We start from the raw sequence: 57,671 nt of genomic DNA on the forward strand, positions 1-57,671 counted from the left end.
GCGACCCCCTGCGTGTAAAGCAGGTGCGCCCGAATCCCAAGCGGTTGAAAACACGCCACTTACACAAGCCCCGCTGAAAGACTCCCCCGAATCCTCCCCCGTTTTCTCCCCCCGCGTGCAGGAAAACGCCCCCGATCCGATCCCGTCGACCGGGTCGGAAAGTGACCCCGTGGCGACCTTGGCGGCGGCATTCCAAGCCCTGACCACGGAACAACGGCAACGGCTCGCGGAAATGCTCGCGGGCGACAAGGAAACGCGAGTATGAAGAACCCCATCAAGCGACAACTGGCACGCTTGAACCGCATTGAGCGTGAAGCGTGGAAATCGTTCGAGACGAACCGCGATCCGGACTCGCTCGAAGCCGTGCTCCGTATCATCGACGCGCGGTGTCGATTGCTCGGGCTTTACCCCGGCAAAAGGCAAGCCACTAAGGCGCAAGCGAGGGGGGAGCATGCACAGTAGGCAATCCCCAACCCGAGTAACGGCGGCGGCCCGGCGTGCCGAAGCGTTGCGGCTTCGGGCGGCAGGAAAACCGTATCGGGAGATCGCGCGCGTACTCGGAATCGGCGAAGCATCGGCCTGGAAGCTCGTGAAGCGCGAATTCGACCGGCTGAATGCGGCGACGCGAGAGACCGCGCACCAAGTGCGGCAACTCGAACTTGACCGCCTGGACGCCCTACACGAGGCGCTGTGGCCTTCCGCGAAGTCGGGCAACACGCAAGCGATTTTCGCGGCGTTGCGGATCATGGAACGGCGCGCGAAATTGCTCGGGCTCGACGCGCCCACGAAGTTAGGGCTTGAAGGCGCGAACGGTGAAATCACGACGGAAGACATCATCGTGCTTGCTCTCAGTCCGAAAGGCTACGGCGCCGTCCCCGGAAGCCTTTCGCCGGAAGCATACCTTGAGCGGAAAGAGGCGGAACGTCTGGCCGCAACACAGGGTGTCGAACCCATGAGCGAGACCGACCGCGCACTTCCGGTCGACGCGGATGACGATTCCGATCTCGAGGGCGAAACCGAAGACGGCGACAACTGAGCGGCATGCGGCCGCACGGAGGTTCACACTATGAGATTGTTTGTGGCCATAACAGTAGGAGTCTTGGCGATGATCGAATTACCTGAATCCGGATACTTGAGCGGCGCGACCCGAACGCATGGCGAAATGAAGACAGCCTTTGAGACCATCCGCGATGCTGTCGCGGAACTGCAAGGGACCGTGCCCGAACTACAAGCCCCACGGCACGCGCTGATAGTCGAAAGCGGCAATTGGGAAGTGCCCGCGGGCGTCACTTCGCTCGAATTGCTCGTTGTCGCGGGCGGCGCTGGCGGTGGGGGCGGGGGCAATGGCGGGACCGCGACGGACGGCGGCGTAGGCGGGAGCGGCGGCGCAAGCGAAGTCTCGTATGATGGCGGCGCGTGGACCGTTTCCGTAGGCGCACCGGCTGGCGGTCCCTACGGCCACGCAACGGGCGCGGGCGGCCACGCGGCGGAAGCAGCGCAGCATTTCGGCGAAGACGGCGACGGCGCAAGTGGCACGCAATCGGGCGGCGCACGCATTGAAAGCCCCCTGGCCAGCAAGGGACGCGGCGGCGCGGGTGGCGATGGTGCGAACGGCGGCGGCGCTGGCGCGTCTGGCGGTGCACGATGGGCGCATGCCGTCCAGACCGTTGAACCGGGCAAGACCTTGGCGATCACCATCGGCGAAGGCGGCGCGGCGGGCGCGGGCTCCGGCGTAGGTGGCACGGTCGGCGAAGCGGGAATCGACGGCGCGGTCATGATCCGCTGGTAGCAACCAACCCCGTGTTGGTGTACACTGACACGGGTGAACATAGGTTCTGCGGCGACGGCCGCAGGATGGACAAGTTGCCCGGAGCCGGGCGGGGTCTCCCAATCTTCCCTGACCCGGCTCCGGGACCCGAAAGATTGGAATCATGAGCGCATCGAAGAAGACCCGGAAGACCGAAGCGGCGTCGCCCGCCGATCCCGAAGCGGCGTCGCCCGCCGATCCCGAAGCGCCAAGCCCATCGAAGGACTGGCGAATTGGCGCCGATGGACGGGTTGTCATTTCCCGCGAATTGAATGATCGATGGATTCGAGCGATAGACAGAATGGCGCGCCCAATTCTTGTTGAGGGCGAAGACCCGACCACGCGCGGCCTGGCGGTGAAGCAAGACCCGGCGCTGTCCCCGCGTGCAAGGGATGTGCTCTATGTCTTGGCAGACAGCGGCACGCATCCCAACCGCTTGATGAAGAAAGACGAAATCGCAGGCGCGATTCAGACGGACGATCCCGGCACGCGCAATGTGACCGGAGAATCCCTTAAGCCGACTCTGAGACAACTCAGGGGGCATGGACTCGTTGAGTCGAGGGACGGGCCTTGCGGCGGATTCTGCATCACGGAAGAAGGGCAAAACTTGGTATTGCGGCTGCGCTCCGGGCGCGCGTCCGGATAAGTACCGGTTCTTACCGGTTCAGTACTCAACAATCTTGCGTACTTGTGTAATCCTGAACTTCCGACAGGAGATTGCACGAATGCGAGATGAAACGATTACCCTCCACGAAGCGGCAAGACGGTTGCCCTCGATCAACGGGCGGCGAATTCACTATGCGACCGTCCGGAAATGGGCGCGCGTGGGCATCGGCGGCATCCGTCTTGAAACACACCAACTCGGCGGCCGGACGGTTACAACCCCCGAAGCGCTTGCGCGTTTTCTCGCGGCCCTGGATGAAAGGCGCGCGTCATGAGCGGCGAACCCGAAATCCTTCTATGGGATGTGCGGCGCGTGGCAACGGCCTGCGGCCTGGCGGTGCGTACTATTTGGGCATGGGCCGATTGTGGGCGCATTCCGGCGCCGCTTCATATTGGCGGCGCGCGGCGCTGGCGTGCCGAGGAAATCCGCGAATGGGTTGCTACCGGGTGCCCGGACGTGCGGCGGCCCAAGCAAGGTGATCGCCGTGGATAATTCGTCTTCGCGTGATGAAAAGGGCCGGGCCTTCTGGGCGGCGTTGTGGGCGTCTATCGAAGAAAGCCCGCCCATTGACGTCAGTGAAGACCAAGAATGGCAATACGCTTTTCTACTCGCGCGTCGCGTGCAAGGGATTCTGCTAGAGCACGGTTACAGCGTCCGGCACGTGAAGCGCGCGAACTTTCGTGACTTCATCCAACAATTCGCCGATGATCACTGTCTGGACGGCGACGATCTGGGCGAGCAATTCTGGGACGCTTGGGAAAAAATCCGCACGCCCGAAGGCATCGACCCCGTGGCCGCGGCGGCGGTCGATCTAAACGGTAGCGTTCTCGACGGTGATTTCTCGACCGACCGCATGCAGGGGTATTGTAGCAAACTGTATTCCCTGGGCGTGCAACTGGCGGGTGGCGTGGGCGGGGGATTTTTCCTGTCATGTCGGAAAGTTGAAGAAGTCTTGGGGATCGACCGGATGACTGCAAACCGCGCATTTTCAGAACTCGTTCGGAGTGGCTATCTGGCGAAAGACGGCCAAGCAACAACCAAGACGGCGCAACGGTACAAGGTGCTCAAGTGAAACCCCATTTACCGACAGACTCTGTCACACGGCATCGAAGCCACTACCAGACGGCGGCCCGAAGGCCGTTTCATGTGACAGAGGAACTGAGGAAACAGATGTTCCCGAGGAAACAGAGATATTGAGATACTAAAGAAACAGACGGGATCGCCGTCCGAAGCCCGACGGCGATCCGCACGTGCCGAAAGGATTCGATCTGCATCGGCTTCGGAAGCGGCCTTCGGCCTGGTTTAGTACACGGCCGCATGGGCAGAATCGAGGGACTTGACAACGGCAAGGAAAGGTGGAAGAATAGTTACATGAAAAGGAATTCAAAGAAACCGACTCTGACGGACCTGCTAAGGCAGGGAATCGCGGACTCTCCAAGTCTCTTGGGTTTGGAACACGCGACAGGTATCAAGTGCCAGAGCCTTGCGACGTTTCTTCGTGGCGACTCCATGCCACGGCTCGACACCGTTGAAAAACTCATGGAGCACTTCGGCATCAAGGCGAGGCGTGTGCGGAAGGACAAGGTTTCCGTGCAGCGAATCAGCGTCAAGGCGCGGAGGGCAAGACAATGAGCAGGATTCGCGTAATCGCTGCGGAGGGAAGGCAGGAGGGCCAATGTATGGTACGGTGTCCAATATGGGTGCCCGCAACTTTGGTGTGCGTGGTTCTACTCACGGGGTGTCCGGGGACGTTCGTGTATTATGACTTCCACACATCAATTGAGGATATCGCGGTAGGCCCACAAAACTCAGTCTATGTTTATGTGGTAGAGTACAATGAGGACGCTACGGGCCGCCCGATGGTCGATGATAGGATTCATGAATTCAACGCACGGGGAGCGTTCGTGCGCTTGTGGGCCGACCACTGGGATTGGGAGCCTCTAAGAGAGTCTCAACGCCCGACCGTAATCACGGTAAGAGACGATGGACTCGTGTATATTGCTGTCACCCACACCGTAGCTGGACTTGAGGAAGCCAGTATTCAGGAGTTTACTGACGACGGTCAATTCTTGCGCGTCTTGGGTGACGACACCTGGGAAATTGGGCGGCCTACTGGTTTGGCTCTCGGGTCTACCGATTCAATCTATATCACCGACTCGGAATATTCTCTTGTTCGGGAATTCAGGATAGAAGGTAAACCTGTCCGGACTTGGGGAGGAAGGGGTTCTAATACGGGTAAGTTTTTGTACCCGGACGACATAACGGTGGGGCCGGACGGGTCGGTTTATGTTGCCGATACAGGGAATCGCCGCATTCAACGATTTACGGCAACCGGGGATTTCGTGCGCGCGTGGGGCATTGAAGGAACTGGACCTGACGAATTTCTCTGGCCAACTGGCATTGCGGCGGGGCCGGACGGGTCGGTTTATGTCGCCGACACAGGAAATGACCGAGTCCAACAATTTACCGCGAGAGGCGACTTCGTTCGCGCGTGGAATGGGGGGCCGGGTGTCGGTCGTGGTGAATTTGTGGGGCGGTTGCGCGTGGCGGTAGGCAACGACGGTGCCGTCTACGTAGTGGATGCGGGCACAAATTGTGTACAGAAGTTCACGTCCGAAGGTGAGTTTGTGCGCGCGTGGGGAGAGATCGCGAACGTCCAGTGGTAGGGCACCTCAAGACAACCTACGTGAGTTTGTGCGCGCGTGGGGAGAGACCGACCTTTGGTAGATTTGTACGCAAAATCTCGGGAATGAACCCCTCTTTTGAAGGGCAGGAAGTTATGAGCAGAGTCTTCAAGAAGCGTAGCGTGCGCCCCATCCCCGAGGGCGCTGTCATCGCCACGAAGCGCAGCGGGCGTGTGGCACGATGGACAGACGGGAACGGCAAGAAGCACGAAGCGCCGATTATCGAACGCGACGGCGCGGACCACATCGTGATCGAGAGCGAGGTCTTCTATTGCCGGTATCGCACCGCCGATCACATTGTCCGAGAGCGTAGCACCGGCTGCCGAACACAGGACGGCGCCATGCGCGTGCTCGCGGAATTTGAGGCCCGGCAAGAGAAAATCCGATCCGGCGTTCTATCGGCCCATGAGTGCGCCATAGCAGACCACTCCCGAAAACCCATCTCGGAACACATCGAGGCGTACCTCGAACACTTGCGCGCGAATGGGTGCACGGAACGCCACATCAAGGAACGGCGGGCGCAACTTGGGCGCATCGTGACGGAATGTGGCTTTGCCCGTGTGCGGGACCTGGCGGCGGGCGCGTTCGAGAAGTGGCTCGTGTTGTCGGCTGGCGCGGGCATGGGCGCGCGCAATCGCAACGTACATCGAAGTGCCCTTGTCGCGTTTTCCACGTGGCTTGTGATGACGCGACGGCTCACGTCGAATCCGTTCGAGAGCATCCCTGCGGCCAATGAGCGAGCAGACCGGCGCCGTGTGCGCCGTGCAATGTCCATTGACGAACTCGAACGGCTGATCGAGGCGGCGAAGGCTCGACCCCTACGCGAAGCGTTGCACGGGAACCGCGGCGAAGGGCCGGCCACTTTGAAAGACACGACGGCGGCGCGGCTCATGGCCTTGGGCGCAACAAGAGCACTCGCGTACAAAGTCATGGCGTTGACCGGTCTTCGATTCGGCGAACTGCGAAGCATTCATGTGTCCCAAGTGCATCTCGACCACGAACCGGCGTTTATCGAACTGAGGGCGGCCGATGAAAAGGCACGTAGGGGCGCACGCATTCCCCTCCCTTGCGAATTGGCGGCGGAACTGGCGGTCTACATCGACCGGACGCGCCGTTCGCGCAACACGGGGCATCCTACGCGGTCCAATGTGCTGAAATTCGGCCCGGTCCACGACGATCCGCTGCTATTCGACTTGCCCAAGAAGATGACGCGGGTTTTCGACCGGGACTTGATAGCGGCGGGACTCGCAACAATGGACAAAGACGGGCACACCGTCAAGAAAGATGCTCGCGGGCGCACGTTGGACATTCACGCCCTGCGGCATACCTTCGGAACGCTACTCGCTAAGGCTGGCGTACCGCTGCAACTGGTGCAGTCCGCAATGCGGCACTCGACCCCAGCATTGACGATGCGGCATTACGTCCATCTCGACCTTGGCGACCTTGCCGGAGCGGTATCAAACCTGCCTTCACTGAGCGGTCAAGAAGAGGAATCGGCGGCGGTCTATGCGGGCGCGCGCAACCTTCCCCCGAATCCTCCCCCCGATCCTCCCCTCATGGCGGGCAAATCAATACAAATCTCTGCAAATTCCTGCAAAAGTGGCATAGGGAAACAGGACGGCGACCGTCCACATAGCTATGAACAGAAAAACGCGGAAACGTTAGGAAAACCCAATGTTTTCAGGGGTATTGAGGCGAGTAAAGAGTGGTGGGCGGTGCAAGACTCGAACTTGCGACCCCCTGCGTGTAAAGCAGGTGCTCTAACCGACTGAGCTAACCGCCCGCAGTGGCGGATTATACGCATGGGGGGACGGGTCTATCAATGACGTTGCGCGGGCGGCGCGGGCGCCGAGTGTGGGGGGCCGCTCAGGTGAGTTCGGCGAGAATGGCGTTGCCGTACAGGTGGAGGCGGTGGGGCCCGAGCGCGGCGACTTCCGCGAGGTGCTCCAGGCTGTTAGGGTTATGTAGGGCAATGGCCCACATGCTCTCGCGTGTGAGGATCACGTCGGATTCGACGCCGCGGGAGCGGGCCAGGTTCTTGCGCCACTGCAGGAGTCTCTCGTACCGGTCCAGGGTGCCGCAGGGCTGGCGCTCGGGCGGGTCGGGCGCGACCGGTACCGAGCCCTTGCGCCCGCGTTGCACGGCCTGGAGCACTTTAGGGCCGAGGTAAGGCATGCTGCGCCCGCCGATGCACCGGCTCGCAGCGAGGTCTTCCAGGGTCTTGGGCATGGCGATGGCGAGGCGCATGAGGGCCTCGTTGGAGAGCACCTTGAACGGGGGCAGGTCGCGGCGTTGCGCTTCCGCCTCGCGCAGCAGATACAACTCGCGGAGCGCCGCAAGCCGGCGCGCCGAGAGTTCGCGCGCGCCGCGCAGATACCAGAACCCGTCGGGGTCGAAGTCCCGGTCGGGCAGGCGCACGTGCGCGGCGGCGACGAAAATCTCTTGTGCTTCGGTGAGGCGGCCTTTCTCGGTCAATGCCTTCTCGAGGTCGTCTCGCAAGGCAAGCAGGTAGTGGGTGTCGACTTGGGCGTAAGCGAGTTGTTCCGCGGTGAGGGGACGGTGGTGCCAGTTGCTTTTCTGAAGGCGCTTGCGCTGTTCCACGCCGTAGAACTCGCGCAGGAACCAGGCCAGTCCCATGTGGGAATACCCGAGCACGCGCGCGGCCCACATGGTGTCGAAGAGATGGTTGAGGTCCCACCCGTAGTGGCGCTTGAGCAGGGTCAAGTCGTACTCGGAAGCGTGGAGCACTTTTTCGGTCTTGGGATTGACGAGGATCTTGCCCAGCGCGTCGAGCGGGAAGCCCGCGAGCGGGTCTATGATGAAGTCATGGCCGGGAACCGATATCTGGATCAGGCAGACGGTTTCCCGGTAGGCATAGAGGCTGTTGGATTCGATGTCGATGGCTACGCGCGGCGCACGGCGCAGGATTGCCGCGCAGGCCTGCCATGTTTCTTCGCTATCTATCCATTCGTAAGGCGGCAGCTCAGACAAAGTATCCGTTTCCTTCTTTCCTGCCACGCCCGCATTTTACCGTTTTCGAATGGCGGCTGTCGAAGCGCGGGTTCCGGCAAGGAATCCTAGCAGAAATGGAATCCCAGCAGATTCCAATAGTACAGATAAAAGAGCACGATCGCCGATGCGGTCGTCTGGACGGTGAATGCCATGCGGAGGGGCAGGTTCCACCAGGTGCGGCGCCAGGCCGCGACGGTGGTGGCGAACGCAGGCACCCACGCAGCGGCGGCGCCCCACGGCAGGACGAGCAGGGCCGCCAGTATCCGCGGTATCCCGTACCCGAAGGCGTTCAAATCGACTTGGAGCAGAAACGCCATAAATGTTGCTATGAAAAGGACTTGCAGAACGCAGGCGAGGCCGCCCAGCCAGGCTGCCCACGCGGGCCAGCCCGCACGAGGGGCATCGCCGCGGCGGGGGCCCCGCCAACCGCGCCGCGCCAGCCAAGCCAGGCTGCCCAGGAGGACCACGGGCAATGCCGAACCCACTGCCGCGAGGATTACCGGCCGGGTCTCGTACCAGGCCAGCCGGTCGTACACGTTGTCGTCGATGAAGACGTGGGTCACCCGGCCTGCGGCGTCGCGTTCGAAGGCGACCCGGCCCCGGTCGAACAGGCCCACTTCCGCGCCGTCTTCCGCGGCGTTCCGGCGAAACCGGCGATAGCAATCCGGTTCCACCTCGATGAGGTCCCATACGCCAGCCGTGCGCCCGAGCGAGGAGAGAAACGCGAGCTGGACGCGAGCGGGCTTGGCGCCGGGTCCGATTCGGATTTCGCGCACGAATTCCGCGGCGACCGTGGCGAGTTTCATGATATCCGAGCGCACGTGTCGGTTGTGGCGGAAATAGCCGCTTATGGGCGCGGCGGGCGAAGCCTGCCCTGAAGGCGCGGCCACATGCGCGGTTTCACGCGGGGCAGGGAAGTAGTGGTCCAGGAGGGCGCGGACAACGGCGCCGTCCAGTCCGCCGGTCTGTGTATTATGGGAGACAAAGACGCCAAGGCCCTTTTCTGGAACGAGGACGACCTGCGAGATGAATCCCCAGGTCAACCCGCCTTGTTCGAGGATGCGCAGCCCGTTTTCGTAGCGTTCGCCAAAACCGAGGGCCCGCCCCGGCAGCCGCGGATGCTGCGTGAAGTGTTGCTCCTGCATGCGGCGCGCCGCCGCCTCGCTGAGGATGCGCGCGCCGCCATAACGGCCGTAACCGAGATGGGCGAGCAGGAACCGGCCCATGTCCGTTCCGGTCGTCATCAGGCTGGACGCGGGCACGGTCTGCGCAAAATCGAACGTGACGGCCTTCCGGTTACCGAGGGAATCGGTGTAGCCCGTGGCCAGACCGGACAGCAACTCCGGCACGATTACAAAGCTGCTGCGCGACATGCCGAGCGGTTCGAGAATATGGAGGCGCGCGTATTCCGAAAACGGCATGACGGATACTTCTTCGACCACGCACCCCGCCAGCGCGAATCCGTGGTTTGAGTATGAGATGTAGTGTCCCGGCGGCATGACTCGCGGCGGGAGGCTGCGCGCCAGATAGGTGCACAGCGGCAGGATGTCCGCTTCGGTGCGCGCGCCCATGCCGATGAACCGGTCGTCGAATCCCGCCGTATGCGTGAGCAGATGCGTCAGGGTTATCGGATGAGGGTACGCAGCGGGAACCTGAAAACACGAGAGGTATTCATTGACGTCTGTGTCGAGGTCGAGCTTGCCCTGTTCCCACAGTTGCATGACGGCCGTGGCCGTGAACAACTTGGATACCGACGCCACGCGGAACAAGGTGCGGTCAGGTTCCACCGGCCGTCCTGTCGCGGTGTCCATTACGCCGTAGCCTTTGGCGAAGAGTATTCGCCCGTCGCCAACGACAACGCATACGGCGCCAGGAATGTTGAGATCGGGCATTACGCGGGAAAAGACGGGGTCCAACAGCGTTTCAAGCGTGTCCGTATCGCCGGGCCATTCCGGCATCTGCGCGAAGAGTGGCATGGCGCATCCCAACAAAGCCAACACGAGAAACCGCGCCGTTCCGCTATGATTACGCAAAGACATTGCAGACTTGCCCCGTTGAGGCCATCGTTGATGCGCGGATAGTAGCGCACGCGGGCTCCGCCTTACAATGGCCGTGCAGTTGGCCCGCCGGTTGAACTTGCCGATTGCGGCAGCTATATTGAACAGGTGTTCAGATTCTGAATTTGGGTTCGCAACTGCCTCTGCCGGCGCGTTGAGGTGCAGTCATGCCGTTCAGCGATTACAGCATGGCCCTGCCGCGGCGGGAACGCGAGAAAGCGCGCAAGAATACGGCGATTCTTGACGCGGCCCAGCGGGTATTCCAGCGTCGCGGCTACCGTCAGGCCACCATGGAAGAGATTGCCCGGGAATCGAGTTATTCCGTGGGCACGCTGTACAACCTGTTCCGGGACAAGGATGATTTGTACAACCAAGTCATCGCCCGGATCGGGGAAGCGGTCGTTTCGCGCGTGCAAGGGGCGGTGCTCGCGGAACGTGACCCGGAAAAGGCGATAGAGACGCATATCCGTCTGCGCCTGTGCAACTACTTCAACGACCGGCTCTTCTTCGAGACCTTTTCGTGTCCTCCGGAACTCGGGGTACAGCCGGAACCCGGCCGTTTGGAAGCGGGCGTGCTGGCGTGTTACCGGAAATACCTCGAAGTTGCGGAGCAGTTGCTCGAACGCGTTGCGGGCCCGAAGGGCGAGGGGCGCCGCGATGATTTTCGCATGGCGCTGGGTCTCGAAGGCATCGTAACCGCGTACATGGGCTACTGGGCCGGGCCGCGCCAGTCCGACTCGCTTACAGCCATCGCGCACCAGATACACACGATGCTGTTGCGCGGCGTGGGCTCAGACCGCTTCCGTCAGGCGGCCGCGCCGGATGCTGCGCCGGCCGCGTTGCGCGAGGTTCATCTTTCAAGTTACGACCTTGAACGGCTTCGGGAACTCATTACGGTGGCGCGCGATTTTGGCGGCGCCGCCTGTTCGGCGTATCTGGACGTGCTCGACGCGGAACTGAATCAGGCCCGGGTTGTGCAACCGCGCGAAGTGCCGCCGAACTTGGTCACAATGAATTCGCGCGTACGGCTGCGCCATGCCGACACCGGGGAAGAACGGGTTTGCGTACTGGTGTTTCCAAAGGACGCGGAAGTGCGCGAAGAAAACGTGTCCATTCTCAGCCGTCTGGGCACGGCGCTGCTGGGCTTTCGTGTGGGCGACATTATCGAATACACGTCGACCCGGGGTACGGCGCGCTACCGCATCGATGCGCTGCTGTACCAGCCGGAAGCCGCCGGAGACTACCACTTGTGAAGCCGGCAGGGCCCGTCGCACCCAGTTTCGCGCGTTTTTAGCTGTTTGGCGGGACGTTTGACCGGCCGCGAGGCGCGTGCTTACAATTCGCCATGCATTCAAGCGATTACTCAGTCCGTCCTTGACTTGTCTCAAGGGACCGGATTGCGTTTCGCAAAGGTCAGAGAAATCATGCCGGAAATACGACCATTTTGTGGCTTGCGCTTTAACGCGACCCGCACGGGCGCCTTGGACCGGGTTGTCACGCCGCCCTACGACGTGATCTCGCCCGAGGAGCGGCGGGAACTGGCCCGTTCGCCCTACAGCATGGTCCATCTCATCCTTCCGCAGGGCGGCGAGGGCCGGACGCCCTACGAAGCGGCGGCGGCCCGCTTGGCGGCCTGGATCGAGACGGGCGTGCTGGAACGGGACGGCGCGCCGTTGTACTACCTCCTGGAACAGTCGTTCAGGGACCCTGCGGGCCGGGAACGGGCACGTCGCGGCTTTTTTGCGGTGACCCGATTGCCGGAAGCGGGAGACCGCTGCATTCTCGGGCATGAGCGCACGTTTCCAAAGCCTGTCGAGGATCGTCTGGCGCTCACCCGCGCGACTTGCGCGAATCTGGGGCCGGTCTTCGCGCTGTACTCGGACCCGGAAGGCGTGCTGGCGAAATTTCTGGACCAGATGAGCACACGGCCGCCTGATATGACCGCGAGGACCTTCGAAGGCACGCTGAACCGCGTCTGGCGCGTCGCGCCGGACCCGGCGGTAGCGGCGTTTCTCAAGGACAAGACGCTCTACATTGCCGACGGACACCATCGGTTCGAGACCGCGCGTCTCTATCGCGATGAAATGCGCGCGGCGGGTCACACCGCCGCGGGCGGGGACACTCCTTGCGAATTCGTGCTCATGGGTTGTGTCGCGTTGGAAGACGCGGGGTTGAGCGTTTTCCCGACGCACCGCGTGATTGCGCGCCGCGACGGATTCGACGCGAAGGTGCTGCTGCGGGCGCTCGAACCCTGGTTTGACAGCGAAAGCGTCGACGTTGCGGCTCTTCCGGAACGGCTGGCATCAGACCCGGCGGCCTGCGCCATCGGCATGGTCTCGCGTGACCGGGCGGTGGCCCTGTTGCGGCTGCGCGACATCGACCGGACCGCGTTATTGGGCCACGACCGGGGCCCTGCCTGGCGCGATCTTGATGTCGCGGTGCTGCATCGTGGCATCCTCGAACGCAGCCTGGGCTTGCCGCCCGAAACGGAATACGGCTACGAAAAAGAGGCGGCGGCGGCAATCCGGGCGGTGCAGGAAGGCCGCGCGGAAGTCGCGTTCCTGCTCCGCGCGACGCGGCATGACCAGATTCGCGCCTGCGCCGAGGCAGGCGAGGCCATGCCGCAGAAGAGCACGTACTTCTTCCCGAAACTGCCCAGCGGGGCCGTCATTCACCGGCTCATTTAGCGGTTACTGCGCCGGGAATTCGTAAAGGCACACGCTCAGAGGCGGGAGTTGTAGCGTTTGCGTCCCGCCGGAGATCTGCTCTTCCTGGACCGTCACGAGAGGCGGTTTGCCCGGCTCGTTGTGCGCCATAGGGCCGGGCCCGGTAAGCACCCAGCGCCTGCCCGCGCCGGTATTGCAGCCCGACACTTCGAGTTCCAGTTCCCGCGCTTCGATGGCCGGATTCACGACGGCGACGGTCAGTGAACCGCGGTCTTCGGTCCATGCGGCGGCAATGTCGAGGTACGCGGGCGCATCGCTGACCTCGACCGGGATCGCGCCGTAGTGGTTGCGGTACAACTGAAGCACGAGCCCGGTTGTGTCGAACGCGGCGGCGGTCTTGCTGGTCTTGACGCAACCGATGACATTCACCGTCTGCGCATAATTCGCCATGTAGACGATGTCGCTCGATCGAAAGTATTCATGGAGACCCATGGCGACGCCGACCGCGTCCTTGAGAAAGTATGGCGTGCCGAGTTCGCCGTAGACGTGGTCGCCGTACCAGTAGTTCCATTCGTCCATGCAGATGGGGACCTGCTTGCCCGCGAGAGCCGGGATAGTCTTGTGCGCCTCGCGGTGCGCGCTGACCTTGGCGCGAATGGACTGCCGGATTTGGCGCACGTGTGTCGAGACCCGCGGGGAACCGCCGCAGTAGAAGTGCTCGCTGAGCAGGTCCATGTGGTCGGCGCATTCGGCGAGCATGGTGTCGGACCACTTGCCCGTTGCGCCGACCGCGACCAGTTTGACGGACGCGTCCGCGGCGCGCATGGCTTCGGCGAACGCGTTGTGTTTGTTCACGTATTCCTCGAGCGGCATATGGCCGAGCTGCCAATCACCGTACATCTCGTTGCCGATGCCCCACCATACGACGCCATACGGCTCCGGGTGGCCGTGTTCCGCGCGCAACCTGCTCATCGGCGAATCGGCCGGACCATTGACATATTCGAGTTCTCCGAGCGCGAGCGACAGGTCGCCGAGGCCGCTGTTCACGACGATGTACGGCTCCGCGTTCACTTCGCGGCAGAACGTCAGGAATTCGTTGATGCCGAAATCGTTGTGCTCAATGCCCTGCCAGGCCGGGTTCTTGCGCGGCGGGCGCTTGTCCGGGTCGCCAATGCCGTCATTCCAGTTGTAGCCGCTGACGAAGTTGCCGCCCGGCCAGCGATAGATGGGCGCGTTCAATTCCTTGAGCACGGCGAGCGTGTCGGCGCGCATGCCGTGCACATGATCGGCGGGCATGAGCGACACCGCCCCGATGTCGGCGCGGCCCGGGCCGCGCACGAGGACCTCGAGCGCGCCGTCATCGGTGTCCGCGCCTGCGGTGAACGAAAGGGGATAGGTGCGGAATGCGCCGGCAAAGTTGCCGAGCGTAATCGTCTGCCGCTGCGCGGGTGCGGCGCCCCACGCTAGGCTTACTTCAACGGACGCGAGGCTGCCCGAGCCCGCCAACACGATGCGGCCCGTATAGACCTTGCCGGATACGAGCCCGAGCCCGCCATGGGCGATGCCCGCGGGCGCGGTCTTGGCCTCGATGCGCGGCATGTGCTCGCCCACGTAGGGCGCTTCCTGCGTCATGGTCACGGCGTTCACGTCGCCCAGCTTGCGCCAAGGGGACTCTTCTTCCCCGATGCCGTAGAAGAATTTGCGGTCCTCGAGCATCTCGGCCCAGATACCGCCATAGATACACCGGCCCAAGTGCTCGATGAACTGACCGTAGAGGTACTTCGAAATGAGGGCGCCGGTCTTTGAAGTCTCGATTCGCGCCACCGGTTGAGACGATTCCGTCTTCAGCAATGCGAGGTCGAGGTCATCGAACCACGCCTTGCCCGAGGCCGTGCCCCAACCGCCCAGCAGGCAGTTGATCTGGACTTCTTCGTTCTCCTCGCTATCGAACACGAGTTCGACGCGCGTCCAATCGTGCGTGCCCGTGACGGCCCCGGTTTGCAGTGGCTGCATATTGTGCAGATTCAGGAGCGCGCCACGCCCGTTCTGCGTCGTGACGTTCTGTGTCTTGACCCAGCCGGTCAGGCGGTACTGCGACCATGGTTCGATTCCGGCCGTGACACACCAGGCGGCGTCCGCGCCATCCTCGGAAGCGACAGCCACGCAGTGCCCGCCTCCGCGCCCGCCTTCCTCGAACGTGAAGTCCGCCTTGCCGCCCCACGTCTGGGTCGTCCAGCCCGCGGGACCATCACCGCCCTCTTCTTCGAAGGATGCGTTCTTGATGCTGTCCGCCATGACGCGACCTTTCACCGGGAACACTATGCAGAGCGTCAGGACCGCTACGAACAGAAATCTCGCGGGCACACTCGCGACGGGCACTCTCATTCTCGGACCTCCCCGTGTATGGTGCGGGCATTATGCGGACCTGGCGCCGTTTCGGCAAATCAGCCTTGCCCGGATTGCGGCCCGGAGAGTCATCCGCCTAAAGGGCGGGCGCCGGCAGAAGCAAGTACCAGTGGCCGCCGACATTGAAGATTACGCGAGGGCCAAGCCCGGCCACGGCCGCGATTTCAGGATGATTCTTCAACAGCACGCGATAGAAGCGCGTGTCGCGGCGCAGTTCCGTGAGCGATTCGTCCGCGTAGTCTTCTTGCTGCCACGTGTCGCCGCATAACGTGAAGACGTGCCCGTTTGCTTCGCGAGTGGCGCCCGCTTCCACAGCTTGGGGGGAATCCTGCAAGGGCGCAGGAGCGGCGCCAAGCTGCGCGGCAGGCGGCGCGGCCTTGGGCGGCTGCGCTTCCGTGGCATGGTCCCCGCGCATGGTTCCGCCGTAGCCGCCATACCCGCCGCCGTATCCCCCAACTGTGGGCGCTCGGCGGTGCCTCTCAAGACGGTCTTCACCGAGAGACGGCACGGACTGCGGCGCGGGGAGCGGCTCGGGCACGGCTACGACCGTCTCCGCCTGGGCCGGGGGCGTTTCAGCAAGGACGGGCGGAGGTACTTCCTGCTCTATTGGTGCGGGCGCGGACACCGCCGCGACCGGGGGCTGGGCAGGCGCTGGCGCAGGAGCGGGTTCGAGACCACCCAAATCCCGCGCCGCCGCGCCAATGCGTGCATCAAATCGGATATCCCCGGTCTCCTGCTTTTCAGTTATTCCATCGAGGCGGACCGGCGGCTGCGGTGCGGCGCGAGGCGCCGCGACAGGAGGCGGGGCCTGCATCGGGATTTCCATGGCCGGCGAAGGAGCAAGGCGGGCAGGCGGCATATCCGCGGACGGCTCCGGGACCGGCGGCTCGGGCGCTGGGGTATCGGAGACTTCGGGCGCAGCCTCCGGCGCGGTGTCCAGCATAACGAAGTAGGTCCCTTCCGGCACGTGCGGCCGTCCGGACACTTCCGGCGCGGTAATCATTCCATCGCCCCGGCTTGGCTGCGGCGCGCCCGCGGCCGTTTCCATCTTCGCCTCGGGCTGCGCGCCCGGAATCCGCTGCGCTCTGGCCGCGTCGGCGGCGGCTTCCGTGGCTGCTTCCGGCATCGGCGACGGAGGCGCGGCTTGCTCCCGCGCCAATTGCGTCCGTGTTGACACGTAGCTTGTGCGCGAGAACATCAGGCCCATCACGACGAGGAAACACGCTGCGGCGGCAAGCACCGGCCACAAGCGCACGGGCGCGGCCCGGGGACGCCGGAACCGGATGCGCACGCCGCGCATTTCGTCCAGCACGGCCGCTTCCAGCGCTTCTGGGGCGCGCACGGGCTCCAACTCACGGTATAGCGCGTCCACGCGGCGCCACGCGTCGAGTTCCACGCGCAATGCCGGGTCCGCCGCGATACGCGCCTCGAACGCCGCCCGCGCCCCGGTGTCCATCTCGCCGTCGAGGTAGGCCGAAAACTGCTCGCGTATGTCTTCGTGCTCGCCGTTCATGTCTTACAACACGCCATTTTGTTCCAAGCACGCGCGCAACAGGCGCCGCGCCTGATTCAGCCGCGATTTCACGGTGCCCTCAGGACATTCGAGGGCGTCCGCGATCTCCTCGTAACTGCGCTCATCGAAAATCCTAAGCACGAACGCCAGCCGGTATGCGTCAGGCACCTGTTCCAGGCACGCCTCCAGCGCCGCCTGCAATTCACCGCGCTGCGCACGCTCGCGCGGCGTATCGCAATCCGCCGCGGCCGCCTGCGCCGCGCCCGGCGCCGCTTCCTCGAGCCCTTCGAGCGAAATCGCCTGGCCCCGGCCCTTGCGGCCCCGGTCGCGCACCCGGTTCCGCGCAAGGTTCACCGCGATCCGGTACAACCATGTATACACTCGCGCCTCGCCGCGGAAATCGGCCATGCCGCGATACGCCCGCAGGAACACCTCCTGCGCTACGTCCAGCGCGTCCTCGCGGTTGCCCAGGAAGCGATACAGCACCGCGTAGACGCGATCTTTGTACCGGCGCATGAGCGCCTCGAACGCCGCGTCGTCGCCTTCCTGACACGCCGTCACGAGCGCCATGTCCGCTTGCCGCGTGCCTTCGCGCAATGCTTCCACGGACCGCCTGACTCCGTTCATATCTTTGGACACCGGTTGGGGAAAAGGGTTCGCCGCCATTCTACACGCCCCGGCGCAGGCAAGGGAACCCGCGCGGTGATTCACGACCCCGGGAACACGAGGGCGCCGCACCCGTCTGCAGTCTTGGAGGCAGCGACAGGGACGTCGCGTCCGCGGGGAGAATTGTTTATAGTGTCATTCCTTATGCGCAACGACATAATTCCCCTGTTCGTTGTCCAAGCTTCAGCGTGCGGATTTTCGGGGACAACCTGACGGTTGAACGACGAACAAGGGGCGTCGATTGTGACGCCGTGTATAGAGGCAAGAATGGAGGAACAGATGAGCGTTCTGGATGCTGCTTTGGCGTATGCGCGGGGGCGCCGGGCCGATTTTTTGAGCCGCTTGCGGGAACTGGTTGCGATTCCGAGTGTTTCGACGTTGCCGGAGCACAAGGACGACATGGCGCGCACTGCCGAGTGGCTGGCGGCGGCGTTGCGCGCATTGGGCATGGCCCGGGTCGAAATCGTGGCCACGGCGGGGCATCCCGTCGTGTATGCGGAGACGGAGCAGCGGCCGGACCGCCCGACGGTGCTGGTCTACGGGCACTATGACGTGCAGCCGGTCGATCCGGTCGCGGAATGGCGCACGGACCCGTTCGCGGCGGCGGTCGAGGGCGACTATCTGTATGGGCGCGGCGCGTCGGATATGAAAGGCCAAATCTGGGCGCAACTGTGCGCGGTCGAGGCGCTGGCGGCGCAGGGCGCGTTGCCGGTGAACCTGAAATACCTGGTCGAGGGCGAGGAGGAGGTCGGGTCGCCGCATCTGGAGGCGTTCATCGAGGCGCGACGCGACCAACTCGCCTGCGACGTGGTCTTGAACTGCGACAGCGGCGTCCACGCGCCGGACCAGCCGTCGATCACGTATTCGCTGCGCGGGCTGGCCTATTTCGAACTCGAACTTCAGGGCGCGGCCAAAGACCTGCACAGCGGCCTGTTCGGCGGGTCCATCCGCAACCCGGTCCACGTCCTGTGCGAACTGATTGCGGGCATGCACGACAGCGCGGGGCGGGTCACCTTGCCGGGTTTCTACGACGATGTGCGGGAACTGGACGCCGAAGAGCGCGAAGTCTTGCGGCGCGTTCCGTACAACGACGAGGGCTGGCTGCAACTCGCGGGCGCCCGCGGCCTGTACGGCGAGGCGGGTTATACGACGACGGAGCGCGTGGGCGCGCGTCCGACGCTCGAGGTCAACGGCATCTGGGGCGGTTTCACGGGCGCGGGCGCGAAGACGGTGCTGCCCGCGCGCGCGTCGGCGAAAATCTCGATGCGGCTCGTGCCGGACCAGCGGCCCGAGCAGATGGAGGCGTGTCTGCGCGCGTATCTCGAAGCCAACGCGCCCGAAGGCGTTGCGTGGACGCTGCGCGAGCATTCGCGCGGGCCTGGCGCGATCACGGACCGCAAATCGCGGTATATGCGCGCGGCGGCGGAGGCGCTGCATGAGGTATTCGGCGTCGAACCGACCTTCAAGCGCGAGGGCGGGAGCGTGCCTGTGGTAGGCATGATGCAGGCGCGACTCGGCGTGGATTCGGTGATGCTGGGGTTCGCGCTGCCGGACGACGGCATTCACGGCCCGAACGAACGTCAATACCTGCCGAATTTCTACAAGGGGATCGAGGCGTACATCCGGTTCCTGGGCGGGCTCTCGGCGCGGGGTGCGTGAACGGCGGGGCTAGCGCTTCTTGAACGCGGACAGCGCTTTCCAGGCGCATTTTTCCCACGTGTATTCTGCCACGCGTTTCGCGGCGCGGCGGCGCAAGTCGAGGCTTTCGGGCCCCTGCTGGATGGCGCGGCGCAGACTGCGCACGAATGACTCAACGCTTTCGTGGTTGTAGAAGATGGTGTTGTCGGCGGCCACTTCGGGGATTGCGCCGAGGTTCGGCGTGACCAGCATGCCGCCGGCGCGCAACCCTTCGAGCACGCGCTGGCCGCTGCCGTCGTGCAGTGCGGCGAAGACGATGGCCGCCGCGTTCTGATACAGCCCGGCGAGTTGCGCGTCCGGGCAACGCTCGATGCGCACGCCGCGCGGGCCCCACGTAGGCGGCTCCGCGCTGCACGCCGTGCCGGTCACCACGAAATTGTGGGGCGTTTCCTTCTGAATCTGGGCGAGCCCCTTGAAGATGAGCGGATAATTGTGGGTCTTGCACGTGTCGCCCACAATCATCAGGTACGGTTTCTCGACAATCGAGCTGTTCGGCTCGCTGAATACGGTGTCCACGCCCGGCGGCGCCACGACGACCTTGTCCAGCGGCACGTCCAGCACTTCGAGACACCGGCGCCGCGTGTGTTCGGACGTCGCGATGATGCCGTGAGCCTGCGCGCAGACGCGTTTTGCCTGCTTCAGGTCGTCCGCGAGGTCGCCGCCCGGCTCCCAGGGCCGCACGTCGACGATGTACAGCCACGTGGGCAGCGGGGGACTGACCGGCGCCGCGGCCAGCGGCGCAAGCAACGCATTCACCCCTGCCTTTCTCGCGGCTCGCGCCAGTGGTCCGCCCACGCCAAGCATGCCCGCGAGCCCGCCGCGGCCGCCGCTCACCTTGCCGATGGCGACGCGCATCCAGCCTTCATAGGAGGCATGTTGCTCCTCGCTGGTGAACAGGAACAGGCGCGCCTGGTCCTGCATGCGCCGCAACGTTACCAGCAGGCGGCGCATGTAGCGTTCTTCATCCCCGTAGCAGCAGCGATGCTGCACGTCGGGTGTCAATACGCCAAGATGCATCGCGAATCTACAGCTTTCTGGCGCCCGTACTCGTACTCGCCATAACAAGGACCAAAAGAACCATGAGGATACGCCCGCAGACTATAAGAGGCGGAACGCCGCGGAAAGGCCGGCATTCCGCCCCAATCCAGACAGGCGCCGTTATTTCGCGCTGGTCGCCCAATCGATGAGCACGCGCGCGACTTCGGGCCGCGTGAATTCCTCGGGCGGCATCTCCCCGCGCTGCAGCATTTCACGCACCTTCGTGCCGCTGAGGAAGACGTGGTCTTCCGGCCCGCCGGGGCAGGTCTTCGGCGACGCCATCCCGCCGGTTATCTTGGAGTAGAAGGCGTGTTCGAAGAACAGCGGCGTGATATCCAGTTCCGCGCGGTCGAATTCGTCAAAAATGTAGTGGGCGTCGTAGGTGCCGTAATAGTTGCCGACGCCCGCGTGGTCGCGGCCCACGATGAAGTGCGTGCAGCCGTAGTTCTTGCGGATGATCGCGTGCATGATTGCTTCCTTCGGGCCCGCGTACCGCATGTTCACCGGCATAATCGAGAGCATGACGTGTTCGTGTGCGTAATACCGGTCCATGAGAACCTTGTAGCACTTCATGCGCACGTCGCCGGGGATATCGTCGCTCTTGGTCGTGCCCATGAGCGGATGTATGAGCAGGCCGTCGCAGATTTCCAGCGCGCACTTCGTCAGATACTCATGCGCGCGATGGATGGGATTCCGCGTCTGGAACGCGACGATACGCTTCCAGCCGCGTTCGGTAAAGGCGGCGCGTGTCTGCGCCGGCGTCAGGTTGCACTCCTGATGCTCGATCTCGCGCGCCTGGAGCACGTCCAGTTCCCCCGCGAGATAGACCGGCCCGTGCGCGTAGGTATAGGCCACGCCCGGGTGCTTCTCGTCGGTAGTCCGGTAGACTTTCTCCGCGATCTCGCGCTTGTCAAGCGAGAATTTCCCGCTGAGATGCAGGATTGCGGCCAGGTCGCCGCGGTCGTCCGCGATCGCGACTTCCTGCCCCACTTCAAGGCGGTCCGCGTCGTTCTGCGGGACATGCAGCAGCAGCGGAAAGGTCCAGGGGATGCCGGGCCGCAGATGCATCGTGCCGAGCACGCGGCGGGCTTCTTCTTCGTTCATGAAGCCCGTCAGCGGGCTGTACAGGCCCTTGGCGATGCCGTCGATCTCGAACGCCAGGTAGGTGTCGACCTGGATGCGCGGCAGCGTGCGCGCCTTCGTCCGCGCCGCCTCAAGGGCGGCCCCTTCGAGCAGGCGGTTGACCAGCGCACCGCCGTGAGGCTTAATAGGCATGATGCTCTACTCCTTTTCAGTGTAAGCGCCACATTGGACCGCGGAAGATTCCCGGTTTCGCCTTTTGAACCGGGGAAAGAAACGCCATTATATCAGCGGAATCGGGAGGTCTCAAGCATAGAATGCGCGGGACGGAATGCGACGCGCCGTCCCCTTGAAGGCCGCACGATTCAGCCTTATACTGACGCATCTGGCAGAATTCGGGGAGACGAACATGCGCGTATTGGTTACAGGCGGTGCGGGTTTCATCGGGTCCCATTTATGCGAGGCGCTGCTGGCGCGGGGCGAGCAGGTATTCGTGCTGGACGACCTGAGCACGGGCCGCTTCCAGAATATTGAGCCGCTTGCTGCACGGCTGACGTGCGTCATCGATTCCACGCTGAACCAGCAGATCGTGCGGGAACTGGTGCGGGAAGTGGACGTGGTGTATCACCTGGCCGCGACGGTGGGCGTGCAGTTGGTCGTCAACGCGCCGATCCGGACAATCGTCAACAACATTCGCGGCACGGAAACGGTGCTGGAAGAGACCTGCCGTTACCGCAGGCGCCTGCTTATCACCTCGACGAGCGAAGTGTACGGCAAGAGCATGAAGGAGGTGTTTGAGGAAGAAGACGACAGCGTCATAGGCCCGACGAGCCGGCATCGCTGGGCGTATGCGGCGTCCAAGGCCATTGATGAGTATCTGGCGATGGCGTATTGGCGCGAGAAGCGGCATCCGGTCGTCATCTGCCGCTTGTTCAATACCGTCGGTCCGCGCCAGACGGGCCGCTACGGCATGGTCATTCCCACGTTCGTGGCGCAGGCGCTGCGCGGCGAGCCGCTGACGGTCTACGGCGACGGGAAGCAGTCGCGCTGTTTCGCGTATGTGGGCGACATCGTGCCGGCCTTGGTCGGCTTGATGGAGCAGTGCGCGCTGTGCGGTGACGTATATAACATAGGGAACGACCAGCGCGTCACGATTGAAGAACTTGCGCAACGGATCATCGAGCGCACGGGCAGCAAGTCGCAAATCCGGTATGTTCCCTATGACGCGGCCTACGGTCCGGGCTATGACGACATGCGGCACCGCCGGCCTTCCCTGAAAAAGATACGCGAGGCCATCGGCTATGAGCCCAAGACCTCGCTCGACGCCATTCTCGACGCCGTCATTGCGGATATCCGCGGGCGGCTGGATGCGGATGACTGAGCCCGGATGCCGGCGCGCCGGCCCCGGCACGTCAGTTGGGCGCAAAGCAGAAGCCGTCTTCCGTGCCGGAATCCGGGCACGGATAGCAGCCGCCCGCATTGTAGAACTGCACGACCCGGAGCAGTTCGGACAAGTCGATCCGCCAGTCCGCGGGGGCGTAGTCGAGGTCGTGCGGCGGGCACCATTGGCCGCCCGGCCCGGGCGCGTATCCATCTTCCGTGCCCAGTTCGCAATGGTGGCTCTTCGTGTTATAGAACTGGATGACGCGCAGCAGCTCGGCGAGGCCGATGCGGAAATCGCCGTTCTGGTCCGCGGTATGGCCGCAATCATCGAGGATGATGACCGTGCGTACGACGGGTTCGGCTTCGTTCCCCTGGCTGTCTGCGACACGGTAGGTGACGGGGTATTCGCCGGGTGAGTGCTCCACAATGCTGCTCTCGGCCCGGATGAAGGCGGTCCTGTCGCCGTCTACGAGGTCGAAGGCCATCGCGCCGGGGTCCATGAAGTCGTCGAAGCAACGCAGCGTCACTATGGCGTCGCCTATGAGCACGAGCGTGGGCGCGGTGGAATCGGCGACCAGCACATGGCGGACGGACGGCTGGGCCTCGTTGCCTTCCGAATCCGACACCCGATAGGTCACCGTGTATGCTCCCGGCGTGTCTTCATCCACAGTGTTTTCGACCTGCAGCAGCGCCGTAAGGTCGCCCTGGCGCGAGTCCGCGGCGATGGCGCCCGGGTCGGCATAGGCCGTGCCCGCTTCGTGCAGGAGAGTCTCCGGCCCGATTAAAGTAATGACCGGCGGCGTCGTGTCGGCCACATGGACCAGGCGCTGCGCGTCGGCCGTATTGCCCGACGCGTCTTCTACCGAATAGGCGACGGTGTAATCGCCCAGCACGGCGACGTTCACGTTGTCCGTCACCACAATGGCGGCGGTGAGGTCGCCATCCACGGTGTCCGCGGCGGTGGCGCCCGGGTCGGCATAGGGGGTCGCTGCTTCATGCGTCAGTTCAGAGGGGCCTGTGACCGTGATTATGGGGGCGGTCGTGTCCACGACATGAACGGCGCGCAACGCTTGTGCCGGATTACCAGACGAGTCGGCCAGTGAATAGGTGACCGTGTAATCACCCGGAATCGCCGGGTTCACGTCATTCGCGGTCTGTATGGCCGCGGTGAGATCGCCGTCGTAGTTGTCGAACGCGGTGGCACCTGGGTCATTGTAGGGTTCGGGCGCTTCGTGGGTCAGGGGATTGTCTCCCGTGACGGAGAGCACGGGCGGGACCTCGTCCACGACATGAACCGTGCGCACGGCCGGGATGGACACATTCCCCGCGGCGTCCTGCGCGGTATACGTCAACACGTACGCGCCCAGTATCTCCGTATCGGCCATGCCGATGACGACTACGGCCGCGCTGAGGTCGCCGTCGAGCGCATCCCACGCCACGACCCCCGGTTCTGCGAAGGGCTCTCCGACGGGGACGGACATGTCCGCAGGCCCCAGGAGCGTCACGAAAGGAGGTTGCGTGTCAACGACATGGACAGTTCGCGAGACGGTTACCGCATCGTTGCGGTTGGCGTCACGCACGTCGTAGGCCAGCACGTACGTGCCGGGCGTCATGACATCCACGCTCCCCGTCACCCGTATCTCGGGGGTGATGTCACCGCTGAAGGAGTCCCACGCGGTCGCGCCGGGGTCATTGAACGGTTCGGCCGCCTCGACGGTCATTTCCGCGTCTCCGAGCATCGTGATGACGGGGATTGTGCGGTCGCGCACGTCCACGATGCGCGTCGCCGTCAGCGCAAAGTTGCCCGCGGTGTCCTCGACATCATAGGTGACGCTGAACGTGTCGATCAGGCTCGGATTGACGTTGTTCGTCATGTTCAAGCGTTCGCTGATGTCGCCCTCCCGGTCGTCCATGGCAGTTGCGCCGGGATCGAGGTACGGCTCCCCTGCTTCGGCCGTCAACCGGCCCGGTCCGTTCAGCGCGATGACGGGGGCTACCGTGTCGATGATGAGTTCATCGGTGGTGCTGTCGTGCCCTTCGCGGTTGTACGCGCCTACGGCCCGGACGCGCACGTCGTACACGCCGTCCGGCAGCGGGTCGGGCACGTTATGAACCCACTCGTTGTTATCGACGAGGACAGCGCGCCACGTGGCGCCGTCCAGGCTCAGCCCCAGCGCCACCGAGTAGCGCACCGTGCCGGTAATGGCCGGGCGGGAATCGTTGGTGATCAACGGGTCGACCGTCAGTTCGGGCGCGGGCGGGTAGTAAGAGCCCAGCACGGCGCGGACGTATTCGGGCACGGTTGCGTCGAGGCCGCCTATGTTCTCGAATTCCTCATAGTTCAGCGCGCCGTCCAGGTCGAGGTCGCCCAGGGACGACAACGGCAGGTCGGCGCCGTTCGAGTAGGGGGCATAGTCGCCCTCGAGCGACAACCCCGCTTTCAGGATGTCGGCAAAGGCCTGGTCGAGCGTCGCCAGCGCGGCCATGATGTCGAACACGGGGGCCAGGAACGGGATACCGGGTTCCACACGGAGCAAGGCCAGATTGGCGTCATGAACCTGTTGCACCGTCTCATGGAGCGGGTGATGTTCATCGCACAAGATAGCCGCGAGCACGGAAATTTCGTAGCGGTCCGGAATCATGCTGACGTCCGCGTCGGCGGTTTGCCAGACGTCCTCCTCGAACGCGAATTCATAGAAATCGCGGCCTTGGCTCTCGAACGTGACCGCCACGTCGCAATTGGGAATGGCGGCATCCGGCGCCCGGTTCGGGTCGGAGGCCTCGTCGGCATAGACCTCCGGCGAACCGCCGCGTATGAACGTCCACGTGAATTCGCGGTCATTGGAGGCGCCGTCGCCGTCCAGGTCGGACGCGGCGGCAAACGGCTCTGCGCTTTCGTACTGGAGGCCGGCGATTGGGGCGGTCAGGGCCATGTCCTGGACGATGCTGTCTGCGGCTTCCTGGGAGCTTGCGGCGAACAGGGACAGATACCCGATATAGGGCAGGAACAGTTCCGCGGCGGGGTCTGCTTCAAGCGCGGCGCGATTGTCCGCGTATACGAGGGCCAGCGGGTCATGGAGCGGGTGCCTCCCGTCGCAGAAGACCCGGCCCAGCAGCGCAAGTTCGTAGCGGTCAGGAATGCCATTGTCACCCCAGTCCGCGTCTTTCCATTCGATACCCTGCTGCAACGCGACGAAGAATGCCTCTGCCTCGTCATCGAACACGCTCGGATCCGGGCACGTGGGCAGGTCGTCGGGGCCGCAGCCGGCCGTGGATGCCGCGATGGCGTATTCGACGTGGGCGCACTCCTGGTCTACAACCCAGTCATATTCGAACAGGTTCGAGATTTCGTCGCCGTCCGGGTCGCCGAGGGACGCAAGCGGAAACGCCATGTCCAACTCGAAGACGCTGTATGCCGCGGTGAGAGAGAGCGCGGAAACGATGCCGTCGCGCAAGTCAGGCGATATGGCGCAGAACGCTGCAATCGCGTCCGTATAAGGTTCCAGCGCTGCAAAGCCGGGCTCCGATTCGAGTGCGGCGGCGTTGGAGGCGATAGCGGCCTGAAGCGGGTCATGTCCGGGATATGACGTGTCGCAGCACAGGCGCGCGGCGAGAGCGAGTTCGAAACGGTCCGGAATGCCGTTGCCGTCCAGGTCAGCGAAAGGCCAAGCGCCGCCGAGTTGTGCGTCATAGAGCGCGTTGCCCTGCATTTCCAGAGCCGTAGCTTGGGCGCAGTCCAACAGGCCGCCGCCGAGCCAATAGGCTTGGACACCGCGGAAACTGCCATCGTCCAGGCGCTTCAGCGGATACCAGACCGCGTCGTAAATCGTGTCGTCGTCCACGAGGTCGAGGGCGACCGTGCCCGCGCCCGTCATGCCGGAAACGGTGACAAAACAGGTGGCGTCCGCGCCTGACATGTCCGAAATCACGGCATCGGATACACTGGCCGAAGTGCGCACGGAGAAATCCGTGACATCGACACCGGTAACGGGCTCGGTGAACTTGACCTCAAAGATGACCTCCGGCGCGTCCGTCGGATTAGCGGCTTCCGCCAAAGGGCGAATACTGGCAACCACGGGCGGGGTGGAATCCGCGAGCCAGGCCGCGTAGCACTGGCGCACCGCGTTTTCCATGAACGTCAGGAAACCCTCCGCATTCAGGTGGAGCGGGTCCATCTCGCCGTCATCTATTTTCATGACGATACGCGGGTTGTACAGGTCTGGCCTGCCATTCGGGAAATTGGCGTAGCCGTTCTCCGGCCCGTCGGGTATGCCGGCTTCGCCCGGTTCCACCCCCTCGGCAGGCACGCCAAAAACGTGCTGGACATAGCCGAAATTGTGGATGTACGTGACGCGGCCGGGAAACTCTTGCGCGAGTTCAATCTTGCGCCGCTCCAATTCGGCCCAAATGTCGTGTACTTCCCGGACGATTTCGAGCACTTCCTGCCGGTTGGCGGGTATTGGATAGCCCCAGTAGGTGACCGCCCAGTGCGTGATGCTTTCGTAGTCCCAGACTTCGCCGAAATCGTTGATCATGAAGCCTTCGTACAAGTTGACGTAATCGTAGCCCAGCAAGGCCACGCGCACGTCCGGGCGCTGGTCGAGGCAGAACTGCACCACGTTCCGGATGTGGCCGATGATTTCGGCCATCATCGTATCGACCTGCGCCGGGCTCATGAATTGTTTCCATGTGTGAACGATGTCGTTGCCGCCCAGGCTTACGTGGCAGATATCGAGCGTGGGCAAGGCAGCCAGCCGGTCCGCAATCTTCTGAAGCTGCTCCGGCGTGTCCCAGCCTTCCGCGAAGATATTGGTCAAACCGATACTGCCATCTTCGCGGTACTGCCCGAGGTCGAATTCCGGGCGGGCAAGGACTTCCTCGAGCGCGGGCGGCGATTGCAGCGCGTAGGGGAAAAACACCCAACTGTCGCCAACGTCCAGGATGCGCGCGATATCCCCCCGCGCGCATACCGCGAAGCAGCATAATGACAGCACGACACCGCACGACCGCCGAAACGCATCCCGCTTGCCAACTGCGTTCCGCGCGCGCCTTGCCTTGCCGCACCACACGCTCCGCCGCTGCATTCTCACGGGTACTCGTCCACCGATTCGCCTCTTACCTAATGCGTGCGACCGTTGCTTCCCCCTCTTCCTGAGCTTCGGACGCTATTATACCCCGAAACGGTTTCACGCGTGGCGTGCGACGGGCGCCGCTGTTGGCCGGGTGTCGAAAAGCACCAGACCGTCGAATATGGCTTTGTGCCTGACAAACGGCCCGGACCGCGCGCCAAACACCGCCCGCGGCGGACGGCTGCGAACCGCCCGCCGCCATGCGTCTCCGTGACTACGGGTCAATAGTTCTCGGGGACAATTTCAAAATAGGACTGCGGATGCCCGCATATGGGGCATTTCATCGCGGCCTTTGCGCCCTCGTGAACAAAACCGCAGTTCCGGCAACGCCATTTGACTTTTCCGGGCTTCTGAAATACCTGGCTGTCTTCCAGATTCTTCAACAGCGCCTGATACCGTTCCTGGTGTTCCTTCTCGATCTTCCCGATGCCTTCGAGGACGCGGGCAATGTCCGCGAAGCCTTCCTCGCGTGCCTCGGCGGCCATTCGAGGATACATGTCAGTCCATTCCTCGTTCTCGCCCGACGCCGCGGCTTTCAGATTGTCGAGGGTGCCGCCGATACCGCCCAATGCCTTCAAGTGGAGCTTGGCATGCTCCTTCTCCTGTTCGGCCGTCTCCAGGAAAATCGCCGCGATTTGCTCATACCCCTCCTTCTTGGCGACGGAAGCGAAATAGGTGTATTTGTTCCTTGCCTGCGATTCGCCGGCAAAGGCTGCCCAAAGGTTCTTCTCGGTTTTTGAGCCATTCAATTCCGCCATGATACAGACTCCTTGGTTTCTTGCGGCAGGTTTGCATGTACATAAACATTTATGTAACAATTGCATTCAAACCCGCGCGCATGACGACGTGCCGGAAGCGTTCAATCTAGGGCAACGCGCCACGGCTATGCAACCTCTTGCCGGATGAGGTGTGACATCATGGAAAGACCCGCGCTGAGTCCAAATGAAAATGGCCACTCAAGGGGACGCGTGCAGAATAGGGGCAAACAAGCCGGACGCTCGTCCTCTGACAGCCCGAGAATGGGAGGGACTGTCACGTCTCCGGTCGAACGCACGGAGAGGCATGACCGGTCTAGGGAGGTTTGCCTGGACCGCGTTTGCCTTTCTGGTGTCTGGGCTTGGGTTGACTAAGAGGCGAGAACCTTATTACCATGAATTCAGGTTCAGTCTTGAATATGCGTTCAGTACCCAGGAAGGATGCGGAGTATGGCATCTGGCCAAAGAGCACGAGAACTTGTACGAACCTGCGGCTGGCCCCATCCTGGGTGCCGCCAAGTGCAGCTCTGGCAAGGAAAAGGTATCAGCACAGAAGTGTCGTGGCCCCGTCCCGGAGACCGGGGCCGTTTTGTTTCCTGCACGGGGATGTCATGTTGCGTATGCCGGAAGGTTGCGCGGCGCGGCGCGCCGCATGACAGACACGTGTACACACCCTTTAGGAATGCCGGCCTTTAAAGATGGGTGCGGCGATGATATTCCGCGGAGCCCGTGTCTGCATGACTCCGGCAGGGTCTGCCGGTGCTTTCTGGAAAGCTATTGGAGGAAATCCGAGCATGGCTAAGCAGATTCACATCACCGCGCAGGACAGGCAGCGGCTGCTGGAATGCCTCGCCGTGGTGCACGAGTTTCCGGACAAGCGTGACCTGCCGCATATCCGGCAGCTGGAGGAAGAGATTGCGCAGGCACAGATAATCATCGATGCGCTCATGACTCCCGAGGATGTGGTCACGATGAATTCGCGCGTACAGCTGAGGGACGTTACCGCGGACAGAGACCTGGAATGCACGCTGACGTATCCCGGTGAACGCGACCCGGACAACGAGAGCGTGTCGGTGCTCGCGCCACTGGGCGCGGCCATACTCGGGTATAGGGTGGGCGATACCTTTGTGGCAGACTTGCCCGAAGGACGGACGCAGTTCCGCATTGAGAGTGTCCGTCATCGGCCCTAGGAGGCCGGAAATTGCCCGCCACGGGTTGCCCATGACCGGCTCAACCGGTCTCAAGCCTCGCAAGGCACGATGCCTTATGCATATGCATTACTTGTGGAGACCAGCAGCATGAAGTTCAAGGGTCTGGTCCTTGGGATACCCAAGGAGATTATGCAACATGAGTACCGGGTGTCGGCGATACCTGAAACGGTGGCAAAACTGACGGATGAAGGCGCGCGTGTACTGGTGGAAAGCGGCGCGGGCGCGGCGGCGCATCACCATGATGACAGGTACCGGGAAGCGGGCGCCGGGATTGTTGCCGACAGTGACGCCGTCTTCGCGGAATCGGGCGTGATATTGAAGGTCAAGGAGCCTCAATTCGACGCTCGGAAGAACCGACACGAGGTCACGATGATGAAGCCGGGCCAGGCGCTGGTGGCCTTTCTCCACCCGGCTTCGCCGGCCAACCACCAGATGGTGCGGGACCTCGCCGCCCAAGGGGTGACCAGTTTCACGCTGGACGGCGTGCCCCGCATATCAAACGCGCAGCCCATGGACGCGCTGACGTCCATGAGTACGGTCGCGGGATACAAGAGTGTCGTGATGGCGGCGGACGAACTGGGCTGTTTCGTGCCCCTGACCAATACCGCGGTCGGGGTCGTGCCGGCCGCGCAGGTCTTCGTTGTGGGGGCGGGTGTCGCCGGACTTCAGGCGCTGGCTACGGCCAAGCGTCTCGGCGCCATCAACTTTGCCGCGGACATCCGGCCCGAGGCGATGGAGCAGGCCCGGAGCATCCGCGCGCAGATTGTCGATACCGGGGTTCCGGTTGAAGCAGCGAGAGGCGCGGGCGGCTATGCCAGGGCTTTGGCGCCGGAGTGGCTCGCGCGGGAACAGGAAGCCATTAGAGAAACGGTCTGCAAGGCGGATATTCTGATACTCTCCGCGCTCGTGCCGGGTCGCATCGCGCCCGTAATCGTGACCGAAGACATGGTCAGGGGCATGAAATCCGGCTCTGTAATCGTGGATATTGCCATTGACCAAGGCGGCAACTGCGCATTGACGGAGGCCGGCCGTACGGTTGTCAAGCATGGCGTGACCATCATGGGAGTCAAGAACATTCCCGGCTACGTTCCCGTGAGCGCTTCCTGGCTATTCGCGCACAATCTCCTTCATTTTCTCACCTACCTAGTTGAAGACGGCGCGGTGCGCGCCGACCGCCAAGACGAGATCATCGGACCGACGCTGGTAACGCTGGATGGGCAGGTGGTGCATGCGGGGGCCCTGGAGGCCATGGCGCAGCGCGCCGGAGAGAAAGGGTCTGCCTCGTGCGATTTGTGATTCTCTTGACGGTGTTCCTGGTGTCGTCGGTGGTCGGCTACCGGATTATCCGGCGGGTGCCGCCGCTTCTGCACACGCCGCTGATGTCCGGCATGAACGCTATTTCGGGCGTCACCGTATTGGGCGCGCTGACCGCGACGGCGGCGGCGCTGGCGACGGGCAGCCGGTTCCTCGGCGCCGCCGCAATTGTACTGGCCATGACCAATGTCGTGGGCGGTTTTGTCGTGACGGACCGCATGTTACAGATGTTCCGCTCCAAGAAATAACAGAAGGGCCGCTGCGCGCATGCATGGTGTGGTCGAGATTGTGTTGGCCGTCGCGATTCTTTTGGGAATCCGGCTGATGGGCGCGCCGGAAACGGCGGTCCGGGGCAATCGCCTGGCCGCCTTGAGCCTCCTGACCGCAATTCTGCTCGTTCTCTGGTCTCAAGAGTTGCTGGCGCTGCCGCTCGTTCTCGTTTCGCTGTTGGCGGGAGCTGTTCTGGGTCTGGTGCTCGCGGTCCGGGTAACGATGCTGCAGATGCCGCAGCTGGTGGCGCTGCTGAACGGGCTTGGCGGCGCGGCGTCCCTGCTGACGGCGTTCGCGGCGGCCGAAGTGTCCGCGCACGCAGGCAATCTGTATGACCTCGTGACGGGGGGATTGGCTGTTGCCGTTGGGGGTGTTACGTTGAGCGGAAGCCTTGTCGCGGCTGCGAAGTTGCACCGCCTGCTCCCCCAGCAACCCTTGCGCTTCCCGCTTGGGGTGCGGATTGCGGGGGCGATTCTCATTGTCCTGTTCGTTCTTCTGATTACGCTGGGAGGCGGTCTGGGCGGACCGGGTATCATGATGGGACTCACGCTCCTGGCTGCTGGCGCTTTGGTCTTCGGGGCGCTGTTCGCCTTGCCCGTTGGCGGCGCTGACATGCCCATCACGATATCGCTGCTGAACGCGACGTCGGGAATCGCCGCAAGCATCTGCGGCTTTGTGGTGGATGACGCCTTCCTCGTGGCCGCGGGCGCGGTCGTCGGCGCGGCGGGGCTGATTCTGACGCGCGTGATGTGCGCGGCCATAAACCGCTCGCTTCTTCAGGTGCTGACGGGCGCCACGATGGCGGGGGCGAACGCGCCCGCAGCCGATGCTGTCGCCGCGTCCGAACCCGCTGCGGGCGGAGCGCCGCTTGATTCGGCCGGTGGCCCCGCTCCGGCCGCCTTTGACCCCGTCGAGGCTCTTCTTGAGGCGAACAGAATCATCATCATTCCTGGCTACGGCATGGCGCTCGGCGAAGCGGAGGGTCCGGTACGGGACCTCTATGAACTGCTTGACCACCTGGGCAAAGACGTTCGGTTTGCCATCCATCCCGTGGCGGGCCGCATGCCGGGCCACATGACGGTGCTGCTTGCCGACGTTGATATTCCGTATGACAAGATGGTGCAACTCCAAGAAGTCAACTCCGAGTTTGCCCAGACCGACGTGGCGCTTGTCGTTGGCGCGTGTGACGTGGTGAACCCCGCGGCTATCACCGCAAGAGGCACGCCCATCTATGGCATGCCCATCCTGCATGCGCATGACGCCAGAAACGTGATCGTCTGTAATGCGGACACGAAACCAGGATACTCCGGCATCGAGAATCCCTTGTACGGCCGCGAGAATGTCGTGCTCCTTCTTGGTAATGCCGCGACAACGCTGGAGACGCTCCTGCATGACCTGGAATCGCGCATCGCTTCCCGGCAACAGACGGGGCCATGAGAGGGATGCGGCGGCCGGCCGGAACGCGGCGCGCAGCGGCCTTGAACAGGCGACTGGACCGGAGCGGCGAGGCGTGCTCGAGCCATGTGCCGGAAGCCGGACGGCGGCTTCCTGTGACGCAGAGGTTTGCCCTGTCTTGGCGCATCCTGTCAGTGTATAATCCACTTGCGCGGCTTGTGGCGGACTGGAAAGCGTCGGATTGTCGTGACTACAGGGCAACGATTGGGGCGTCGAACTGAGGACAAGAGACAGGAGCGGATGGTCAGGAGCCAGATGTCTATAGCCAGTTAGACCTTCCAGGAACCTTTTTCGCAGGGAATCGCGCCTTATGCACAACCCTCCGCGTATCTTAAGTATCGAAGATGAGGCGACCGTCCGGCGCGGCATGGCCGCCTACCTGACGGACAGTGGTTACGAGGTTATCGAGGCAGAGAACGGGCGGATCGGCCTGCAGCGCGTTCTTCTTGATGAACCGGACCTGATCCTCTGCGACTTGCGCATGCCGGAACTCGACGGCATGCGGGTGTTGTCTGAAGTGCGCCGGCTTGTTCCGGAATTGCCGTTCATCATCGTCTCAGGTTCCGGTGAGATGATAGACGCGATCGAAGCGCTGCGCCTGGGGGCGTGGGACTATCTCCTGAAACCCATTGAGGACATGGGAATTCTGGAACATGCCGTGAAGCGCGCGCTGGACCAGGCGCGTCTTATCCAGCAGAACCGCAAATACCGGGAGGACCTCGTCGCCACCAACCGCCGTCTGCAGCAAAGCCTGCAACAACTGGAAGAGGACGAGACGGCGGCCCGGTACATCCAGTTCCAGTTGCTTCCCCAGCGGTCGACGGTGCTCAACGGCGTCCTGTTCGATTATTTCTTGAGGACTTCCGCGTTTCTCAGCGGAGATTTTCTGGACTATTTCAAGATCAACGACGCGCAAACGGGTTTTTACGTGGCGGACGTTTCCGGGCACGGGGTCTCGTCCGCTTTCGTCACGGTGCTGCTCAAGAATACGATCAGCCATTTGATCGACGAATACCGCGAGTTCAAGAACGATACTATCCTGGACCCCGGCCGGGTACTGAAACTGCTGAATGACCGGATTCTCGCACGGAAATTCGACAAGCACCTCACCATGTTCTTCGCGGTGATCGACACGGGGCAACAGGTCATGCGGTACGGGAACGCAGGGCATTTCCCCTATCCGGTCTTTCATGACGGGCAGTCGGCACATTTCCTGGCCGACACGCATCTGCCCGTGGGCATGTTTGAGGATTGGACGTATGCTTCCAAGACGCTGACGCTGCCGGAGTCTTTCGCTTTGGCCATATTCTCTGACGGCGTCTTCGAGGTGTTCCCGGCACACCGGCTGCTCGACAAGGAGAACCGGCTGCTCTCGCTGATGGAGCCGTGCGTCCCGGACATCGAGACCGCGGTGGACGCTTTGGGGCTTGCGCGGCCAGGACAGGTGCCTGACGACATATCGGTGCTCTTGCTCAAGAAAGGAGGCTGAGGGTGGACACAGGTAACATCCTGTATGCGCGGCGGGGCGACTTGGTGGCGCTGAAGTTTGTGGGGAGAATTGGCTTTGCACAGGGCGGCTCCCGGCATCTTCTGGCATCCTTGAATACCTTCTTGAATGGCCTGTTTGAAGCCGGGGATGTCAGGTACTTCCTGGTCGACCTTACGGAAGCCTCAGGGATAGACAGCACGGGTCTGGGGCTGCTGGCCAAGATAACGAAGCACACCATACAGCGGTTCAGCCGAAAGGCCATCCTCCTGACGATGACGGAAGATATGGAACGCATTCTGGAAAGTATGGGCTTTCACGCCGTCTTCCTCATCATTCATGGGCCGCCGGAACAGTGCACGGACCTGACCTCCCTGCCGGAAGTCGAGGAAAGCGACCGTGAATGGGCGTGTACCGTCTTGGCCGCGCATAAGGAACTGTGTGCACTGAACGAGGCCAATCGCGAGACGTTCCGGGGCGTGGTCGATACGCTCGAAGACGCACTGGAGCACCGCTAGGGTCCGTTTTCCGTGGCCGTCTCTCCTGATTTGACCGGACTGCGGGTCAGGTACCCCGGCGTGTGGGGGGGCGTGCAAGTGCTGTGTCTCCCGGGGTCGTATAGCGAACGTTAGAGAGGAGGGCCCTCGCCAAAGGAAACGCGGGGTGAGGACTTCCAAGAGGACTTCGCAGGAAGCGTGGACTGCAACGCTTTGCGCCGGTGGAAGCGCCAAGGTGCACGACGAGGACGTCGGGTTTATGCGATGCGTGGTTTTGTGCGCCCCGCGAATAACGGGTTGCCGAAGGTGGCCGGCCACAAGCTGTGTGGGCGGTCTGACAGATTGGCTACCGCTAATGGGGGTTGCGGTGGGCATCATATGGTATTTTAGGTCTTGACATGCCACAAGATGTTGAATACACTATGCGCATGGAGAGCCTTACGGCACGGAGGCCGAGGGCGGTGTGGGAGGCGGGGGCGCTGGGTCGGGGAAGGCGGATGGCGGAGAGGTTCAGACCCGCTGGCGGAGATGGCCTGGTATCATGCCCGGCCGGGTGTGTCGGCGGTTCTGGACGGAGATGGGGTGCAGCGGCCGTTCCCGTCGGGATGTGCCGCGCGAGCAAGGGAAGCACGACCGGCGACGCTCTGTAACGAATCCGCGCGCGCCAACGGTAAGCACAGGAGCGTACAATCCTCATGAAGCAGAGTACCCGATTTTTGTGCCTGGCCGGGATCCTGGCGATTGTGCTGGCGGCCGGTTGCGCCAAGGACGTACACCAGTTCGAGCCGTTGCCGGCGGGAAGCGTCGGTGCGGCGGACCTGGCGGCGCCGGCCGAGCCGCGTTCTGTGACGGAACTGCTGCGCGACGCGGAGAAGGCGTTCCAGGAGGCGAATGCGGCGCAGGAACGGGGCGACCACGAGGCGGCCCTGCGCCAGTACACGGTGATGCTCGAGCTGCTCATCGAGGCCGACCTGGACCCGGGCATCTTTTACTCGCTCCGGGGGGAATTTGAGACGGTCTTGAATACATCGACGCACCACGCGAGCGCATTCGACCACCGGCGGCGCCACCTTTTCTCAGAAGACGATTTTGGGGCCCTGCAAGGCTATAGTGAAATCCCGATACCCTTTCCGCTGCCGGAGCGGGTCTTGGCGGAGATAGACGAAATCCAGACGGGCTACCCGAAGAATTTTCAGGCGGGCTTGGACCGGGCCCAGAGATATTTGCCCTATATCCGGGAGGAATTGCGCAAAGCCGGCCTTCCGGAAGAGGTTGCCTGGGTGGCCATGGTCGAGAGCCTGTTCACCCCGAAGATTGTGTCGCGTGCGGGCGCGGGCGGCATGTGGCAGTTCATGAAGAGCACGGGCAAGCGCTACAACCTGCGCATCGATAGCCATGTTGACGAACGTTACAATTGGCAGAGTTCAACACGGGCCGCTATCGGCTATTTGACCGACCTCTACCGGATGTTCGACGGCAACTGGGGGTTGGCCGTTACCGCGTATAACATGGGTGAAGGCGGGCTCGAACGGGCGATTGCGGACAATGGCGGCGACCGGAATCTCTGGACACTGCTCGAGACAGCGCCCGCAGCGAATCGTATCCCGCTGGAAGCCAAGAAGTACTATTCGCGATTTCTGGCGACGCTCATCGTGGCCAGCAACCCGGAACGCTACGGATTCCGCACGAACCCGCAGCCGCCGGAGAACACGGTACGCCTTGCGGTCAAAGGCATGTATTCGCTGAACGAGCTGGACAAAGCCATGGGCCTGCCAACGGGTACGCTCGAGGCGCTGAATCCCGACCTGGTCCAGCGCGTCACGCCGCCGACGGGCGAGTATCCCGTCGCCGTGCCGGTCGAGCATCGTCAGACCTTTCTGGCGGCACTGCAGAAGGTCAAGACGGTCCAATACGCGGGGGGCACGCACACCGTCCGCCGCGGCGAGACCGTCGCGGCAATCGCCTCACGCTATGGCGTGAGCGCGGACGAACTGATGCGGCTGAACGGGATCCGGTCCGCGCGGCACTTGCAGGCCGGTGCGCGGTTGAAGCTGCCGTCGAGCGCCCAGGTGGCGTCGAATGAGTCCGCGCAAGGCGGCGCTCCCTCGGCGATGGACACGCCGTCCCAGCCCGCGCCGCCCAAGACGTATCGGGTCAAGTCGGGCGACACATTGTATGACATTGCGCGCGCGCATCATGTCAGCGTGAGCGACATCCAGGAGTGGAACAAGCTGGGCCGCACGGCGCGCATTCAGGTGGGCCGCACGCTATATGTGTCCGACCCGTCCTTGAAGACGGCCAAGGCCGCCCCGGCAGCCGCTCCCGAACCGGCGCCGGAACCGGAGCCTGCGCGTGGGGAAGAGGTGGCAGCGGCCAAGGACGAGCCGGAGGTCGCGTTCCATACGGTGGTTGCGGGTGAGTGTCCGGCGGTCATTGCCCAGAAGTACGGGATGAACCTCGACGCCTTTCTCGCGCTGAACCGGCTGACGAAGACGTCGACAATCCGGGCGGGCGACAAACTGCGCGTGCGCGGCGGCGGTGGGGGCGCTGCGGCGGCGAAGGCGGCGCCCGCGCCTGAACAGCCGGAAGAGGCGAAAGTGGTGCACAAAGTGGCCGCAGGCGAGACTGCCGGCGCTATTGCCCAGAAATATGGGGTGAGCACGCGCGACCTGCTCGCCTGGAATAAGCTGACGGCGAGCTCCGTGCTCCATGTGGGCGACGAGCTCGTGATACACAGGAAAGGCGCGCCTGCCGCCGCGGAAGCGTCCTCCGAGCGGATTGTCACGGCGTCAAATGCCTCGGAAGGCGGAACTGGGAGGATTGTGCACGTGGTGGCGCGCGGCCATAATCCCACGACAATCGCACGCCGCTACGGCGTCAGCGTCAGCGACCTGTTCCGATGGAATGAATGGCCCAGGAATCACGTGCTGCGCGTCGGCGATCAAGTCGTTGTCTTCAAGAATTGACGGGTTCGAGCGGCGCGCGCGGCCGCTCTTCCCGGAGCAGCCATGAGGGCCGCGGGGATAGACGCATCACTTCTTCCGGTCCGGTTTCGCGAAATCCCACTTGACCTTGTACTTGACCGTGGCTTCCGGACCTTCTTCGTAGTCCAGGTCCGCGCTGAGGCCGGTTTCCCGCCCGATATTCAACCGCGGCCGGCCCTTCTCGTCCATATATACTGCCGCGCGCGATTTGCCTTCCTCGCCCATAAGGACGACCTCGTCGCCGCCGCGCAGCCGTTCCAGGCGCTGTTGAAACGCGCGCTCGCGGACTTGGCCGCGCCGCCAATCCTGCGTGAAGGGCTGGGGACTGTCGGGACCGGTTGCGCACGCCGCAAGCCACGCCGCAACCGACGAGGCACACACATTGATTAAAAAGGTCCTGAACATGACCTTGGCCGTTGGCCTCCATGCGTCCGCTCATCGTCTCATCCCTATTCTACCGCATTTCCCCGTGGTCCTGACCGGAATTCGCGGCATCTCTCTGACGGGGCCGGGAGGCAGCGCGCACGGGGTATTCCTCGGGCCGGTTGTATTCCGGCCGGACAAGACGGTAGCATCCTTTCCATGAATGCGGCCCCGGGCGCCATAAACATAGTTTCGCCCCTCGAATGGGAGGCGGGCCGGCTGACCATTCTGGACCAGACCCTCTTGCCGCAGGAAACGCGCCGTATCGAACTTGCCACACTGCATCAGGTCCACGAAGCCATTCGCAGTCTGCGTGTGCGCGGCGCACCGGCGATCGGCTGTTGCGCGGCCTTCGGCGTGCTTGTCGGCGTTCTCGAAAAACGCCCGGACACCGTTAGGGATGCGCTTCGTGCGGCGGAGGAAGCCGCCGCGTATCTGGCTGCTGCACGCCCGACGGCGGTGAACCTGTTCTGGGCGGTGGAGCGCATGCGCGCGGCTGCCGTGGCTAACGCGGGCGCGGAGAGCGTGTCCGCCTTTCTGTCGCGCCTCGAAGGGGAGGCGGTGGGGATTCTCGAAGAGAACCGGCGTATCTGCCTCGCCATCGGCGAACACGGCGCGGCCCTGGTCCATGCCGGGGACGGTGTGTTGACTCACTGTAATGCGGGGCCCCTTGCCACCGCGGGCTACGGCACGGCGCTGGCGGTGGTTTTCCGGGCATGGGAACTGGGCCGGCGCGTTCGGGTCTTTGCCGGCGAGACACGCCCCTTGCTGCAAGGCGCGCGTCTTACCGCGTGGGAATTGGCGCAAGCGGGAATAGACGTGACGCTCATTTGCGACAACATGGCCGCGCAAGTGATGCGCGAAGGCCGCGTGCAGCTGGTCGTGGTCGGCGCGGACCGCATCGCCGCGAACGGCGACACCGCAAACAAGATCGGCACTTACGGACTCGCCTTATTGGCACAGAACCACGGAATCCCCTTCTACGTGGCCGCACCCTCTACCACCTTTGATTTTGCGTTGCGGGATGGCGCGGGCATTCCGATAGAAGAGCGCAGCGCGGAAGAAGTCACGGAAGGATTTGGCCGCAGAACCGCGCCGGAAGGGATTCGCGTCTATAACCCGGCGTTCGATGTGACCCCCGCGGAACTGATTGCGGGATTCATCACGGAAAAGGGCGTATTGCGGCCGCCGTACCTGAAAGGCTTGGAGGTTCTCGGGCCGGGGGGAAATAGGACGTGACGGCACTTGTCGTATGACGCGTTTGTAGAGCATGTCTTGGACAGGTCTCCGGAAGAGGCCTGTTCCATGACCTTGGAGGACGTTGCGCTGTGCGCGGCGTGGTGCGAATCCAAGGGGGAGACGCTTGCGGACCAGGCGAGCCGTATTCAGGCCCTTGAGGCGCGTTGGGCCGCTGAACACGAGCCGCCAGCCACTCTGTTTGAAGGGGGCCGGCAGCAACCCCTGCTCAGGAAACTGATTGACGAATTGCGTGCCGGGAGCCTTGCCCGGCTTGCCCGAGACGAGCTGGATTTTCTCTGCATTGCTTACGAACTCATGGGGCGCGCGGCGCGGCCCGAGGAGTTTGCCCGGCCGCGGTCCTGCATCGAACCCCACATCGAGGCTATTATCCAAAGGCGCGCGGAACTTCCGGTGGCGCCCGGGCTGCCGGCCCTGGAACACCGCGTGACCCTGGTTCTGCCGCGGGAATTAGAGGCGGCGCCGGTGCGTCGGCTGACCGCGTTTGCCGGGATGGCCCTTCCCTTCACGGGGCATGTGCTGCAGCATTGGGGCACGGTCCGTATAGTCGGGGACGTGCCGGAAGACTGTGCGGTGGCAGTCGAGGAAGGCGACTGTTACGTGGGCGGTTACGTGCTGGGCCACGTGGCGGCTACCTTCTGTTGCGAAGTGTGCCGGAACGTGTCCGGCGCCGTGGTGGTGCGCCGGGGCGACGTATCCCTGCGCGACATCATCGACCATGCGCTTGTGGTCAGCAAGCATGGTTCGGTTCGGTGCCGCGCGTCGCGAAGGCCGCGCCTGGTCTTCGCGCAACAGCAGTTCCTCGCACGGACGTGCGTGGCGGGCGGCCTTTATTTCGCCGCGGCCGTCCAGGTGCAGGGCGAAGTCTTCGGCGGAACGCTGCACATCGCGGGTACGGGGCGGGCGTCGCGTTTTCGCTGTGATCCTGAACACGCGCTGATGATTGTGCTGCGCCGCGGCTTGAACCACGGCGATTACGGCGAACGCATGCCGGAAGACGCGCTGCGCCTGCTATTGCGCGCGCGCATGTTGCGGCGGCGCGCGAAGGACTTGCGCGACATGACCGCAATGGCCCGGCGCGAGTCGGAGCATTTTGCGCGCAATGCCCTGCTGTTCTTGTCCGGCGGCGACCGGGTCACGGCGTCCGTCGAGCGCCTTGAGACCGCGGAACGGCGTCTGGCGTTCCTGGACCGGGTCATCGCAGGCATGGAATCGATGATGGAACGGCTGGATGAGCGCCTGAATGCGCGCAAACTGTCGGAAGAACGGCAACCCGTTGACGAGGCCGATGACACGACGCTCGAGGCGCTGCGGCGCGAACTGCAATCCCTGGAATCCGAGGGCGGCATCGACGAGGAACTGGCGCGCAAGCGCGACGAAGTCCTCAAGCTTCAACATGACCTGCGGGACCGGCGCTCGGAGCTTGGCGAGGCGCTGGCATTGCTCCGGGGTCTGCTGGAACGCGTGTCCGCGTGGCAGAACGAACGGCAGACGCTCGCCGGCAGCATCGAAGCCATGCGCGCGGAGGTCCAACAGGGGATTGGGCGCGTGGCCGTCCTGGACCGGGCCGGCAACGGCCTGCCGGGCCTGAAAATCTTGCAGCAGGTGCTGACGGCAGCCCGCGAAGAACCCGCAGCCTCGCCTGTGGCCGCGCGGTTGCGGCATCCTTTCATGAAGCTCATGCTGCGCAACATCGAGCAACACGGCAATCGTGTGCGCGCCTTTGCGGCAACGCTTCGGGAGACCTGCGACGAATATGCGGAGGCAGCGCGCGTCCTGCAAACAGAGCATCACGTGCAACTTCCCGGCGCGGCATCTGGCGAGGAAGAACCCGGCGGCCGGGTCACGGGCGCGTTTGACGCAGGCGTGCGCATCTACGCGAACTTGCGCGCGTTCGAGACGGACGCCCCCGAGGGCCGCGGACGTGTCACGACCGCCGCAAGCGCGGATTCCGTAACCTACCGGCTGGGCCACGCGGGAACGGTTGAGCGTGCCTGAAGCACCGTGATAGCATCCGTCTTCTCTCGACGCCGCAAGAGGCCGCGGCGTTTCCGGGCCGGAGGTCTGATGCCGAGAATCACCTGGATCGTGGCTATTGACGGCCCCGCGGGCGCGGGGAAGAGCACGACGGCGCGGCGCGCCGCCGAGGCGCTCGGTTTCGCGTTTCTCGATACGGGCGCCATGTATCGCGCGGCGACGTGGTGGGCGTTGCACAACGGCGTCGACCTCGATGACGCGGCGGCGCTCGCCGCTTCCACCGAAGCCATGCAATTGGAGATAGCAGAGGCCGGGGGCAGGCAGCGGGTGACGGTCGGCGGCAGGGACGTGACGGAAGCGATCCGCACGCCCGAAGTGACGCGGCTCATTTACAGGGTCGATCAGAATCCCGCGGTGCGGCGGCGCCTGGTCGCCCTCCAGCGGGAGCTAGGCGCGCGCGGCCCAACAGTGGCCGAAGGCCGGGATATCGGGACGGTCGTGTTTCCGGACGCCGCCTGCAAGGTCTATCTGGACGCTTCCTTGGACGAGCGGACACGCCGCCGCGCCCGCGAACTGGAAGCCAGGGGCATCGCCGTCGATTTCGACGCGCTGCGCGCGGAAATCCACGACCGAGACGAGAAGAACAAGAACCGGCAGCAGTCGCCCTTGCGCCAGGCGGACGACGCCGTGCTGGTCGATACGACGGCTATGAGCCCCGACGAAGTCGTACACGCCATTGTGCGTCTTGCACGGGAGCGCCTGTGAACGGGGCGCCGAAACGGCAATGGCGGATTGGCGAGCAGGACCGCGCCGTCACGATGGCGCTGGCGCGCGAAGTTGGCGTCGCGCCGGTAGTGGCGAAGCTGTTGATGGCGCGCGGCGTGCATGACGGTGACGCGGCCCGTGAGTTCCTCAATCCCACGCAAAAGCAACTCAGCGACCCGTTCCTGCTTACAGACATGCTCGCCGCCGCGGACCGCATCGCCGAGGCGAGGGAGCGGGGCGAGCATGTGCGCGTGTTTGGCGATTACGATGTCGACGGGATTGCCGCGACGGCCATCCTTTTCACGGGGCTGCGCCGGTTCGGTATCCCGCAGGTTAGTTACGGGATGCCGCAGCGGCTGGTCGAGGGGTATGGCATTAACGCCGAGCATGTGGATGCCGCGAGCCGCGACGGCGTTTCGCTGATCATCACCGTGGACAACGGCGTGCGGGCATATGCCGCGGCCGCCCGCGCGCGGGACCTTGGGATCGACCTCATCATCACGGACCACCATTCCATCGATGGCCCCTTGCCGGAAGCCGTGGCGGTCGTCAATCCGAAGCGCGAAACGCCGGAGCATCCGGCGTGGCGCCTTTGCGGGGCGGGTATCGCGTTCAAGCTTTCAGAGGCGCTCAACGGCACGCGCAACGACCTTGACCTGGCCGCGCTCGGCACGGTCGCCGACATTGTGCCCCTCCTTGGCGAGAACCGCGTCATTGTGACGCTGGGTCTCAAGCACATGGCGAGATACGCCCGCACGGGCCTGGCGCAGCTTGCGTCCGTGGCCGGCCTCAAGGTGCGCGAGCTACGCTCCCGCGAACTCGGTTTTCAAATCGCTCCCCGGCTCAATGCGGCGGGCCGCCTGAGCGACGGATTGACCGCGCTGCGCCTCTTGCTCGAAGAAGACACCACCGCCGCGCACGTAATGGCGCTCGAACTGCACCGGGCCAACGACGACCGCCGCGCCATCGAAAAAGCCATCTACGACGACGCCGTTGCGGAACTGGACGGCGTATTCCGCCCGGAACAGCGCACGATCGTGCTGGCGCGGCGCGGCTGGCACCCGGGCGTCATCGGCATTGTCGCCACGCGCGTGCAGACATGCTTTTACCGCCCCGTCTTGCTGGTCGCGATCGACGAGAACGGCATGGGCAAAGGCTCGGGCCGGAGCATCCCGGGTTTTGACCTTGTGGGCGCGCTTGGCGCGTGCGAGGGGACTTTCGAGCAATACGGCGGGCATCAGGCCGCCGCGGGGCTGACCATTCGCGAAGAGAACATCCCCGCATTCCGCGAGGCGTTCGAGGCGGAGGCGCTGCGCCGGCTTGGGCCGGACGAAATTCTGCCCGTGCTCGAAATCGACGGGCCCGTATCGCTGAGCGAACTCGACGGCGGTTTCATGAACACGCTCGCGCACCTCGAACCGTTCGGCAACAGCAATCCCGCGCCGCTCTTCTGCGCGCTGGATGTCGAACTCGTGCCGCGCTCGCCCCGCCTGTTGAACGGCGGCCATCTCAGGCTTTCCGTCCGCCAGGGCGGCCGCGTTTTTGAGGCCGTGGGTTTCGGGTTCGCCGAATGGATGCCGCCCGAGGCCGTGCCGCGCCGCCTCGACATCGCCTTCGTGCCGGAACTCAACACATACCGGAACGAGACCTACGTCCAGCTCGTGCTGCGCGACCTGCGTCCGGCTCAGGGCGGCTGAGACCTGCGCCGCGCCGCAGGACAGTTCACAGCGTATTCCGCAGGCGTTCGGTGAGGCGGGTGTTGCGGCGGGTGATCATGTTGTTGCGCACGGCGGTGGCGATCGCCTTGGGGGTTCCGACGATGACGACGACGCGGCGCGCGCGCGTGATGGCCGTGTACAGCACGTTGCGCTGGAGCATCATGTAGTGCTGCGGCAGCAGGGCGAGCACGACCGCCGGATACTCGCTCCCCTGCGATTTGTGGACCGTCGCCGCGTAGGCGAGGCCGAGATCATCGAGGTCGTCGAAGTCGTAGAGCACTTCGTGATTGTCGAAAGAAACCCCGAGCGCGCGCTCGTCCTCGCGCACGTCCGTGATGACGCCGACGTCGCCGTTGAAGACCTCGAGTTCGTAATTGTTGCGCAATTGCATGACCTTGTCGCCTGCGCGGAAATTGCGGCGCGGCACGGGCGCGCCGTTGGGGTTGAGCGCCTGTTGCAGCGCCTCGTTGAGCCGGGTAACGCCTGCGTCGCCGCGGTGCATGGGCGCCAGCACCTGGATGTCGCGGGCCGGGTCGAAACCGAAAGAACGGGGCAGGCGGCGCTGCACCACCTCGACGACCGTTTCGAGCGCTTGCGCCGGGTCAGAGCGCTGGATCAGGAAGAAGTCCTTTGTGTTGAACAGCGGCTGTTGACCGGTGTTGATCCGGTGCGCATTCGCGATGATCCCGCTCTCCGCCGCCTGCCGGAACACCGTATGCAGCCGCACGGTGGGGAAGCAGTTGCTCGCGATGATGTCCAGGAGCACGCTGCCGGGGCCGACGGACGGCAGTTGATCGATATCGCCGACCAGGATCAGCCGGGCGTAAGACGGCAGCGCTTTCAGCAGGTGGTGCATGAGGGCGATGTCGATCATCGACGCCTCGTCGATGACGAGCAGCTCGACGTGCAACGGGTTATACTCGTTGCGCGTGAAGCCGCCGTTCTGCGGGCTGTATTCGAGAAGGCGGTGAATCGTGCGCGCGGGCCGGCCCGTAGCCTCTTCCATGCGTTTCGCGGCGCGGCCTGTCGGCGCGGCAAGAAGGCATACGACGCTCTTCTTCTCGTTAATAGCCAGGATGCTCTTGATCACCGTCGTCTTGCCCGTGCCGGGACCGCCCGTGATAACCATGACCTTCGCGCTGAGCCCGATGCGCACGGCATCGCGCTGCTCCGGCGACAGTTCGATGGATTGCGCGCGCTCGGCATAGCGCAGCGCGTTGTCGACGTTCTTGATGGGGGGCAGGTCGTCCCTGGCGGCGGCCAGACGCTTCAACCGTTCGGCGCAACCGGACTCCGCGGCGTGCCAGCGCACGGCAAAGGTCCAATCGTCCTCGGCAACCATGCGGTTTTCCAGGACCAGCGCCTGAAACGGGCTTTCAATCGCCGTTTCAGGCACTTGCAGCAGTTCCGCGCCGTCTTTCAGCAGATTTTCCCGTTTCAGGCAGACATGGCCGTCGTTTGCGGCCTCGTCCAGCACGTGCAGGAGGCCCGCCTGGATGCGTTGCGGCGCTTCGGGCGCGATGCCGAGTTCGCGCGCGATCTTGTCCGCCGTGCGGAACGCCACGCCGGAGATGTCCTGCGCCAGCCGGTACGGATTCTCGCGCAACACGGCCACGGCCCCGTCGCCGTAGCGCTTGTATATCTTGGCGGCAAGCGCCGTGCCGATGCCATGCCCCTGCAGAAAGATCATAATCGATTGGACCGACTTCTGGCGCGCCCACGCCTCGCGGATCTGCGCCGCCCGCTTCGGGCCGATGCCGGGCACGCGCTGGAGCCGCGCCGGTTCCTCGTCGATGACGCGCAGGGTCTCGACGCCGAACGTCTCCACCAGCCGCTTCGCGTAGACCGGGCCGACGCCCTCGACCAGTCCGGAGCCGAGGTACTTCTCAATGCCCTGCACCGTCGCGGGCAGGACGGTCTGAAATGACTCGACGCGCAGTTGCCGGCCAAACCGCTTCTCGTCCACCCAGCGCCCCGTGAGCCGGACGGTTTCGCCCGGCGACACGGCCAGGAACGTGCCCACGAAGGTCAGGAGGTCCGGGCGGCCTTCCTGCTTGAGGCGGGCCACAAAGAAGCCGTTTTCGGCGTTTTCGTAGACGACGCGCTCGACCACGCCCTCGATGGTCACGAGAGGTTCGAGGTCTGTTTGTTCGGGGCTTGTGCCGCTGTTTCCCATGTCGGGCCTGCTTCCGGTTCGCACTTGACCACGAGTAGCGGCCAAGATACGGGAATGGCGGCACGCCGCGCAAAATGGCCTTGCGCCGGCCTTTTTAAAATAGGTAAAGTAAGCCCAAACTTCCGGAGGAAGGGCGACCCATGCGCGATGTAGCGGCCATATGCTGTCTGGGCTTGATCATAGCCGTTGCCTCCGGCTGCGAGGCGGGCGGCGGGGGCAAGGTCATCGGCGCCGCGATGCTCACGGCGACGCACGTGTTCTACCAGGACCTGGTAGAAGAGATGGAGGCGGCGGCGAAGGAACAGGGCTTCACGCTGCGCGTCCAGTACGCGGAATTCAACAGTCAGCGGCAAGTTGAGCAGATCGAGATGTTTATCGCTCAGGGCGTTAACGCCCTGATCATCGCGCCGACGGACTCGAGCGGCATGGGCCCGGCCATCGCGGCCGCGCGCGCGCGCGGGATACCCGTGTTTACGGCCGACATTGCCGCGAAAGATGCGGACGTGGTCAGCCATATCGCCTCGGACAACCACCAGGGCGGCGCAATCCTCGCGGAATACCTGGCGGGATTGCTCGGCGGCAAGGGTACGGTCGCGGTCATCGACAATCCCGAGGCGACATCCGTCCAGGACCGTGTGCGCGGCTTCGAGGAGACCCTGGCCAAACACCCGGATATCCGCATCGTGCAAAAGGCGCCGGGCGAGGGGCAGCGCGACAAGGCGCACAGCGCCGCCGAGAAGCTCTTGTCGGCCTATCCCGACCTGAGCGCGATCTTTGGCGTCAACGACGATTCGGCCCTGGGCGCGCTGGCGGCGGTTGAGGCGGCGGGGCTGCAGGACAAGGTCATCGTGGTGGGGTTCGACGGCACGCCCGAGGCCCGTGCGGCCATCCAGGCGGGCAAGGCGCTGAAAGCGGATACGGTGCAGTATCCGCGCGAGATTGGCCGGAAGACCATCGAGACGGTCGCGGCGTTCCTGCGCGGCGAGCGTGTGCCGAAGCAGGTCGACGTGCAGGTGGGCATCATCGACAAGGCGAAGTTGGACGCGGAGCAGGGGCCATGAAGACGCAAATTCCCGGACAAGGCCGGGTCATTCTCGAGATGCGGGGCGTCTCGAAGTCGTTTCCCGGCGTGAAGGCGCTGGACCGTGCGGAACTCGAGGTGCGCGCGGGCGAGGTGCACTGCCTCGTGGGCGAGAACGGCGCCGGGAAATCGACCTTGATGAAAATCCTCGCGGGCGCAGTCCCTCTGGACGAGGGCGAGATCCGCATCGACGGGCAACCGGTTCATGTTCGCTCGCCGCACCATGCCCAGCAACTGGGCATCAGCATGATCTACCAGGAATTCAACCTCAGCCCGTACTTGAGCGTGGCCGAGAATATCTTTCTCGGACGCGAGCCGCGTTACGCGCGCACGCCATTCGTGAATTGGCAGGCCATGTACGACCAGGCGCGCGAACTGCTACGCCGCATCAACGTCGACATCGACGTGCGCCGCCCGGTCAATGAACTCAGCATAGCCCAGCAGCAGATGGTCGAAATCGCGAAGGCGCTCTCTTTCGCGGCGAAGGTCATCGTGATGGACGAGCCTTCCGCCACGCTGACCGAGCATGAGTTGAACGCCTTGTTCAAGCTGATTCATGAACTCAAGCGTCAGGGTGTGGGCATTATCTACATCTCGCACCGGCTCGAGGAACTCTTCGAGACCGGCGACCGCGTCACGATCATGCGAGATGGCAAATACGTGGGCCGCCTCGACATCAGCGCGATTACCGAACGGCGCGACGACCCGGAGCGTGCGGCGAAAATCACGGCGACACGGGACGAGATCATCCGCATGATGGTGGCGCGGAAGCTCGAAGAGGGCCTGTTTCCCAAAGAGAAGTTCCATCGCGGTGAACAGATTCTGCGCGTCGAAGGCTTGTGCCGCTACGGCGTATTTCATGACATCAACTTCTCCGTGCACAAGGGCGAGATCGTCGGGCTTACCGGGCTGGTTGGCGCGGGCCGGACCGAGGTGGCGCGCGCTATTTTCGGCGCGGACCCGCTGGACGAAGGCACGATCTATCTCGATGGGAAGCCGATCGAAGTGCGTTCCCCGCAGGACGCAATCCGGCACGGAATCGGCCTCCTGACGGAGGACCGCAAGAATCAGGGGCTCATCCTGGGGATGACGGTGCGGGAGAATACGTCGCTGGCGAACCTCAAGCAACTGGTGCGGGGGTTGTTCTTCTTGGACAAGCGCAAAGAGCGCGATGCCGCGGCCCGGCTGTCGCGAGACCTGGAGATACGCACGCCCACGGTGGAAACCGCGGTACAGACGCTGAGCGGCGGCAATCAGCAGAAGGTAGTGCTGGCGAAGTGGCTGTTCACGCAGTCGAAGGTGCTGATCTTTGACGAACCGACGCGCGGCATTGATGTCGGCGCGAAGGTGGCCATATATGAACTCATGAACAAGCTGGTACGGCAGGGCGTCGGGGTGCTCATCATTTCGAGCGAATTGCTCGAAGTCATCGGCATGTGCGACCGCATTCTCGTGATGAACAGCGGGTGGATGCCTAACGAGGCTTCGCGGGAATTGCAGAACTGGCCTTCGCATGAATTGACGCATGCGGAAGTGAACGCGTAGGCGCTGCGCGCCGGAAGAGGAGCGAAATCATGATGCAAAAGAAGCAACCGGCGGGGGGAGGAAAGAAGAAGGGAAAGGCTTCGCCCAAGAAGAAGGAACAGCTCCCGCCGCAGGCGACCGCTGGCGGCAAACCGGCGCAGGAAACGCCGGAGGAGTCGGTGCTCGTCCGTGAAGCGGCGCGGAAAGCGGCTGAAGCGGTGAAGGCTCAGCCGGGTGCGCCCGCGGAACCGCCGCTGCGCCTCGAAGTCGAGGGGGGAAGAGGCGCGGCGGCCGCAGCCAAGAAGGGAGAGAAGACCGGCCAGGAAAAGATCATGGACCTGGCGACGAAGAAGATGCCGCCGCTGCCGCAGAAGGAGCGCGCCCGGTCGCGGCGCGGCTACGCGTGGCTGATTGTGGGTATCGTCGGGGTCGTCCTGGGCGTCGTCGCCGGCCCATACGTGGGCCCCAAGTTCGCGTTCTTGCCCAATCCCCAATTGCGCGAGATTGAACGGCTGAACGGCGTCATTTCCGGGCTGCAGGTGGACATCGACGACTTGTCCGCCGCCAATACCGGCCTTGAAGGGCAGGTGGGGGCGTTGACCAGCGAGCGCGACACGCTGCAGAAACAGAAGGCCGCTCTCACGGACCACGCGGCGGCGCTGTCTTCCGCCGCGGTGAAGCTCGAGGAAGGCTGCGCTGCGGCGTATGCAGAGATTGAGCAGTTGCGCGGCAGGGTCACGGGCTTGACCACGGAACGGGACCAGTTGACGCAATCGGTGCAGACGTTGACCTCCGAACAGGAACAGTTGCAGCAGGAACACGCGAACCTGGCCGCGCAATTCGAGCAATTGCAGCAGGACCATACCGCGCTCACCGCGGACAAGGAGCAGTTGGGGCAGGAATTGAATGCGGCGCTGGACGAGACGCGGCAACTTAAGGAGAACAATACGGGCCTGACGCAGGAGAACGCGGCTTTGACTGCGACGCTCGACAAGGCGCGGCAGGACGCCGCCGCGGCGCAGCAGGCGCACGAAGCGCTGGCCGCCGAGCATGCGGCGCTGCAGGAACGCGTCACGGCGCTCGAGCAGGAGCTTGCGCAGCAGAAGGAAGTCGCAGCGGCGGAAATGGACGCGTTGCGGAAAAATGTCGAGGCGCTGGGAACGGAGAACGCGGGCATCAAGGAAGTGCATGAGAGCCTGACGGCGGAAAACAACACGTTGAAGGAGACGACCCGCGGCCTCACCGAAGAGAATGCGCGCCTGCGCGAAGAGAGCGAAACACTGGCGCAAGCGAAGGCTGCGCTGGAGGCCGAAATCGCGGCGGCGCGCCAGCAGGCGGAACAACTGGCCGCGCGCGCGGAGGCCATGCGGAATTATTACGTCACCAAGATGATGGTTACCGACGCGGCGGGCACACAGAGCGTCGCGGTCGCGGAATGCGTCTTGCAGGGGGATGACGGCGCGTTTGTCTATCGCACGGTGGACGGCGCGCACGTGGGCTCCTTCGAACGCAAGCCGGAGACGGAAGGCGGCGCCTGGGGGTATCGCGAGAACCTCGATGACGCGGCGCGCGCCCAAGTCGAGCAACTGATTGCGGGGGCGCGCCCCGCGGACTACGAGGCGCGCCTGAACGCCCTCGCGGACGCTGCGCCCGCGCAACCGGCGCCGCCCGGCGATGGCGGCTGAGCCGCGCCCAATCGACGCCGCAACGCGCCGCCTGCTCGTGTTCGGGCCGCTGCTGGCGGCGTTGTTCGTCGAGGTGATCATTTTTGAGTTTGTCGGACGGTATCAGGGGAAACCGTCCTTCTTTTCTTTCGACAACGCAATCCTGATCCTGAATCAGTCCTCCGTGCACGGAGTCGTTGCCGTAGGGATGACTTTCGTAATCCTCACGGGCGGTATTGACCTTTCAGCGGGCTCGATGCTCGCGTTCGCGGGCGTGATCTGCGCGCTTGTGACCCGGTACGGAGGCGAACCGGCGGCGCCGTGGATCGGCGGCGGCTGGATTGCGGCCTTGGTCTTGGGCGCGGGCGCGGGCGCGCTTGTCGGGTTGCTGGTCACGCGCTTCGCCATTCCGCCGTTCATCGCGACGCTTGCGCTGATGAGTTCGCTTCGCGGATTGGGCAACCTGATCACCGACGGCAAGCCCGTATCGCCTTTGCCTGACCTTTACGCTCAGGTGGGCCGCTACCAATTGTTCGGGCACGTGCCCGTGAGCGTGTTGTTCTTTGTCGCCGTGCTCGTGTGCGGGGCCGTGCTGCTCAACATGACGCAATTCGGCCGGTACGTCTACGCCATCGGCGGCAGCGAGGAATCGGCCCGGCTCAGCGGCGTGAACGTCGCCCGCGTCAAGGTCAAGGTTTACATGTTGTGCAGCGCGCTCACCGCGTTGGCCGGGCTTATGCTCTCGTCGCGGCTCGGCGCGGGCAGCCCGAAGGTCGGCGTCGGCGACGAACTCGCCGTGATCGCCGCGGTCGTCGTGGGCGGCACCAGTCTCAGCGGCGGCCGCGGCAGCGTCGTCGGGACCTTCGTCGGGCTGCTTGTGGTCTCGGTGCTCAACAGCGGCCTCACCTGGATCGGCGTCGAGACCTTCGGCCAGCAGGTCACGCTCGGGCTGGTCATCCTCGCGGCCGTCCTGCTCGACAAGCTCAAGGGGCAGGCGTGAGCGTATAGCGGCCAAAAGGACCAGGCGGATGGGTGAGGCGCTGCTGTCTACCGCGCCCTTTTCTCTTCGTCCTTCAGGCCGTTTTCGTCCTGTGGGCCCCTTTGCGGTTTGCGTGTGGGCCTCGAATTGCTACAATGCGCGGGGAAACGGAAGGAAGGGACCATGCGAGACGGAACGACGCGCCGGGACTTCATGAAACTTGCGGGCGCCGCCGCGATGGGCGCCGCGGTCGGGGAACGGGCGGAAGCGCAGGAAGCCGCCAAGCCGGGCGCGCGCAACATCGTATTCATCCTCACGGATGACCAACGTTTCGACGCGCTGGGCATGCTCAACCCCTATTTCGAGACGCCTGCGCTGGACGCGCTCGTCCGGGGCGGAATCCTGTTCGATCGCGCGTTCGTCACGACGTCGCTGTGTTCGCCGAGCCGCGCCTCCATACTTACCGGCCAGTACGCGCACCGGCACGGTATTCTCGACAACAACACCCTGCTGCCGGAATCCACGCCGACGTTTCCCCGGGAACTGAAGCGGGGCGGCTACGAGACCGCCTACGTCGGCAAGTGGCACATGGGCGGGTCCACCGACGCGCCGCAGCCGGGGTTCGACCATTGGGTGTCGTTTCGCGGCCAGGGCGTGTACCGGGACCCGACCTTCAACATCAACGGTGAGCAGGTGAAGCAGGAGGGCTACGTGACGGACCTGATCACGGATTACGCGGAGGAATTCATTCGCAAGCCGCATTCGGGCCCGTTCCTGCTTTACGTCGGGCACAAGGCGGTGCACGCCGATTTCCAGCCCGCGCCGCGCCACGCGGGAAGCTACGCGGACCGGACCTATCCGCGCCCGGCGTCCATGGCCGATACGGAGGAGAACTATCGCGGCAAGCCGGCCTGGGTGCGCGCGCAGCGGCGCAGTTGGCACGGCGTGGACGGGATGTACAATAACACGACCGATTTCGACCGTTTTACGCGGGAATATGCGGAGACGCTGCGCGCGGTCGACGACAGCGTGGCCCGGGTTGTTCAAGCGCTGAGCGAGACGGACCAGTTGGACTCCACGATCATCGTGTTTACTTCGGACAACGGTTTTCAGTTCGGCGAACACGGCCTGATCGACAAGCGCACCATGTACGAAGCCTCGATTCGTGTTCCGTTGATTGTTCATTGCCCGGGACTGTTTGCGGGCGGGCAGCGCCGCCGTGAAATGATCCTGAACATCGACTTCGCACCGACTTTCATCGAGGCGGCGGGCCTGCCCATACCCGACACCGTTCAGGGCGCTTCGTTCTACGGGCTGCTGGACGGATCGCGCACGGACTGGCGCGACGCCTGGCTGTACGAGTATTTCTGGGAGCGGTCGTTTCCGCAGACGCCGTCCGTGCTGGGTGTGCGCACGGACCGCTACAAGTTCCTGCAGTATCACGGCGTCTGGGACCGCTACGAATTGTACGACCTCGACGCGGACCCCGGCGAGAGGAACAACCTGCTCGCGGATTTCCAGGTCGCGGCGGAAGGCGGCACGCTGGACGCGTTGATCGCTCGCAGGGCGAAGGGCGAACTGAAGGAGACTTATCAGCAAATGCGGAGCACTCTGGACCGGCTCCTTGCCGAAGCGGATTGTGCGGCGGAACCCAACTGGCATGTATGGTGACTGCCGGGCCTGACAGTGTTAAGATAGGAATCGCTCGGCCAGAGCAGTAAGGAGGGCCCGGGATGGTTCAGAGCACAATGCCCGCCGCGGTGCGGCAGTATGTAACGGTAATGCGCCTGCTGGGCGTAGTCTACGCGGTTGCCGGGTGCGTCTTTTTCTTCTCTCCAAAGTTCGTTTTCTGGCTGCTGAACATGTTGCCCAGCATAACGACATCGCTGGCCCCGCTCCCGGAGAGCACGGAGTTCTTCTGGGTCTCGCTCACGTTCTCCATGATGGCCATGCTCAGCGCGCTGTCTTTCGCCGCGGCCGCCGCGCCGCAGCAGCGCAGCTACGCCTGGATCCAAGTCCTCGCGAAAGTGGTGTCCAGCCTGGGTCTTTTCTATTACTTCATGCATCATCATGTTGACGGCAAGCCCGTCTTCGGCTACCTGGCCGGTGTTATCACGGACCTGCCCATCGCGATCCTGGTGCTTATCCTGACCCTCCGCGCGGCTATAGCGGGGCGCGCGCCGGCCGCGGGCGCGCCGGACACGGGAGCGGACGCGCCGGACACGGGAGCGGACGCGCCGCCCAAGAGCGAGGAGTAGCGGTCATGGGGCAGCGCGGCACGCTCGCCTCGGGGAACCGGCCGCTCTGGAGCCCTGCGCTCGAAGGGCCCGGACGCGGTTTTCAGGAAGTGTGGTACCTCAAGCTCAATGACGCAGGCGCGGGCCGCGCGCTCTGGCTGCGGTTTACGATCCTGGTGCGCAGCGACGGCTCAAAACGTATCGCGGAGACGTGGGCCATCGCGTTTCACCGCACGGACGGCAGCGTACTCAAGACGGCGCTCAAGCACACGCGACGGCTTGACGTTTTTGTGCCCGGCGCGGAGGAAGAAATGCCCAGCCTGCGCATCGGCAACTGCTTCTTCTCCGAAAACGCCACGGGTGGCGAACTCCAGGACAAGGGGCGCAGCATCCGCTGGGACTTGACGATGCGGCCGGAACGTGACCTGGGTTTCGATTTCGTGCCTCAGTCCCTGGCGCGGGCGCGGCTGGTCAAGAATACGGCCCTGACCGTGTTCGAGGACCTGCGTTTCAACGGCTGGAGCGAGGTGGATGGCCAACGCCACGAGTGGCGCGACGCCCCAGGCATGCAGGGGCACCTTGCCGGGCCGAAAAACGGCCACTCCTGGGTCTGGGGCCACTGCAACACGTTTCGGGACGAACAAGGAAACCCGGTGGACTGCGTGTGGGACGGGTTGATGGCTCGCGCGCGCCTGGGCCGCGCCAAGGGCACGCCTCCGTTGACGAGCATGCTGATTTTCCACGAGGGGCGTGCATACCGTCTCAACCGTACGCGTCAGGCCCTGCGCACTCCGTCCCACGCCGATGACACGGGATGGAGCTTCGACGCGCGCTTCCAATCGATCACGTTTCACGGCCAAGTGCGCGCGGCGCGCGGCCAGTTCGCGGGCGTCACCTACGAAGACACCGACGGGAGCCTCTTGTACTGCTACAATTCGAAGGTGTCGGACATGACGATCCGGGTACGGCGCGGGGACGCGCTCGAGCGGACGCTTACCGCCGTGGGTACGGTCGCCTTCGAAGTCGTGACGCGCGAACGTTGGGCCGATGTGCCCCTCCTGATCTGAGGACTCCGTGAAACCGTGCAGACGCCGCGGTACTTGACGCCGCGCGGGCGTTTGTGCCAGAACACAGCGTAGATTTTCGCACCTTCCAAGGGAGGGAGCTTCATGAACGCGGAACGTGAGGGGTCATGCCGCGCCCTGTCGCCGCGCGCGCGGCTGACGATGGAGGCGTTGATTGTCACGCTGGCCGGCGACGAGCGGGAACTGCTGGACCGCGTGGCGATGCCGGACGTCCTTGACCGAGCCGACCTGACGTTTCAGCATCTCCCTCCATTATTCCGGGCCGCCTGCCGGGTAACTCTGGGGGTCTTCGAATACCTGCCGTGCTTGTTGGCCCGGAAGGTCAGGCCGTTTTGCCGGCTGTCGCTCGAAGCGCGGACCAGGTACGCGGAGGTGTGGGCGCATCACTACCTCAGCGGGGTGCGCAACATTTTCAAGATCCTGCGTCTTATCGCCATTGGAAGTCTGGTCCAGGATCCCGCCGTGACCGCCGGGACCGGCTACGCGCCATTCCTCGAACACCGGCTCACGCGCCCGGCCGATGGCGCCGGCGGCCCCTGCGCCCCGGCGAGGACCGCGCCATGACAAACGCCACGGCTTCTGGCATCGCTCCCGCGGATGCCGCGCAACTGGACGCGGACGTGGACGCCGCGTTCGACGCCGTTGTCGTGGGCAGCGGCGCGGGTGGCGCGGTCATTGCGAAAGAACTTGCGGAAGGCGGCCGGCGTGTCGCCATAGTCGAGGAGGGTGGAGTTCATACAGCCCACCGCGACGTGCCGTTCGCGTCGCTCGCGCGCCTCTACCGCGACTGCGGCTTTACCGGCACGCTGGGCCGGCCTGCGGTCGTCGCGCCCGCTGGCAAATGTTTCGGCGGCACAACGACCATCAATTCCGGCACGTGTTTCCGGACGCCCTCAGACGTGATTGCGCGTTGGCGCGGGGATCTCGGGCTTACGGAGATTGAACCCGGGGATCTTGCCCGCGCGTCTGAGCGGGTCGAGCGCGAGATCAACGTTACCACGACCGACCTTGCCCTGATGAGCCGGGGGAATCAGCTCATTCATGAACTGCTGGAACGGGAAGGTCTGCGCGGCGCGCCGTTGCGGCGCAACGTCCGCGGTTGCGAGGGTTGCGGCACGTGTTGTTACGGCTGCACGTCAGGCGCGAAACAGAGCATGGACCGTTGCTACCTGCCGAAAGCGTTGCGCGCTGGCGCAACGGCCTTCGTGCATGCCCGCGCCGGGAAGATACTGTGCGACAGCGCGGGCAGGGCTGCGGGCATTGCCGCGGTTGCCGCGGGCGGACAACGCAGGCGTTTGACGCTGCGCGCGCCCGTCGTCGTGTTGGCGTGCGGCTCGTTCCTCACGCCGCAGGTGTTGAGAGACAACGGCATCGCGCACGGCAACCCGCATCTGGGCAGACACCTCACGGTGCACCCCGCAACCAAGGTTTACGCGGAATTCGAGGAGCGGGTCGAGGACTGGAAAGGCGTGCCGCAATCGTATTCCTACGACGGCCTGCATGATGACGGGATCATGTTCGAGGGCGCGAGCATGCCGCCGGAATTGGCCGCCATGGCCATGCCCTTGATCGGTCCCCGGCTCGCGCATTTCATCAGGCGATACGCTCACATCGCGTCTTTCGGCATGATGGTCAGTGACACCACGGAAGGCCGCATGATGCGCGCGCCGGGCTACGGCTGCGTATTCCGTTACTCGCTGACAAAGACCGACCTCGAGCGCATGCGGCGCGGCATCGCTTTTCTCGCGCGCCTGTATCTTCGCCATGGCGCGTTGCGCGTGTATACGCCCGTGAACCGGAAGGAAAACGTGTTTCACAGTCTCAATGACGTGGACCGCTTCGAGCGGGCGCCCCTGCGCGCGTCGGAAATCGAGGCGATGGCGTTTCACCCGCTGGGAACGTGCCGCATGGCCGCCTCGGCCGGGTGCGGCGTTTGCGGTCAGGACCATCAGGTCTATGGCGTGCCCGGCTTGTACGTGTGCGACGGCAGCATTGTGCCGAGCGCGCTCGGGGTGAATCCGCAAGTGACCATCATGTCGCTGGCCACGCGCCTCGCCGAACGCCTGCTGGGCCGGGAACTGCCGCCCGCGGCTTCGTAAAAGGCGAGAGCGCGCTACGAAAGGCCCGAAAACTCCAGGATGTCTACCTGTTCTTCGCCCGCGCCGTGCATTCTGGGCAGCTGGAAGTCCTTGACTGTCCGGAAATGGGTCAAGTCCGCTTGCCACTGCTGAAACATGGGCAGGAGCCCATCACGCAGTTCGTTTGAGCTTTCGAGGTACGTCCACGGAATGATCACATAGCGGATGCCGTGTTCGCGCAGCCACGCGCGCTGCCGTTCCGCGTCGAGTCCGGCGATGCGCCGCATAGCCGCATGATTCTGGAACGCGGGACCTTCCAGGTAGTAGGTGCGCTGGTCCGGGGTGAGAATCACACCCTTGTCGGCGAGGTACCGGTTCGCATACTCGAAGACGGGGAATCGTTCGATATGCTCACGCAGGTATGCTTCGCGTGTCTGCTTTCCGAACAGCACGGGTAACTTGGCTTGGAAAGTCATCACGTGGAGCGCCAGGCCATAGACGAAGGCGCACGTCAGCAGCACGGCGACGCCGTTCCAGAGCCAGCGCGCGCGGTTGGTCATCACCGCGGCGACAACCATCATCGGCAGGAAGAACGGCAGCAGGTATCGGGCGAGACGCTGATAGAAGAAGAAGAACGTGCCGCCCGCGATGCTGAACGCGCCCAGCGCCAGCGCCCTGCGCCCGCCCAAAACCAACCCGGGCATGCCCAGCGCCAGCACCATGCCGCCCGGCGACCTGCTCCAGCCGTCGTAGAGGTGCGGGCGCATGATGATGTCCCAGGGAAAGCGCATCAACGTCACCAGGCCGGCGCCGCCGGTGTCGCGCACGGATTCAGCAGCCCCAAAACCCGGAAGAGCGGCATGTTCCATGCCGTGCGCCGGGAAAACAGACGACAATAGCGGGAAGACGGGATTGCCGGTAACGGCCGTGCT

The 57,671-nt window shown here is 63.9% G+C and carries 44 protein-coding genes, 1 tRNA gene and 1 pseudogene (1 of these 46 running past the window's edge); 33 read left to right on the forward strand and 13 right to left on the reverse strand.

Translation table 11 applies throughout. The features are described from left to right. Positions 1-261 precede the first annotated feature (261 nt). The 9 genes and pseudogenes from KA184_02780 to KA184_02820 all read left to right on the forward strand — a co-directional run bounded on the left by KA184_02780 (position 262) and on the right by KA184_02820 (position 6,585). Positions 262-462: a hypothetical protein gene (locus tag KA184_02780; protein ID MBP8128479.1), complete on the forward strand. Its 201-nt coding sequence runs from the start codon at positions 262-264 to the stop codon at positions 460-462. Further along, complete coding sequence (locus tag KA184_02785) at positions 452-1,036, forward strand: helix-turn-helix domain-containing protein (GenBank protein ID MBP8128480.1); 585 nt, start codon at positions 452-454, stop codon at positions 1,034-1,036. The genes KA184_02780 and KA184_02785 overlap by 11 nt, the downstream gene beginning before the upstream one ends. Before the next feature lie 69 nt (positions 1,037-1,105). Beyond that, positions 1,106-1,789, forward strand: a complete 684-nt coding sequence (locus tag KA184_02790) for a hypothetical protein (protein MBP8128481.1) — start codon at positions 1,106-1,108, stop codon at positions 1,787-1,789. A gap of 142 nt (positions 1,790-1,931) precedes the next feature. Then, on the forward strand, positions 1,932-2,453 hold the full coding sequence (locus KA184_02795; GenBank protein ID MBP8128482.1) for a hypothetical protein: 522 nt from the start codon (positions 1,932-1,934) through the stop codon (positions 2,451-2,453). A 79-nt stretch (positions 2,454-2,532) separates the two neighbouring features. Then, the gene (locus KA184_02800; protein ID MBP8128483.1) at positions 2,533-2,745 is read left to right on the forward strand and encodes a DUF1580 domain-containing protein; all 213 of its coding nucleotides are present in this window, start codon (positions 2,533-2,535) and stop codon (positions 2,743-2,745) included. Then, positions 2,742-2,963 carry an AlpA family phage regulatory protein gene (locus KA184_02805; GenBank protein MBP8128484.1) on the forward strand — a complete coding sequence of 74 codons (222 nt, stop codon included), beginning with the start codon at positions 2,742-2,744 and terminating at the stop codon, positions 2,961-2,963. The genes KA184_02800 and KA184_02805 overlap by 4 nt, the downstream gene beginning before the upstream one ends. After that, positions 2,956-3,543, forward strand: coding sequence for a hypothetical protein (locus KA184_02810; protein ID MBP8128485.1), 588 nt, complete (start codon positions 2,956-2,958; stop codon positions 3,541-3,543). The genes KA184_02805 and KA184_02810 overlap by 8 nt, the downstream gene beginning before the upstream one ends. 682 nt (positions 3,544-4,225) lie before the next feature. After that, positions 4,226-5,137: a hypothetical protein gene (locus KA184_02815; protein ID MBP8128486.1), complete on the forward strand. Its 912-nt coding sequence runs from the start codon at positions 4,226-4,228 to the stop codon at positions 5,135-5,137. Positions 5,138-5,220: 83 nt separating this feature from the next. After that, positions 5,221-6,585 (forward strand): annotated as a pseudogene (locus KA184_02820) (tyrosine-type recombinase/integrase). A 276-nt stretch (positions 6,586-6,861) separates the two neighbouring features. Here the strand turns inward: KA184_02820 and KA184_02825 are convergent. The 3 genes from KA184_02825 to KA184_02835 form a co-directional block, all read right to left on the reverse strand. After that, positions 6,862-6,938: transfer RNA gene (locus tag KA184_02825), tRNA-Val, on the reverse strand. 83 nt (positions 6,939-7,021) lie between these two features. Next, complete coding sequence (locus KA184_02830; protein ID MBP8128487.1) at positions 7,022-8,146, reverse strand: HRDC domain-containing protein; 1,125 nt, start codon at positions 8,144-8,146, stop codon at positions 7,022-7,024. Positions 8,147-8,232: 86 nt separating this feature from the next. Next, positions 8,233-10,143, reverse strand: coding sequence for a beta-lactamase family protein (locus KA184_02835; GenBank protein ID MBP8128488.1), 1,911 nt, complete (start codon positions 10,141-10,143; stop codon positions 8,233-8,235). 248 nt (positions 10,144-10,391) lie between these two features. Here KA184_02835 and KA184_02840 point away from each other — a divergent pair, with 248 nt between their 5' ends. Further along, positions 10,392-11,477, forward strand: a complete 1,086-nt coding sequence (locus KA184_02840; GenBank protein ID MBP8128489.1) for a TetR family transcriptional regulator — start codon at positions 10,392-10,394, stop codon at positions 11,475-11,477. A gap of 171 nt (positions 11,478-11,648) precedes the next feature. Beyond that, positions 11,649-12,911 (forward strand): DUF1015 domain-containing protein, encoded by a 1,263-nt coding sequence (locus KA184_02845; GenBank protein ID MBP8128490.1) that lies wholly within the window; start codon positions 11,649-11,651, stop codon positions 12,909-12,911. A gap of 3 nt (positions 12,912-12,914) precedes the next feature. Here the strand turns inward: KA184_02845 and KA184_02850 are convergent, their stop codons facing one another. From KA184_02850 to KA184_02860, 3 genes are all read right to left on the reverse strand, one after another. Further along, a complete protein-coding gene (locus KA184_02850) occupies positions 12,915-15,275 on the reverse strand; it encodes an alpha-L-arabinofuranosidase (GenBank protein MBP8128491.1) in 2,361 nt (786 codons plus the stop codon). 97 nt (positions 15,276-15,372) lie between these two features. After that, complete coding sequence (locus tag KA184_02855; protein ID MBP8128492.1) at positions 15,373-16,809, reverse strand: hypothetical protein; 1,437 nt, start codon at positions 16,807-16,809, stop codon at positions 15,373-15,375. A gap of 3 nt (positions 16,810-16,812) precedes the next feature. Further along, the gene (locus KA184_02860; GenBank protein MBP8128493.1) at positions 16,813-17,415 is read right to left on the reverse strand and encodes a sigma-70 family RNA polymerase sigma factor; all 603 of its coding nucleotides are present in this window, start codon (positions 17,413-17,415) and stop codon (positions 16,813-16,815) included. A gap of 339 nt (positions 17,416-17,754) precedes the next feature. On the opposite strand from KA184_02860, the gene KA184_02865 reads away from it, so the two are divergent. After that, positions 17,755-19,134 (forward strand): dipeptidase, encoded by a 1,380-nt coding sequence (locus tag KA184_02865; protein ID MBP8128494.1) that lies wholly within the window; start codon positions 17,755-17,757, stop codon positions 19,132-19,134. A 9-nt stretch (positions 19,135-19,143) separates the two neighbouring features. Here the strand turns inward: KA184_02865 and KA184_02870 are convergent, their stop codons facing one another. Together KA184_02870 and sat are read right to left on the reverse strand one after the other, a co-directional pair. Continuing rightward, a complete protein-coding gene (locus KA184_02870; protein ID MBP8128495.1) occupies positions 19,144-20,190 on the reverse strand; it encodes a glycosyltransferase in 1,047 nt (348 codons plus the stop codon). A gap of 141 nt (positions 20,191-20,331) precedes the next feature. Continuing rightward, positions 20,332-21,486: a sulfate adenylyltransferase gene (gene sat / locus KA184_02875; GenBank protein ID MBP8128496.1), complete on the reverse strand. Its 1,155-nt coding sequence runs from the start codon at positions 21,484-21,486 to the stop codon at positions 20,332-20,334. 214 nt (positions 21,487-21,700) lie between these two features. Between sat and KA184_02880 the strand changes: the two genes are divergently transcribed. Next, on the forward strand, positions 21,701-22,672 hold the full coding sequence (locus KA184_02880; protein ID MBP8128497.1) for a GDP-mannose 4,6-dehydratase: 972 nt from the start codon (positions 21,701-21,703) through the stop codon (positions 22,670-22,672). A gap of 31 nt (positions 22,673-22,703) precedes the next feature. Here the strand turns inward: KA184_02880 and KA184_02885 are convergent, their stop codons facing one another. Next, entirely contained in the window at positions 22,704-27,758 is a 5,055-nt protein-coding gene (locus tag KA184_02885) for a DUF5011 domain-containing protein (GenBank protein ID MBP8128498.1), read from the reverse strand. A gap of 266 nt (positions 27,759-28,024) precedes the next feature. Beyond that, positions 28,025-28,561 carry a rubrerythrin family protein gene (locus KA184_02890; GenBank protein MBP8128499.1) on the reverse strand — a complete coding sequence of 179 codons (537 nt, stop codon included), beginning with the start codon at positions 28,559-28,561 and terminating at the stop codon, positions 28,025-28,027. 791 nt (positions 28,562-29,352) lie between these two features. On the opposite strand from KA184_02890, the gene KA184_02895 reads away from it, so the two are divergent. From KA184_02895 to KA184_02925, 7 genes are all read left to right on the forward strand, one after another. Then, positions 29,353-29,748 (forward strand): GreA/GreB family elongation factor, encoded by a 396-nt coding sequence (locus KA184_02895; protein MBP8128500.1) that lies wholly within the window; start codon positions 29,353-29,355, stop codon positions 29,746-29,748. A 108-nt stretch (positions 29,749-29,856) separates the two neighbouring features. Further along, positions 29,857-31,065 carry an NAD(P) transhydrogenase subunit alpha gene (locus KA184_02900; GenBank protein MBP8128501.1) on the forward strand — a complete coding sequence of 403 codons (1,209 nt, stop codon included), beginning with the start codon at positions 29,857-29,859 and terminating at the stop codon, positions 31,063-31,065. Then, on the forward strand, positions 31,053-31,331 hold the full coding sequence (locus tag KA184_02905) for an NAD(P) transhydrogenase subunit alpha (GenBank protein MBP8128502.1): 279 nt from the start codon (positions 31,053-31,055) through the stop codon (positions 31,329-31,331). The genes KA184_02900 and KA184_02905 overlap by 13 nt, the downstream gene beginning before the upstream one ends. 19 nt (positions 31,332-31,350) lie before the next feature. Beyond that, positions 31,351-32,790 (forward strand): NAD(P)(+) transhydrogenase (Re/Si-specific) subunit beta, encoded by a 1,440-nt coding sequence (locus KA184_02910; GenBank protein MBP8128503.1) that lies wholly within the window; start codon positions 31,351-31,353, stop codon positions 32,788-32,790. A gap of 328 nt (positions 32,791-33,118) precedes the next feature. Further along, the gene (locus KA184_02915) at positions 33,119-34,297 is read left to right on the forward strand and encodes a SpoIIE family protein phosphatase (protein ID MBP8128504.1); all 1,179 of its coding nucleotides are present in this window, start codon (positions 33,119-33,121) and stop codon (positions 34,295-34,297) included. A gap of 2 nt (positions 34,298-34,299) precedes the next feature. Continuing rightward, positions 34,300-34,812 (forward strand): STAS domain-containing protein, encoded by a 513-nt coding sequence (locus tag KA184_02920; protein MBP8128505.1) that lies wholly within the window; start codon positions 34,300-34,302, stop codon positions 34,810-34,812. A gap of 674 nt (positions 34,813-35,486) precedes the next feature. Then, positions 35,487-37,757, forward strand: a complete 2,271-nt coding sequence (locus KA184_02925) for a LysM peptidoglycan-binding domain-containing protein (GenBank protein MBP8128506.1) — start codon at positions 35,487-35,489, stop codon at positions 37,755-37,757. A 66-nt stretch (positions 37,758-37,823) separates the two neighbouring features. On the opposite strand, the gene KA184_02930 is transcribed toward KA184_02925, so the two are convergent. Then, positions 37,824-38,180 carry a hypothetical protein gene (locus KA184_02930; GenBank protein MBP8128507.1) on the reverse strand — a complete coding sequence of 119 codons (357 nt, stop codon included), beginning with the start codon at positions 38,178-38,180 and terminating at the stop codon, positions 37,824-37,826. 177 nt (positions 38,181-38,357) lie between these two features. Here KA184_02930 and mtnA point away from each other — a divergent pair, with 177 nt between their 5' ends. The 4 genes from mtnA (at position 38,358) to recJ (ending at position 43,894) form a co-directional block, all read left to right on the forward strand. Further along, entirely contained in the window at positions 38,358-39,437 is a 1,080-nt protein-coding gene (mtnA, locus tag KA184_02935; GenBank protein MBP8128508.1) for an S-methyl-5-thioribose-1-phosphate isomerase, read from the forward strand. Positions 39,438-39,503: 66 nt separating this feature from the next. Then, positions 39,504-41,453 (forward strand): hypothetical protein, encoded by a 1,950-nt coding sequence (locus KA184_02940; protein MBP8128509.1) that lies wholly within the window; start codon positions 39,504-39,506, stop codon positions 41,451-41,453. A gap of 78 nt (positions 41,454-41,531) precedes the next feature. Beyond that, positions 41,532-42,197, forward strand: a complete 666-nt coding sequence (locus tag KA184_02945) for a (d)CMP kinase (protein ID MBP8128510.1) — start codon at positions 41,532-41,534, stop codon at positions 42,195-42,197. Continuing rightward, positions 42,194-43,894, forward strand: a complete 1,701-nt coding sequence (gene recJ / locus KA184_02950) for a single-stranded-DNA-specific exonuclease RecJ (protein ID MBP8128511.1) — start codon at positions 42,194-42,196, stop codon at positions 43,892-43,894. Before KA184_02945 ends, recJ begins: the two co-directional genes overlap by 4 nt. 25 nt (positions 43,895-43,919) lie before the next feature. On the opposite strand, the gene KA184_02955 is transcribed toward recJ, so the two are convergent. Further along, a complete protein-coding gene (locus tag KA184_02955; GenBank protein MBP8128512.1) occupies positions 43,920-46,091 on the reverse strand; it encodes an ATP-dependent RecD-like DNA helicase in 2,172 nt (723 codons plus the stop codon). 140 nt (positions 46,092-46,231) lie between these two features. Between KA184_02955 and KA184_02960 the strand changes: the two genes are divergently transcribed. The 9 genes from KA184_02960 (at position 46,232) to KA184_03000 (ending at position 56,760) form a co-directional block, all read left to right on the forward strand. After that, complete coding sequence (locus KA184_02960; GenBank protein ID MBP8128513.1) at positions 46,232-47,152, forward strand: substrate-binding domain-containing protein; 921 nt, start codon at positions 46,232-46,234, stop codon at positions 47,150-47,152. After that, a complete protein-coding gene (locus KA184_02965) occupies positions 47,149-48,717 on the forward strand; it encodes a sugar ABC transporter ATP-binding protein (GenBank protein ID MBP8128514.1) in 1,569 nt (522 codons plus the stop codon). Before KA184_02960 ends, KA184_02965 begins: the two co-directional genes overlap by 4 nt. Before the next feature lie 29 nt (positions 48,718-48,746). Next, positions 48,747-50,381: a hypothetical protein gene (locus KA184_02970; GenBank protein MBP8128515.1), complete on the forward strand. Its 1,635-nt coding sequence runs from the start codon at positions 48,747-48,749 to the stop codon at positions 50,379-50,381. After that, positions 50,371-51,360 carry an ABC transporter permease gene (locus tag KA184_02975; protein ID MBP8128516.1) on the forward strand — a complete coding sequence of 330 codons (990 nt, stop codon included), beginning with the start codon at positions 50,371-50,373 and terminating at the stop codon, positions 51,358-51,360. The genes KA184_02970 and KA184_02975 overlap by 11 nt, the downstream gene beginning before the upstream one ends. A 162-nt stretch (positions 51,361-51,522) precedes the next feature. Next, positions 51,523-53,010 carry a sulfatase gene (locus KA184_02980; protein MBP8128517.1) on the forward strand — a complete coding sequence of 496 codons (1,488 nt, stop codon included), beginning with the start codon at positions 51,523-51,525 and terminating at the stop codon, positions 53,008-53,010. Positions 53,011-53,072: 62 nt separating this feature from the next. Continuing rightward, positions 53,073-53,597: a hypothetical protein gene (locus KA184_02985; protein ID MBP8128518.1), complete on the forward strand. Its 525-nt coding sequence runs from the start codon at positions 53,073-53,075 to the stop codon at positions 53,595-53,597. Between the two features lie 5 nt (positions 53,598-53,602). Beyond that, a complete protein-coding gene (locus KA184_02990; protein ID MBP8128519.1) occupies positions 53,603-54,643 on the forward strand; it encodes a hypothetical protein in 1,041 nt (346 codons plus the stop codon). Positions 54,644-54,745: 102 nt separating this feature from the next. Next, positions 54,746-55,225, forward strand: coding sequence for a hypothetical protein (locus tag KA184_02995; protein MBP8128520.1), 480 nt, complete (start codon positions 54,746-54,748; stop codon positions 55,223-55,225). Next, positions 55,222-56,760, forward strand: coding sequence for a GMC family oxidoreductase (locus KA184_03000; GenBank protein MBP8128521.1), 1,539 nt, complete (start codon positions 55,222-55,224; stop codon positions 56,758-56,760). The genes KA184_02995 and KA184_03000 overlap by 4 nt, the downstream gene beginning before the upstream one ends. 14 nt (positions 56,761-56,774) lie before the next feature. Here the strand turns inward: KA184_03000 and KA184_03005 are convergent, their stop codons facing one another. Then, positions 56,775-57,671, reverse strand: partial view of a glycosyltransferase family 39 protein gene (locus tag KA184_03005; protein MBP8128522.1) — the end only. It continues 918 nt past the right edge of the window; the window shows 897 of its 1,815 coding nt (coding positions 919-1,815); the start codon falls outside the window, past its right edge; the stop codon is at positions 56,775-56,777.

Source organism: Candidatus Hydrogenedentota bacterium, from assembly GCA_018005585.1.
In the GTDB taxonomy this organism is placed as follows: Bacteria; Hydrogenedentota; Hydrogenedentia; order Hydrogenedentales; family JAGMZX01; genus JAGMZX01.

Bases quoted from the DNA above. Each gene is read 5' to 3' on its own strand.
- KA184_02780 (MBP8128479.1), top strand. From the start codon at position 262: ATGAAGAACCCCATCAAGCGACAACTGGCACGCTTGAACCGCATTGAG.
- KA184_02785 (MBP8128480.1), top strand. From the start codon at position 452: ATGCACAGTAGGCAATCCCCAACCCGAGTAACGGCGGCGGCCCGGCGT.
- KA184_02790 (MBP8128481.1), top strand. From the start codon at position 1,106: ATGATCGAATTACCTGAATCCGGATACTTGAGCGGCGCGACCCGAACG.
- KA184_02795 (MBP8128482.1), top strand. From the start codon at position 1,932: ATGAGCGCATCGAAGAAGACCCGGAAGACCGAAGCGGCGTCGCCCGCC.
- KA184_02800 (MBP8128483.1), top strand. From the start codon at position 2,533: ATGCGAGATGAAACGATTACCCTCCACGAAGCGGCAAGACGGTTGCCC.
- KA184_02805 (MBP8128484.1), top strand. From the start codon at position 2,742: ATGAGCGGCGAACCCGAAATCCTTCTATGGGATGTGCGGCGCGTGGCA.
- KA184_02835 (MBP8128488.1), bottom strand. From the start codon at position 10,143: ATGCCACTCTTCGCGCAGATGCCGGAATGGCCCGGCGATACGGACACG.
- KA184_02840 (MBP8128489.1), top strand. From the start codon at position 10,392: ATGCCGTTCAGCGATTACAGCATGGCCCTGCCGCGGCGGGAACGCGAG.
- KA184_02845 (MBP8128490.1), top strand. From the start codon at position 11,649: ATGCCGGAAATACGACCATTTTGTGGCTTGCGCTTTAACGCGACCCGC.
- KA184_02850 (MBP8128491.1), bottom strand. From the start codon at position 15,275: ATGAGAGTGCCCGTCGCGAGTGTGCCCGCGAGATTTCTGTTCGTAGCG.
- KA184_02855 (MBP8128492.1), bottom strand. From the start codon at position 16,809: ATGAACGGCGAGCACGAAGACATACGCGAGCAGTTTTCGGCCTACCTC.
- KA184_02865 (MBP8128494.1), top strand. From the start codon at position 17,755: ATGAGCGTTCTGGATGCTGCTTTGGCGTATGCGCGGGGGCGCCGGGCC.
- KA184_02870 (MBP8128495.1), bottom strand. From the start codon at position 20,190: ATGCATCTTGGCGTATTGACACCCGACGTGCAGCATCGCTGCTGCTAC.
- sat (MBP8128496.1), bottom strand. From the start codon at position 21,486: ATGCCTATTAAGCCTCACGGCGGTGCGCTGGTCAACCGCCTGCTCGAA.
- KA184_02880 (MBP8128497.1), top strand. From the start codon at position 21,701: ATGCGCGTATTGGTTACAGGCGGTGCGGGTTTCATCGGGTCCCATTTA.
- KA184_02885 (MBP8128498.1), bottom strand. From the start codon at position 27,758: ATGCAGCGGCGGAGCGTGTGGTGCGGCAAGGCAAGGCGCGCGCGGAAC.
- KA184_02890 (MBP8128499.1), bottom strand. From the start codon at position 28,561: ATGGCGGAATTGAATGGCTCAAAAACCGAGAAGAACCTTTGGGCAGCC.
- KA184_02895 (MBP8128500.1), top strand. From the start codon at position 29,353: ATGGCTAAGCAGATTCACATCACCGCGCAGGACAGGCAGCGGCTGCTG.
- KA184_02900 (MBP8128501.1), top strand. From the start codon at position 29,857: ATGAAGTTCAAGGGTCTGGTCCTTGGGATACCCAAGGAGATTATGCAA.
- KA184_02910 (MBP8128503.1), top strand. From the start codon at position 31,351: ATGCATGGTGTGGTCGAGATTGTGTTGGCCGTCGCGATTCTTTTGGGA.
- KA184_02915 (MBP8128504.1), top strand. From the start codon at position 33,119: ATGCACAACCCTCCGCGTATCTTAAGTATCGAAGATGAGGCGACCGTC.
- KA184_02925 (MBP8128506.1), top strand. From the start codon at position 35,487: ATGAAGCAGAGTACCCGATTTTTGTGCCTGGCCGGGATCCTGGCGATT.
- KA184_02930 (MBP8128507.1), bottom strand. From the start codon at position 38,180: ATGTTCAGGACCTTTTTAATCAATGTGTGTGCCTCGTCGGTTGCGGCG.
- mtnA (MBP8128508.1), top strand. From the start codon at position 38,358: ATGAATGCGGCCCCGGGCGCCATAAACATAGTTTCGCCCCTCGAATGG.
- KA184_02940 (MBP8128509.1), top strand. From the start codon at position 39,504: ATGACCTTGGAGGACGTTGCGCTGTGCGCGGCGTGGTGCGAATCCAAG.
- KA184_02955 (MBP8128512.1), bottom strand. From the start codon at position 46,091: ATGGGAAACAGCGGCACAAGCCCCGAACAAACAGACCTCGAACCTCTC.
- KA184_02960 (MBP8128513.1), top strand. From the start codon at position 46,232: ATGCGCGATGTAGCGGCCATATGCTGTCTGGGCTTGATCATAGCCGTT.
- KA184_02965 (MBP8128514.1), top strand. From the start codon at position 47,149: ATGAAGACGCAAATTCCCGGACAAGGCCGGGTCATTCTCGAGATGCGG.
- KA184_02970 (MBP8128515.1), top strand. From the start codon at position 48,747: ATGATGCAAAAGAAGCAACCGGCGGGGGGAGGAAAGAAGAAGGGAAAG.
- KA184_02975 (MBP8128516.1), top strand. From the start codon at position 50,371: ATGGCGGCTGAGCCGCGCCCAATCGACGCCGCAACGCGCCGCCTGCTC.
- KA184_02980 (MBP8128517.1), top strand. From the start codon at position 51,523: ATGCGAGACGGAACGACGCGCCGGGACTTCATGAAACTTGCGGGCGCC.
- KA184_02985 (MBP8128518.1), top strand. From the start codon at position 53,073: ATGGTTCAGAGCACAATGCCCGCCGCGGTGCGGCAGTATGTAACGGTA.
- KA184_02990 (MBP8128519.1), top strand. From the start codon at position 53,603: ATGGGGCAGCGCGGCACGCTCGCCTCGGGGAACCGGCCGCTCTGGAGC.
- KA184_02995 (MBP8128520.1), top strand. From the start codon at position 54,746: ATGAACGCGGAACGTGAGGGGTCATGCCGCGCCCTGTCGCCGCGCGCG.
- KA184_03000 (MBP8128521.1), top strand. From the start codon at position 55,222: ATGACAAACGCCACGGCTTCTGGCATCGCTCCCGCGGATGCCGCGCAA.